This window comes from Methylomonas sp. MgM2 (assembly GCF_054172045.1).
In genome coordinates this window covers 57,672-115,342 of the sequence record NZ_JBSYXO010000007.1, presented here as the reverse complement: position 1 = coordinate 115,342, position 57,671 = coordinate 57,672, and the positions used below count along the sequence as shown (strand labels likewise).

At 48.9% G+C, this 57,671-nt stretch carries 40 protein-coding genes (1 of these 40 only partly in view); 14 read left to right on the top strand and 26 right to left on the bottom strand.

Translation table 11 applies throughout. The features are described from left to right. Window positions 1-537: 537 nt before the first annotated feature. A complete protein-coding gene (gene glgX, locus ACW73I_RS07880; protein ID WP_458028696.1) occupies window positions 538-2,631 on the bottom strand; it encodes a glycogen debranching protein GlgX in 2,094 nt (697 codons plus the stop codon). Between the two features lie 69 nt (window positions 2,632-2,700). Beyond that, window positions 2,701-3,126, bottom strand: coding sequence for a BLUF domain-containing protein (locus ACW73I_RS07875; RefSeq protein ID WP_458028695.1), 426 nt, complete (start codon window positions 3,124-3,126; stop codon window positions 2,701-2,703). Between the two features lie 250 nt (window positions 3,127-3,376). Here ACW73I_RS07875 and ACW73I_RS07870 point away from each other — a divergent pair, with 250 nt between their 5' ends. Genes ACW73I_RS07870 through ACW73I_RS07860 form a run of 3 tightly spaced genes read left to right on the top strand, consistent with a single transcriptional unit; the run spans window position 3,377 to window position 8,258 of the window. Beyond that, complete coding sequence (locus tag ACW73I_RS07870) at window positions 3,377-4,396, top strand: ABC transporter ATP-binding protein (protein WP_458028694.1); 1,020 nt, start codon at window positions 3,377-3,379, stop codon at window positions 4,394-4,396. Continuing rightward, on the top strand, window positions 4,386-7,271 hold the full coding sequence (locus ACW73I_RS07865) for a Gldg family protein (protein WP_458028693.1): 2,886 nt from the start codon (window positions 4,386-4,388) through the stop codon (window positions 7,269-7,271). Before ACW73I_RS07870 ends, ACW73I_RS07865 begins: the two co-directional genes overlap by 11 nt. Window positions 7,272-7,283: 12 nt before the next feature. Continuing rightward, window positions 7,284-8,258: a DUF4340 domain-containing protein gene (locus ACW73I_RS07860; protein ID WP_458028692.1), complete on the top strand. Its 975-nt coding sequence runs from the start codon at window positions 7,284-7,286 to the stop codon at window positions 8,256-8,258. A gap of 163 nt (window positions 8,259-8,421) precedes the next feature. Here ACW73I_RS07860 and ACW73I_RS07855 read toward each other — a convergent pair whose 3' ends face one another. The 3 genes from ACW73I_RS07855 to ACW73I_RS07845 all read right to left on the bottom strand — a co-directional run bounded on the left by ACW73I_RS07855 (window position 8,422) and on the right by ACW73I_RS07845 (window position 12,016). Next, a complete protein-coding gene (locus tag ACW73I_RS07855) occupies window positions 8,422-10,152 on the bottom strand; it encodes a protein kinase domain-containing protein (protein ID WP_458028691.1) in 1,731 nt (576 codons plus the stop codon). A gap of 12 nt (window positions 10,153-10,164) precedes the next feature. Then, window positions 10,165-10,473 (bottom strand): hypothetical protein, encoded by a 309-nt coding sequence (locus ACW73I_RS07850; RefSeq protein ID WP_458028690.1) that lies wholly within the window; start codon window positions 10,471-10,473, stop codon window positions 10,165-10,167. Window positions 10,474-10,537: 64 nt separating this feature from the next. Next, a complete protein-coding gene (locus ACW73I_RS07845; RefSeq protein ID WP_458028689.1) occupies window positions 10,538-12,016 on the bottom strand; it encodes a NarK family nitrate/nitrite MFS transporter in 1,479 nt (492 codons plus the stop codon). A 755-nt stretch (window positions 12,017-12,771) separates the two neighbouring features. Between ACW73I_RS07845 and ACW73I_RS07840 the strand changes: the two genes are divergently transcribed. After that, complete coding sequence (locus ACW73I_RS07840; protein ID WP_458028688.1) at window positions 12,772-13,227, top strand: hypothetical protein; 456 nt, start codon at window positions 12,772-12,774, stop codon at window positions 13,225-13,227. A gap of 250 nt (window positions 13,228-13,477) precedes the next feature. On the opposite strand, the gene ACW73I_RS07835 is transcribed toward ACW73I_RS07840, so the two are convergent. Genes ACW73I_RS07835 through cyoA form a run of 4 tightly spaced genes read right to left on the bottom strand, consistent with a single transcriptional unit; the run spans window position 13,478 to window position 17,339 of the window. Then, window positions 13,478-13,858, bottom strand: a complete 381-nt coding sequence (locus ACW73I_RS07835; RefSeq protein WP_458028687.1) for a cytochrome o ubiquinol oxidase subunit IV — start codon at window positions 13,856-13,858, stop codon at window positions 13,478-13,480. Next, complete coding sequence (cyoC, locus tag ACW73I_RS07830; RefSeq protein ID WP_458028686.1) at window positions 13,859-14,458, bottom strand: cytochrome o ubiquinol oxidase subunit III; 600 nt, start codon at window positions 14,456-14,458, stop codon at window positions 13,859-13,861. It lies immediately after the preceding gene. Continuing rightward, window positions 14,455-16,443, bottom strand: a complete 1,989-nt coding sequence (gene cyoB / locus ACW73I_RS07825) for a cytochrome o ubiquinol oxidase subunit I (protein WP_458028685.1) — start codon at window positions 16,441-16,443, stop codon at window positions 14,455-14,457. Before cyoB ends, cyoC begins: the two co-directional genes overlap by 4 nt. Window positions 16,444-16,454: 11 nt before the next feature. Continuing rightward, window positions 16,455-17,339, bottom strand: coding sequence for a ubiquinol oxidase subunit II (gene cyoA, locus ACW73I_RS07820; RefSeq protein WP_458028684.1), 885 nt, complete (start codon window positions 17,337-17,339; stop codon window positions 16,455-16,457). Window positions 17,340-17,795: 456 nt separating this feature from the next. Here cyoA and ACW73I_RS07815 point away from each other — a divergent pair, with 456 nt between their 5' ends. Next, complete coding sequence (locus ACW73I_RS07815) at window positions 17,796-19,331, top strand: hypothetical protein (RefSeq protein ID WP_458028683.1); 1,536 nt, start codon at window positions 17,796-17,798, stop codon at window positions 19,329-19,331. A 33-nt stretch (window positions 19,332-19,364) separates the two neighbouring features. On the opposite strand, the gene ACW73I_RS07810 is transcribed toward ACW73I_RS07815, so the two are convergent. Next, complete coding sequence (locus tag ACW73I_RS07810; RefSeq protein ID WP_458028682.1) at window positions 19,365-20,249, bottom strand: isocitrate lyase/PEP mutase family protein; 885 nt, start codon at window positions 20,247-20,249, stop codon at window positions 19,365-19,367. A 127-nt stretch (window positions 20,250-20,376) separates the two neighbouring features. After that, window positions 20,377-21,345 carry a dienelactone hydrolase family protein gene (locus ACW73I_RS07805; RefSeq protein WP_458028681.1) on the bottom strand — a complete coding sequence of 323 codons (969 nt, stop codon included), beginning with the start codon at window positions 21,343-21,345 and terminating at the stop codon, window positions 20,377-20,379. A 362-nt stretch (window positions 21,346-21,707) separates the two neighbouring features. Between ACW73I_RS07805 and hrpA the strand changes: the two genes are divergently transcribed. From hrpA to ACW73I_RS07780, 5 genes are all read left to right on the top strand, one after another. After that, window positions 21,708-25,601 carry an ATP-dependent RNA helicase HrpA gene (gene hrpA / locus ACW73I_RS07800; protein WP_458028680.1) on the top strand — a complete coding sequence of 1,298 codons (3,894 nt, stop codon included), beginning with the start codon at window positions 21,708-21,710 and terminating at the stop codon, window positions 25,599-25,601. A gap of 63 nt (window positions 25,602-25,664) precedes the next feature. After that, window positions 25,665-26,369, top strand: coding sequence for a rhomboid family intramembrane serine protease (locus tag ACW73I_RS07795; RefSeq protein ID WP_458028679.1), 705 nt, complete (start codon window positions 25,665-25,667; stop codon window positions 26,367-26,369). A 147-nt stretch (window positions 26,370-26,516) separates the two neighbouring features. Beyond that, window positions 26,517-26,828, top strand: a complete 312-nt coding sequence (locus ACW73I_RS07790; RefSeq protein ID WP_458028678.1) for a hypothetical protein — start codon at window positions 26,517-26,519, stop codon at window positions 26,826-26,828. 414 nt (window positions 26,829-27,242) lie between these two features. Next, a complete protein-coding gene (locus ACW73I_RS07785) occupies window positions 27,243-28,259 on the top strand; it encodes an RHS repeat protein (protein WP_458028677.1) in 1,017 nt (338 codons plus the stop codon). 191 nt (window positions 28,260-28,450) lie between these two features. Continuing rightward, window positions 28,451-29,311: a hypothetical protein gene (locus ACW73I_RS07780; protein WP_458028676.1), complete on the top strand. Its 861-nt coding sequence runs from the start codon at window positions 28,451-28,453 to the stop codon at window positions 29,309-29,311. A 115-nt stretch (window positions 29,312-29,426) separates the two neighbouring features. Here ACW73I_RS07780 and ACW73I_RS07775 read toward each other — a convergent pair whose 3' ends face one another. After that, window positions 29,427-29,813 (bottom strand): hypothetical protein, encoded by a 387-nt coding sequence (locus ACW73I_RS07775; protein ID WP_458028675.1) that lies wholly within the window; start codon window positions 29,811-29,813, stop codon window positions 29,427-29,429. A gap of 70 nt (window positions 29,814-29,883) precedes the next feature. After that, entirely contained in the window at window positions 29,884-31,413 is a 1,530-nt protein-coding gene (locus ACW73I_RS07770; protein ID WP_458028674.1) for a GNAT family N-acetyltransferase, read from the bottom strand. 874 nt (window positions 31,414-32,287) lie between these two features. Here ACW73I_RS07770 and ACW73I_RS07765 point away from each other — a divergent pair. Both ACW73I_RS07765 and ACW73I_RS07760 read left to right on the top strand, forming a co-directional pair. Continuing rightward, complete coding sequence (locus ACW73I_RS07765; protein WP_458028673.1) at window positions 32,288-32,602, top strand: hypothetical protein; 315 nt, start codon at window positions 32,288-32,290, stop codon at window positions 32,600-32,602. Between the two features lie 185 nt (window positions 32,603-32,787). Then, window positions 32,788-33,441, top strand: a complete 654-nt coding sequence (locus ACW73I_RS07760; protein WP_458028672.1) for a hypothetical protein — start codon at window positions 32,788-32,790, stop codon at window positions 33,439-33,441. Between the two features lie 30 nt (window positions 33,442-33,471). Here ACW73I_RS07760 and ACW73I_RS07755 read toward each other — a convergent pair whose 3' ends face one another. Further along, the gene (locus ACW73I_RS07755; protein WP_458028671.1) at window positions 33,472-33,912 is read right to left on the bottom strand and encodes a bacteriohemerythrin; all 441 of its coding nucleotides are present in this window, start codon (window positions 33,910-33,912) and stop codon (window positions 33,472-33,474) included. A gap of 683 nt (window positions 33,913-34,595) precedes the next feature. Here ACW73I_RS07755 and ACW73I_RS07750 point away from each other — a divergent pair. Beyond that, window positions 34,596-38,414, top strand: coding sequence for a DUF1631 family protein (locus ACW73I_RS07750; protein ID WP_458028670.1), 3,819 nt, complete (start codon window positions 34,596-34,598; stop codon window positions 38,412-38,414). 199 nt (window positions 38,415-38,613) lie between these two features. Here ACW73I_RS07750 and bstC read toward each other — a convergent pair whose 3' ends face one another. The 9 genes from bstC to ACW73I_RS07705 all read right to left on the bottom strand — a co-directional run bounded on the left by bstC (window position 38,614) and on the right by ACW73I_RS07705 (window position 52,228). Then, window positions 38,614-39,423: a sterol transporter outer membrane protein BstC gene (gene bstC / locus ACW73I_RS07745; RefSeq protein WP_458028669.1), complete on the bottom strand. Its 810-nt coding sequence runs from the start codon at window positions 39,421-39,423 to the stop codon at window positions 38,614-38,616. A 7-nt stretch (window positions 39,424-39,430) separates the two neighbouring features. Then, window positions 39,431-40,270, bottom strand: coding sequence for a sterol transporter periplasmic substrate-binding protein BstB (gene bstB, locus ACW73I_RS07740; protein WP_458028668.1), 840 nt, complete (start codon window positions 40,268-40,270; stop codon window positions 39,431-39,433). Next, window positions 40,270-42,981 carry a sterol transporter cytoplasmic membrane protein BstA gene (gene bstA, locus ACW73I_RS07735; protein ID WP_458028667.1) on the bottom strand — a complete coding sequence of 904 codons (2,712 nt, stop codon included), beginning with the start codon at window positions 42,979-42,981 and terminating at the stop codon, window positions 40,270-40,272. The genes bstB and bstA overlap by 1 nt, the downstream gene beginning before the upstream one ends. A gap of 158 nt (window positions 42,982-43,139) precedes the next feature. Beyond that, entirely contained in the window at window positions 43,140-44,567 is a 1,428-nt protein-coding gene (locus ACW73I_RS07730; protein ID WP_458028666.1) for an FAD-dependent monooxygenase, read from the bottom strand. 46 nt (window positions 44,568-44,613) lie between these two features. Then, entirely contained in the window at window positions 44,614-46,857 is a 2,244-nt protein-coding gene (locus ACW73I_RS07725) for a terpene cyclase/mutase family protein (protein WP_458028665.1), read from the bottom strand. 83 nt (window positions 46,858-46,940) lie between these two features. After that, window positions 46,941-47,543 (bottom strand): nuclear transport factor 2 family protein, encoded by a 603-nt coding sequence (locus ACW73I_RS07720; RefSeq protein WP_458028664.1) that lies wholly within the window; start codon window positions 47,541-47,543, stop codon window positions 46,941-46,943. 19 nt (window positions 47,544-47,562) lie between these two features. Further along, window positions 47,563-49,194 carry a cytochrome P450 gene (locus ACW73I_RS07715; RefSeq protein ID WP_458028663.1) on the bottom strand — a complete coding sequence of 544 codons (1,632 nt, stop codon included), beginning with the start codon at window positions 49,192-49,194 and terminating at the stop codon, window positions 47,563-47,565. A gap of 724 nt (window positions 49,195-49,918) precedes the next feature. Continuing rightward, window positions 49,919-50,980, bottom strand: a complete 1,062-nt coding sequence (locus ACW73I_RS07710; RefSeq protein ID WP_458028662.1) for an OmpA family protein — start codon at window positions 50,978-50,980, stop codon at window positions 49,919-49,921. A 237-nt stretch (window positions 50,981-51,217) separates the two neighbouring features. Continuing rightward, the gene (locus ACW73I_RS07705) at window positions 51,218-52,228 is read right to left on the bottom strand and encodes a hypothetical protein (RefSeq protein WP_458028661.1); all 1,011 of its coding nucleotides are present in this window, start codon (window positions 52,226-52,228) and stop codon (window positions 51,218-51,220) included. 746 nt (window positions 52,229-52,974) lie between these two features. On the opposite strand from ACW73I_RS07705, the gene ACW73I_RS07700 reads away from it, so the two are divergent. Continuing rightward, the gene (locus ACW73I_RS07700; protein ID WP_458028660.1) at window positions 52,975-55,344 is read left to right on the top strand and encodes a sensor domain-containing diguanylate cyclase; all 2,370 of its coding nucleotides are present in this window, start codon (window positions 52,975-52,977) and stop codon (window positions 55,342-55,344) included. Between the two features lie 54 nt (window positions 55,345-55,398). Here ACW73I_RS07700 and ACW73I_RS07695 read toward each other — a convergent pair whose 3' ends face one another. From ACW73I_RS07695 to ACW73I_RS07685, 3 genes are all read right to left on the bottom strand, one after another. Further along, the gene (locus ACW73I_RS07695) at window positions 55,399-56,817 is read right to left on the bottom strand and encodes an aldehyde dehydrogenase (RefSeq protein ID WP_458028659.1); all 1,419 of its coding nucleotides are present in this window, start codon (window positions 56,815-56,817) and stop codon (window positions 55,399-55,401) included. A 92-nt stretch (window positions 56,818-56,909) separates the two neighbouring features. After that, window positions 56,910-57,650, bottom strand: coding sequence for a slipin family protein (locus tag ACW73I_RS07690; RefSeq protein WP_458028658.1), 741 nt, complete (start codon window positions 57,648-57,650; stop codon window positions 56,910-56,912). Continuing rightward, window positions 57,647-57,671, bottom strand: partial view of an NfeD family protein gene (locus ACW73I_RS07685; protein WP_458028657.1) — the final stretch only. 1,364 nt of this gene lie beyond the right edge of the window; the window shows 25 of its 1,389 coding nt (coding positions 1,365-1,389); its start codon lies beyond the right edge, outside the window — the gene reads right to left on this strand; it ends in the stop codon at window positions 57,647-57,649. The genes ACW73I_RS07690 and ACW73I_RS07685 overlap by 4 nt, the downstream gene beginning before the upstream one ends.

The following is a 57,671-nucleotide window of genomic DNA, read 5'->3' as shown; positions in this document are numbered from 1 at the left end:
TGCATGTCTCAAACATTGAAATCGGAAAGTCGTCCCGACCGGCAGGTAATGGCCGTAGTGACACAGTGATAATGTCGAATTGTTCGCCGAAAACCGGACATCCAATTGGGTCAAAGGATGCCTTGACTATTAAAATTGGATAACGACCCCGACGGTCGGGTATTGGCCGGTTGGGTGAGATCGCCAATGGCTGCTTTCAGGAATCGGAATTTCATTGGCCGCTTTACGGCGATGAATCTGAAGAGAAGACGGTATTTTTGCCTGTCGCATTTCTCCATACCGACCAGTCAGCCCAATCCAGACCCAGTCATTGGCGACCAACCAGTCGGCCAATTCCTGCCGAAGAAGCTTCTTTATTCAGTGAAAGTAATTTGATTCATTCCCGCCGATAATTTTGCATCACCGGCGAAATAATCCAAATGTTAACCAGGCTCCTGGACAAGTTATTTGGGATAAGAGGTTGTTTCAATAAGACCGGCCTTAAGCTACCGGTTTCGACTTTGGCGACAGCCGTAAAATGCAGATCTGCCTTTCAGTTCAGCCAACATTGTAGCTTGGAATGAGCTTGATTTTGGCTATCAATGCGACGACGGATCTGGCCTGAGCCTGATAGCATTGGCTGTCGACATTGATCGCTTGGTGATGAGGGATGCAATCGTCCGGCGAGGGTAGAGCCGTGTCGACAATACGAGACCAAGCCACTGGCATGTCTAGATATCGCGTTGGTAGCTCAAATTCAAGCGTCTCCCAGAAGCTGTTAAGAATGAAATAGATGATAAAGGGACGATGCGGCTTTGCGACTAAAATGGCCAGGCTACGCGAGTCCCATCCCCAATCGGGTTGAGTCAGTTTGACACCATGATATTCAATATGGAGTTCTTGAAACAGTTGACTCAGGGTCGGCGACGGTTTGTGATCCCAGCGGTATAGAGCGTGGCGCAGGCAAATCAGCTCTTTTACAAATCGGTGAATATCGCCGTGCCTTTCAAGTAAAGACCAGTCGAACCAGCTGATTTCGTTATCCTGACAGTAGGCATTGTTATTGCCCATCTGGGTTCTACAGACTTCATCGCCCATCAGCAACATCGGCGTGCCGGCGGCGAACATGGTCAGTGTCAGATGATTTTTGATCTGGCGTTTGCGCAAGGCATTGATTAACACGTCGTCGGTGGGGCCTTCGATGCCGCAATTCCAGCTGATATTATTGTCGCAACCATCCCGGTTGTTTTCGTTATTCGCTTCGTTATGCTTGCCGTTATAAGAAACGAGGTCATGCAGCGTGAAACCGTCGTGACATGTGACGAAATTGATGCTGGTTTCCGGTTCCTGTTCCGAATGCCCGAATATGTCCGGGCTTGCGAATAGACGGTTGGGTAATTTGGCTACGCTGCCAACGTCGCCCTTGACGAAAGAGCGGATATCGTCCCGGAATTTGCCGTTCCATTCCTTCCAAAAGTCGCCGAAGCTGCCTAGTTGATAAAGGCCGGCGGCATCCCAGGCTTCCGCAATCAATTTGCTGCCGGATAATACCGGGTCGGTGATGATGTCCCATAAGATAGGCGGCGTTGGCATGGGTTTGCCGGCTTCGTCCCGCGTTAAGATCGAAGCCAGATCGAAGCGGAAACCGTCGACATGCATTTCGGTGACCCAATAGCGCAGGCTATCCAGGATCAGACGCCTGACCACGGAATGGTTGGCCTTAAGCGTGTTACCGGTGCCGGAGTAATTTCGATAACTGCAATTGTCTTTGTCCAATATGTAATAGACATCGTTGGCGTAGCCTTTGAAACAGAAAGTGGCTCCTCCGTTTCCCCCCTCTGCGGTATGGTTGAATACGACGTCCAGAATGATCTCGATGCCGGCCTTGTGCAAGGCCTTTACCATGTCTCTGAATTCGGCGATCGCGCCGAGCGGAGTGGGATCGGAACTATAGCTATGATGGGGAGCGAAAAACGACACGGGTGAGTAGCCCCAGTAATTATTCAAACCGGGCGGGGCATCTTGCAAATCGAATTGAAACACGGGCAGCAATTCTACTGCGGTAACACCGAGATCTTTAAGGTACGGGATTTTTTCGACGAGGCCGGCAAACGTCCCTTGCTTTTCCGGCGTGACGCCGGATTGGGGGTGGCGGGTAAATCCACGTACATGCATTTCGTAGATTACCGTTTTCCGGAAGGGTGTCCTTAGCGGCGCGTCCCCTTCCCAATCGTAGCCGCGGTAATCCACCAATACGCTTTTCATCGCCGAGCCGATATTGGAGCCCGTTTTGCAGGCGGCGCCGCGGTCGTATTGAAGGCCGACTGCGATACCTCTGGCGTAGGGATCGATCAGGAGTTTATCCGGATCGAAGTGTAAACCTGGCTGGTTATGACCGTAAACACGGTAGCCGTATATTTGTCCGGCTTGTACATTCGGTACATAAGCGTGCCAGTAATGGAACGTATGGTTGATGATGGGTTTAAGCTTGATGATCCGGGTAGCCGTGTCATCGTCCGCATGGTCGAACAGCAATAATTCGACGGCGCCGGCTTTGTTGGCGTATACGCTGAAATTAGCTCCGCCCGGGCGTAAGATCGATCCTAACGGATAGGGTCTGCCTGCAAAGGTGTCGGTGTTCACGTTCAACATAGCCTCCTTATGGCAGGCGGATGGACACATTTATGTCTGTGAAGTCATGCGCGCAGGCAGCACGGCATCTCAAAACAGTGTTTCGTTTTTAAACTTTTTTAATATGGTTTCGATTTCAAGCGGCAGTTCGGCCATAAAATTCGGACTCGGATGCTGTAAAAAATCGCAAAATCCGTCGATGTTGTCCACATCCTGATCGCGGATTTTATTAAAGCCCATAGACCAATTGGAAAAATAGCGTTTATCCAAGGGTTGCCGGTAAATGATCGAGACTTTGCAATGCCTGGAATCTTGATTAATGCTGTTGAAAATGCTGTCTACGGTTTCCTCTTCGCCTTCCAACACTTGAATAAAGTAAGGGTCGAGGTAGAGCAGCATGCCGGTGACATCGAGTTTTCGATTTTTTGTTCTTGATTTTTCTAAGATTTGTTTCAAGTCTTCATCAGACATTTTTTGACTTGAGACGCTTGTATAAACCAGGCAATACAGTGACATTATTTATACCCTCATGACGTGCGGTTGAATTATCTATCATTTTTGCCCGTGTCGGTTGGGTTAATTTTAAAGCGAGCATGCGGGAAGCCTTGAATTTTTCGATCCAATCCCTATCTTTCTGTCCGAATCAATCGTCTGAAGCCTTGTGTTAGGGAATACCTCCGACAAACTATTGGGACTATAAGAACAATGTTTATTACGACTGATAGGCGCAGCGTCAGTGCCCGTCCTCCGCCTGACTGGGTCGAAAATGAATCATCAGCAATTACAACCGTTACATTTGGAGGACAACATGCTTGAAGTCAGCGACTTGACCAGGCAATACGGCGACTTCGTAGCCGTGGACAGCGTCGGTTTCAATATCGGCAAGGGCGAAATCGTCGGGCTGTTGGGCCACAACGGCGCCGGCAAGACCACGATCATGAAAATGATCAGCGGTTATTTGGAACCTAACCGGGGCTTGATCAAGATCAACGGTATCGATATATCCGGCGACGCCGAACAAGCGCGGCAAACCCTGGGCTACCTGCCGGAAAATCTGCCGATTTACCCGGAAATGAGCGTGGCCGACTACTTGGATTACGCCGCCGAATTGAGAGGTCTGGTAGGCGAACGTAAATATCAAGAAATCAAACGCGCGGTTTATGCTACCGATATACAGGACCGTTTGTTGTCGCCGATTGCGACGCTGTCGCGCGGCTACAAGCAACGGGTCGGTGTGGCGCAGGCGATACTCGGCCGACCGAAACTGTTGATTCTGGACGAACCGACCAACGGTCTCGATCCGAATCAAACCGAACAAATGCGCCGGTTGATCCGCGCCCTGGCCAAAGACGCCACGGTGATTTTATCGACCCATATCATGCAGGAAGTCGATGCCTTATGCGACAGGGTCTTGATCCTGCGCAGCGGCCGATTGGCCGTCGATGCCAGGCTGGACGATCTGCGCCACAGCAATCACTTATTAGTTTCGACGACGCTGACCCCGGATGCCGCCAATCAGCAATTGCAAGCCGTGGACGGCATCGCGCACATGGAAACTTTAAGTCATGCCGCCGAGCGGCAAGGCGCCTACCGTTACCGTCTGACTCTGGCCGATCAGGATGCCAGTCAAACCGTCAGCGCCGCGCTTGCCAAAATTATTATCAACGCCGGCGCGGAACTCTTTCAATTACAAGCCGAACTGCGCGACCTGGAGACCCTGTTCCGGGAAGTGAGTAGCGCATCCGTGCAAAACGCGCAAAAGGAGGAATTAAGCGATGCAGCCTGATCGTTCAGCCCTGCCGGTGATACGCCGGATAGCCGATAAGGAAACCACTTTATTTTTCGCTACGCCGATCGCTTATTTGTTCCTGGCGACGTTTGCGGCGGTGACCTTGTTTATCTTCTTTTGGGGCGAAGCCTTTTTTGCCCGCAATATCGCCGACGTCAGGCCATTATTTGAATGGATGCCGGTATTGTTGATTTTTTTGGCCGGTACCCTGACCATGCGCCTATGGAGCGAAGAGCGGCGCAGCGGCACCTTGGAGCATGTGTTGACCCAGCCGGTGCCGCTGTGGCATTTCGTGCTGGGTAAATTCCTGGGTTGCCTGGGTTTACTCGCGATTGCGCTGCTGATGACCTTGCCGTTGCCGATCACCGTCGCAATCATCGGCGAACTGGATTGGGGGCCGGTTTGGGCCGGCTACTTGGCCACCTTGCTGCTGGGGGCGGCTTATTTGAGCATAGGTTTGTTCGTGTCGGCCCGCAGCGACAACCAGATCGTCAGCCTGATCAGCGCTACGGCGGTTTGCGGCCTGTTTTACCTGCTGGGCAACAGCACCATCACCGATTTGTTCGGCAACCAGGCCGGCGAATGGCTGCGCCTTTTGGGCAGCGGTTCGCGCTTCGATTCGATTACCCGCGGCGTCATCGACCTGCGCGACCTGTACTATTACCTCAGCATCGTTGCCGTGTTCCTGACCTTGAACACCTATGTGCTGGAAAAAGAACGCTGGGCCACGACTGAAAGCACGCCGCACCATAAAAGTTGGCGCATTGCCACGGCCTTGTTAATGGCGAATGCACTAGGCGCCAATTTGTGGCTGGGGCAGATTTCAGCCTTGCGGATCGACGTCACCGAAGGCGACCAATATTCGATTTCTTCGGCGACTAAAACCTACCTGAATCAGCTGCAAGAGCCTTTGCTGCTGCGAGGCTATTTCAGCAGCAAGACCCATCCTCTGCTGGCGCCTTTGGTGCCGCAATTGAAGGACTTATTGCGCGAATACGAAATCGCAGGGAAGGGCAAGGTTAGGGTTGAATTCGTCGACCCGGTGAAAGACCCCGAAACGGAACAGGAAGCCAATCAAAAATACGGCATCCAACCCACACCGTTTCAAGTGGCGGACCGTTATCAATCGGCCATCGTCAGTTCGTATTTCAATGTGCTGGTGAAATACGGCGACGAATACCAAGTCCTGGGTTTCCGCGATTTGATCGAACTGAAAGCCAACAGCGAAACCGATCTGGAAGTGCAATTGCGCAATCCTGAGCACGACCTGACTCGGGCCGTCAGAAAGGTGCTGAACGCCTACCAATCCGGCGGCAACTTGTTCGATACCGTCAAAGGCCAATTAGCGTTTAAGGCCTATGTTTCGGCCGATGCGAAATTGCCAGAAATGCTGGTCAATTTCCGCAAGACCGTGCAAAAAACCGCCGAAGCCATGCAGGCCCAATCGGGCGGCCGCTTCAGCGTGAATTTTATCGATCCGGACGCCGATGGCGGTCAGGTGGCCAAACGGATTGCCGACGACTACGGCTTTCAAGCCATGACCACCGATCTGTTGAGCGATCAGCGTTTCTATTTTTATCTGACGCTGGCGGGCGGCAAACAGATCGTTCAAATTCCGTTCGACGATGTCAGCGAAGAAGGTTTCAAGCGCAATCTGGAGGCGGGCATCAAACGCTTCGCCAGCGGGTTTACCAAAACCGTGGCGATGGTGGCGCCCGCCGCCAATCCGGCGATGATGCAATACGGCATGCTCGGGCCGCAGTTCAAAGAGCTGGAACAATTCCTGGGAGCCGAATTGAATGTTCAGGCCGAAGACCTCGGCGATGGGCAGGTGTCGGGCGACGCCGATATTTTGCTGCTGCTCTCGCCGAAAGCGTTGGACGAGAAGCAGTTGTTCGCAGTCGACCAGTTTTTGATGCAAGGCGGTACCGTGATTGCGTCAACCTCGCCTTTTGCGGTCAACTTGACGCCGCGTAGCGTGGGCATGGAAAAGCAGGATAGCGGCTTGAGCGGCTGGTTGGCCCATAACGGCCTGAAATTCGACGACAAACTGGTCATGGATCCGCAAAACTCGGCCTTTCCGCTGCCGGTGACCCGCAATGTCGCAGGCTTCCAGTTACAGGAAATGCGCATGCTGGATTATCCCTATTTCATCGATATTCGCGGCGACGGCTTGAATCAGCACATTCCCGTCACCGGCGATTTGCCGCAATTGACCATGGCCTGGGCTTCGCCGATTTTGCTCGACAAGGAAAAGCAAGGACAGCGCACGATTACCGAACTGCTGCGTAGCTCCGATGCCTCCTGGTTGTCCGAGTCGACCGATATCATGCCGCGCATCGACGCGGACGGCCGCACGCATTACGAGCAAGAAGGCGAAACCGGCTCGCAGCTTCTGGGTGTGATCAGCGCCGGCCGCTTCGATTCCTACTTCGTCGGCAAGCCGTCGCCGTTGTTGGCGCAGCAAAAGGCCGACGAGCAAAAAGAACAGGAAAAACCGGCTAGCGAAACGGTATCCGGCGTCATAGAACATTCGCCGGAATCGGCCCGCATCATTCTGTTCGCCTCCAACGACTTCTTGTCCGACGAGGTGATCCGTATCGCCGCTGCCTCGGCGCGCAGCGAATACCTGAACAGCCTGCAACTGATCGCCAACGCGATCGATTGGTCGCTGGAAGATGCGGGTTTGCTCAGTATCAGAGCCCGCGGCCATTTCAACCGGACCCTGCCGCCGATGCAACATAGCGTTCAATTGTTCTGGGAATACTTGAACTATCTGCTCGCAGCCTTGGCTTTGGGCTTGGTCGCGCTGTTGCGAAGGCAGCGGCATAAAGCCCGCGAGCGGGAATATTTGCGTTTACTGGCGGATTAATGGAGTAAAGAGATGACGAAATTTCAAACCTGGTTAAGCGGCCTGCTGCTAGCGCAATTGCTATTGGCGGCTGTGTTGTTTTTTAGCCAACAACAGGGCCGGCAGCCCAAACCGGAAGCCTTACTCGGTTTTATTCCGGAGCAAGCGGACAAATTGATCGTCAGCGATGCCAAGCAAAGCGTCACGTTGACCAAACCCGGCGACAACTGGATCATTCCGAAACTTAAACAATTGCCGGCCGATGCCGGAAAACTCAATGCCTTGTTAAACCGGCTGAAGAATCTGCAAGCCGGTTGGCCGGTGGCGACGACCCAAAGCAGCCACAAGCGCTTCGAAGTCGCCGAAGACAAGTTCCAGCGCCGCTTGCAGTTTTATCAAGGCGACAAACCGGCCGGCGAACTGTACATCGGTACGTCGCCGGGCTTCAAAAAATCCCATGTGCGCGAGCCTGGAGACGACAACGTTTACGCCGTCAATGTAAGCAGCTTCGAATGGCCGGCCAAAAATGATGACTGGCTGGACAAATCTTTGCTGGCCGCCAAAGACATAGACCAAATCAAAGGCCCGGATTACGTCTTGCAGAAAAAAGACGACGGCTGGCATTTCGCCGCCGCCGAAGCCGCGACAGAGAGCGATGACCAGTCTAAGCCGCAGCTGGATCAAGTCAAGGCGATGGAGCTGGCGATGGCATTGGCCGGATTGAAGGTGTTGGCGCCGGTCGACCAACTGCCGCCGGGCGACAATAAAACCGTGACTGTGGATGTTTCCGGCCCCAAAGACAGTTGGACTTATATCTTGGTCAAGGCCGGCGACCAGTATTTCGTCAGCCGGAATGACAGGGATGTTTTGTTCAGTATCAGCCAGCTGGATTTCGATCGGATTGCCGGGGTGGATAAGGCGCAATTGGTTTTGCCGGCGGCAGCGGCTTCCGGTGAAGAGTCAACCAAGGATACGGCTAAAGGGTCTGGAAACCAGGGCACTCGGTAGATGGGTAGGGTGCGCACAATCCATGTGCCCACGTGGATTCAATACATGCGAATTTCGGTGGGCAAATTTGCCCACCTACGCTCTGAACTTAGCTTTTTGCGCGTTCATTATAGTGATGACAGTTGGATTTCATCCGCTTCCGTCTTATGGCTAGGATTCGGATTTAGATCCGGGATATCAAAACCAATAACAACACCAGACTGCTTAAAAAGAAAAACAGCGCGGCGCTTTTCCAGAACAATAGCGGATTGCGGTCGATTAAGGGTTGCCAGTCTTCGGATTTGAGAAATTCGGGATTCGGGGTCGTCAGGTCGTGGATGAATTCCGACAGTTCGGCGTAGCGGAATTGCGGTGTCAGTTGAGTGGCTTTTTTGAGGGCGCCGTCTATCCAGATCGGCACCATTTCGTTGCGGTGGATGCTGGGCACGTAGCTTAGGCGGCGCAGATTGTTGCGGTCGGGTTTTTCCGGCATTTGCCCGTAGGGTAGGGCGCCGTTCAGTATTTCATAGGCGATCACGCCCAGGGAAAACAAGTCGGACCTGACGCTGCCGCGCTGGCCTAAGTGATATTCCGGTGCCGTGTAGTTCAAGGTGCCCAAAATGTTTTCCTGTACGCCGTGATCCAACGGTGTGATTTCGGCGATGCCGGCGATTTTGACCGAGCCGAAATCGATGATTTTGACGGTGCCGTCCGCCGCGATCATGATGTTGTCGGGCTTTAAATCCTGGTGCAGCATTTCCATCCGATGAAAAGCCCGCAGGCCTTTAGCGATTTGTTCGATCAATTTTCGGACGGTTTTAACATCCGGCATGGGGTTGCGGTCTATCCACGCACGCAGGGTTTCGCCGTCTATGTATTCGGTGACATAGTACATGCAGCTTTTGGCGCGGTCGGTTTCCAGCACCTTTAATACATTGGGGTGATCGATGCGTTTGCCGGCCCATTCTTCGTGCAGAAAGTGTTCGATGTAATGCGTATCGTCGTTGTATAACACCGACGGCGTTTTCAAGATAACGGGACACTGCTTGCGCGTGTCGTATGCCCTGTAAATCTGAGTGCGCTTGCTGGCGTGCAACTCGGCCTCGATACGATAAGCGTCCAGCACCATGCCGGCTTCCAGAAGCGGGGGAAAAGGCAATATGGCTTGCTGCCGCAGCACTTCGTCTTCCTGCAATAGCGGCAGCGATTCGATATGCACGATTTGGCAAGTGACATTGTCGTCGCTGCCGTTGCCGATCGCGGTGTCTACCAAGGTTTTGGCCATATCTTCCGGATTGGCCTTGGTGCTCAAAACCGATTGCAGGGTTTTATCGTCGACGAAATCGTGTAGCCCATCGGTGGTCAGTAGAAAACGATCGCCTTGTTCCAGCGAAAGGCTTTTGTAATCGACTTCCAGATGCGGTTCTATGCCCATGGCGCGGCTTAGGTAACTTTTTTCGTCATCGACCCAAAGCCGGTGGTCGCGGGTCAGCTGTTCCAAAATCTCCTGTCGCAGCAGATAGATGCGCGAGTCGCCGATATGGAAAATATGGGCGGTATTGGATTTGATGACCAGCACGCTGAGGGTGCTGGCCATGCCTTTGGCGGAGGCGTGGCGGGTTTGGCCTTGGCTATGCAGCCAGGAATTGGTGGCCGACAAAATTTTTTGCCCGGCCTTAGCCACCGTCCAAGAGTCCGGCGTGCTGTAATAATCTTCCAGAAATGCGGTTACGCAACAATGGCTGGCTTCCTTGCCGGCCTCGCTTGCACTCATGCCGTCGGCGATTGCGATTGTAATTCCCTTCAACGTGAGCTGCGGCTCTTCCGGTATCAAGGCACCCCAAAAATCCTGGTTTTCTTCCTTGATGCCTTTATCGCTAAAGGCACTGATGTCTACGGCGAGCGTTTTTGCCATGAAAGAGTTGGTTTAAGCGTCGATCGACGACTCGATAATCGCAAGTTTAAAGTTCAATTCCGTTTTTACCATCGCATCATGATGTCTTTTCAGAATCGAATCGGTCGGTCGCGGCGGCAAGCCGGCTTCCACTTCGCGCCGCAATTGCCCGATGAAATGTCGCCGCAACACCGCGTCTTCCGGAATCGACGTGGTTAAAACCGCCGGTCTTTCCACGATTTGTTCAGCCAATTCGTTGCTAGCGGCTTGGTTGGCGCAGCAACTCAGCATAGAGCCGAATCCTAAAAAGAAAAATGCGACGAGCACTAATATTACGATCATAAATACTCCCGGCCATGGGCCAAATAAGTGGAGGTAAATTTAAATTGAAGTTTTGGCAATCGGATTATTCGACTTCGATCATGGCTACCGTGCCGTCTTCCATGACTTCGGCCATATGGCCTTGCGGTTCTTCGACGAATTGCACGGCAATGGTGATCACCAGTGCCGTGCAGGCGATGGTCAGAAAAAATACGGCAGGCGATACGAAAGACAGCACGGTCAGGAATATAACGCCGCCGACATTACCGTAAGCGCCTACCATGCCGGCGATCTGGCCGGTCATGCGGCGTTTGATCAACGGCACCATCGCAAACACGGCACCCTCGCCGGCTTGAACGAAGAACGAACACGCCATCGTGACCAGAATGGCCGATATGATGGGCCAATCGGGCGTGATGTTGGACATTACGAAATAGCCGATCGCGAGGCCGCCTATAAAAATGCTCAGAGACAGTTTGCGGCCGAACACGTCGCTGATCCAGCCGCCGCCGGGACGCGCCACCAAATTCATAAAGGCGAAACCGGAAGCGGACAAACCGGCTTGCACCATGGTAATGCCCTGCGATTCGTGAAATGTTTCGTAGAAAAACATCGGCAGCATGGACACCACCGCCAATTCGGAGCCGAAAGTCACCAGATAAGCCAAGTCCAGGATCGCGACTTGCTTGAACTTGTATTTGTGAATGTCTTCGACCGGCCGAGTCAGATGCTCTTCGTTGATATGGACGATTTTATAGACGTTGTAGAAGAACAAAGCCCAGATCACCGTATAGGCCACGATGGCAGCCGGGTCGGACAACAATTTCATGCCGGCCGGCGATAGCTTCCAGGTCAACAGCGTCAGCGCGCCGTAAAGCGGCACGGTCATCAGTATGTAAAAGAACAAGTCCCAAATGCTGGTGACCTCCATGGCTCCGGATTTTTTCGGTTTGAAATAGGTCGAGCCTTTCGGCGTATCGCTGACATTGAAGAAATAGATAACGGAATACAGCAATGCCAATGCGCCGGTGCAGCCTATGGCGTAGCGCCAGCCGTCGCCGCCGCCGAACGCCAGCGCCAAGGACGGCAGAACGATCGCGGCCGCGGCGGAACCGAAGTTACCCCAGCCGCCGTAGATGCCTTCGGCAATACCGACTTGCCTCGCGGGAAACCATTCGCCCACCATGCGTATGCCGATCACAAAACCGGCGCCGACGAAGCCCATCAGAAAACGCGCCAGGGCCAGCTGCTGGAAGTCGTCGGCCATTGCAAACAGGAAACAAGGTAGGCTGCCCAAAGCCAGCAGTGTCGAATAGGTGCGCTTGGGACCGAATTTATCCACTAATATGCCGATCGCGATGCGCGACGGAATCGTAAGGGCGACGTTCAGGATCAAGATGGTTTTGACTTCCGCTTGACTCAGTTTAAGCGACTCCGCGATCGTTAGCATCAACGGCGCATGGTTGAACCAAACCGCAAAGCTGATGAAGAAAGCTAACCAGGTCATGTGCAAAATTTTCATTTTGCCGGCAAAACTGAACAGATTAAATTGCATGTTAGACATAGCACGAGATCAAGGTAATGAATAAGTTAACGGCATAACGAATCGGGCTGCCGCGAGACAACACATCGCTTCGTTTTGATAGGTCGGGAGGAACAGCCTTATTCGGTTCGGCGTCAGCTAATTACGCGCGCATTGCTTCGGACTTGAAGAAAATATAAAGACGAGCAATGGCCGGATAAGTTTGTTACCGCCGATACATACCAACGGTTTTCCGACGCCATTGTCGAAGAGAGTCAAAGATGCAGCATTGCATCGATCGATTTTGCAGCATTAAATGCGCCAATTTTTGTTGGTCTAGCCGCATTCCTTGCCGGGCGGGGGCTGGCGGCTTTTATCGAGTAAGATTAGGGAGCGAGAGGAATGTTAGCTTGCACCAAAATAAAGCAGAGTTGTCGATTTATTTGTCTAAATGGTGCATGCGATGAGACAAGAACAAGCCCGGTTAAGGTTTCGGCTAATGAATTTTCAACCAGACGTTCGAAAGAGGTGTAGGTGCTCCCAAATTTTGCATGCAGCTGAAGTTTTGTCGGAAATCCGATAAATTGTTCGGCCCCGCCGGAGTTTTTACCGTGAACCAATCCGTTTCGGGTTTCGTTTCCGAGCATACTGTAAGCGTTCTGTATAAAAATATTTTTTAAAAACAGTTGGTTAGTCGTAGCTTGCGCGTGGCGTCTACGCGGTTTTGTCGCCGAATAAACTTGGTCACGATTTTGCTATCGCATTGATGATTTTCCATTAACTTACAAGGTGACAAGATGTTTGAACACAAAAATTTGGATGGGAGCTGGAGCCGCGTCGTGCCGTCGTCTGATGCATTTACCAACGGCGAGATCCTCGAAATTCGCGAAGTTGCGGGAACCGAACCGGAAAAAGCCAGCCGCAAGCAATATGCCGTAGTCGGCGAGCGTTTGGTCGAGCGCTGCCTGCCGCCCGAATCCATCGGCGATACCTGGTCGTACGATGGCGGTAAATCGCCTTGGTGGGGCACGGTGAATAACCCGCCGCATGCGGGACTCATCGCCGACTTCAACAGTGAGTTTGGCGGCAAGCAATACATTCCGCTCGATCCCGCACACAATGTTACCGCCTTTGCCAGCGAGGGCGAAGAAATCGTCCTTAACAAAGGCATTTACTCCGTTAAGCGCAAAAGCGACGATAAAGAGTTGACTGCACCATCGATACGCGAATTGCGCGAACAATATTTCGCGTAAGCTATCTTTCAGTCAGACGGCAACATCTAGTTTCGACTACGCTGGAGGTTCCGGACGCGGCGGGATGCAAACCGCATCTCGCCTATATCGCCGTTTCGCGCATAGGGCACAGTAGGCGCCCGGCGCTGCGATAATGCGCCGAAATCCCATGCCGGTCGAAAACCGGGCGCGAGGTTAGCCTGTCAACCACGCAGCGGCTTCCGCTTGCTTCGTCTCTCGATTCGAATAAGGCTGGAAGTGCGGTATGCTGTCAGCTCGGCAGCATTTGCCGGTTCAGATCGTGCATGATCCAAAGAGTCCCGCATACCAAGATGAAAACGATCAGCAGCGAAAATAAGAGCGTATGCAACAATAGCCTTTGTTTCCGGCTAAAATCCAGATGCAGGAAATAGTGTAAATGCACGCCCACTTGCAGGACGGCGAGCACGAATATGCCCGTTAACACGATCCAGCGCGGCGACTCGGCAAATAACTTGCCATTGTCGGGTAAGGCCGGGATCGCATATCGAAAGAGTTCCAGCACAAAGCCGGTCCGGGCGCCAACCAGCGCAAAGGCCAAAACAGTCAACCCCAGCGCGAGTGCAAATCCAATCAGGTAACGGCGGGTGCTCTCAGTGGAAGAGGAATTCATTTATAACGCTCCGGCTAAATAAACCATGGAAAACACGCCGACCCAGATCAAGTCCAGAAAATGCCAGAACAGACTGAAACGGAATAAACGGCAATACACCGGAGCGGTCATGCCTTTGAGTTGGATCTGCGCAAGCATCACGGCTAGCCAGATCAACCCGATAGTGACGTGCAGTCCGTGAGTGCCGACCAGCGTGAAAAAAGCCGAAAGAAAACCGCTGCGGTCGGGACCTGCGCCGACGCCAATCAGACGGCCGAATTCGTATAGTTCCATGCCGATAAAGCTAAGGCCCAAACCGAAAGTGCCGATCAACCAAAATAATAGGTATCGCTTGCGCTTATTCCGCCAGGCCAGCATCGCCAAACCGCAGGTCAGCGTGCTGCACAGCAGCAACCAGGTTTCCAGAAACACCTGGCCGAGCTCGAACAAGTCCCGGCCGCTCGGTCCGCCGGCGTAATTGCGGCTCATCGTGGCGTAAACGGCGAACAATAGCGCGAACAGTACCGTATCGCTTATCAAATATAACCAGAGTCCGAAATGCTTGTCCGCGGAGACCGATTCCTGGGGGGCGGTCAGTTCCGGAGCTGAATCAGAGATCATGACGGTTCCTCGGCGGCTATCGGAACCGGCGTAAGGTTTTGGCGTTCGATTCGCTCGACGTCCCCGGCGCTCAGGCAGTATTCCGTATTTTCGTCGAAAGAGCGCAGGATGATGATCACCAGCATCGCAAGCGCTGCCGCAATTGCCAGCCACCAGATATGCCAAATCATACCGAAGCCGAACAATAGCGAGGCGCCGCCGAAAACGACGCCGGCGCCGGAATTGCGCGGTAGCTGAATGTCCGAATAAGGGCCGGTTGTCGGGGCGGAGGGCCGGTTGGCTTTGATTTCCCAATACGCGTCGATGCCGTTGACTTCAGGCACGATTGCAAAGTTATACTCCGGCGGCGGAGACGAAGTCGACCATTCCAGACTGCGCCCGTTCCAAGGGTCGCCGTCCCGGTCGCGCAACGCGTCGCGCTTCAACACGCTGACTAAAAGTTGGATTCCCAGGCAGGCGATGCCAAGCAGTATAAATGAAGCGCCAACCGCCGCTACGGTCAACAAAGGTTGCCAGGCCGGGTTATGGAAATGCGCCATGCGCCGCGGCATGCCCATCAGACCCAGGGCATAAAGCGGCAGGAAAGCAAGGTAAAAACCGACCACCCAATTCCAGAAAGCCAATTTGCCCCAGGTTTCGTCCAAGCGGAAACCGAAGACTTTCGGAAACCAGAAATGATAGCCTGCCAAATAACCGAACAATGCGCCGGGTATCAGCATGTTATGGAAATGTGCGACCAGAAATTCGCTGTTGTGCATCATGAAGTCCACCGGCGGTACTGCCAACAACACGCCGGTCGCTCCGCCGACGGCAAAGGTCGGTAAAAAAGCCAAGGCCCATAGCATGGGGACGTTAAAGCGGATGCGCCCGCGGTACATGGTTAACAGCCAGTCGAAGATTTTGACACCGGTGGGTATCGCAATGATCATCGTGGCAATACCGAATGCGGCGTTTACATCGGCGCTGGCGCCCATTGTGAAGAAATGATGGAGCCAAACGGTAAACGACAACAGTGTGATGGCCACGGTGGCATATACCAGCGATTTATAGCCGAACAGCTTTTTGGCGGAGAAGGTCGAAATGACTTCCGAAAAAACTCCGAAAGCCGGCAGGATCACGATATAGACTTCCGGATGGCCCCATATCCAGAACAGATTGATGAAATTCATCATGTTTCCGCCGGCGTCGTTAGTAAAAAAATGCATGCCCAAATAACGGTCCAGGCCAAGCAAGGCGATTGCGACGGTTAAGGCCGGAAATGCCAAGACGATTAAAACGCTGGTGCACAACGCGGTCCAACAGAATAAGGGCATCCGCATCAGAGTCATGCCCGGTGCGCGGTCACGGAGTATCGTCACAATGAAATTGATGCCGGTCATGGTCGAACCGGCGCCGCTCAGCATTAAAACCCAAATCCAGTAGTCGACGCCTTCATTCGGGCTATAGCTTAATTCCGAATAGGGCGGATATCCGCTCCAGCCCGCTGTGGAAAATTCGCCGACCGCCAGCGATATCATCATCAACGCCGCGCCGGCTGCAGTCAACCACAGGCTTAATGCGTTCATGAACGGAAACGCTACGTCGCGTTTGCCCAATTGCAACGGCACCACGATATTCATTAAACCCGTTAAAAACGGCATCGCCATAAAAATGATCATGATGGTACCGTGGGCGCTAAAAATTTGCTCATAATGGCCGGCCGTCAGGAAACCCTGTTGCGGGCCTTCGGCAATCGCCTGCTGGGTGCGCATCATAATGGCATCCGCAAATCCGCGCAGCAGCATGATAAAGGCGATAACGATATACATGACGCCGATTTTTTTATGATCCAGACTGGTCAACCAGTAATGCCATAAGTACGACCATTTGCGGAAGTAACTGATCAACAAGACCGTTATTAAACCGCCTGTCAGCATCAGGGCGACGCCGCCCATGACGATAGGGTTGGTGTAGCTGACATCGGCCAAGGTAAGTTTACCGAACATTGATTTTTCTCTTAAGGGCTGACGAGGCGGCCTGAAACGCGCTGCCCACAGCTGAATTGGTCGATAACGGATTCGAACAACAAAGGCGCCACCGAGCCGAAATAAATCACCGGCTGATTGACACTGGGTTCCGCCAGTCGCGAGAACTGGGACATGTCCAATTTTATCGGGATTTTATTAACACTTGCGATCCAAGACCGGAAATCATTCGCCGATACGGCGTTTACCAGGAAATGTTGATACGGAAAACCTTCGCCGCTGAACTGTATGTTCTCTCCGAAGTAGCGGCCGGGTTTGTCGGCGATTAAATGTAAATGGGTTTCCATGCCGGCCATTGCGTTGATTTGCCCGGCCAGGCGCGGGATGAAAAAAGAGTTCATTACGCTGTTGGAAGTGAGCTTGAAGGCGATCGGCCGGTTTACCGGGATAACCAGTTCATTGACCGCGGCGACGCCTTGCTCGGGATAGACGAACAACCATTTCCAATCCATGGCTATGGCTTGAACTTGCAATGGAGTTCCTGCGTTTATCGGCTTGTAAGGAGCCAGCCGATGCGTGAATTCCCAGGACATGCATGCCAAAAAGGCGATGATTGTGCCGGGGACCAGCCAGACCAGCCATTCCAGTCGCTTGGAATAAGCCCATTCGGGAGTATAAGGTGCGCGCGTGTTCGACGCGCGGTATTTCCAGCCGAACCATGCGGTCATGCCGAATACCGGTAGGATGATCAGCGACATCAAACCGACGGTGGTCCAAAAAAGCACGTCTATCGTCCGGCTAATGGGGCCGGACGGATTAAGGTCGGCGACATGATCTAAATTGCAGCCTGCCAGCAACGAAAGGAGTAGGTAGAAGTAAATGCCCGGCAAAAAGCGGTTTACTGCGTTGAGTTTCATTTCATACCTGCGACCTAAAATTCCGGCGGTTAAAAGGAAACTGCGTCGAAAAAGCGGTACAGCTTAAAAACAGCGAAGCGCTGCTAAGTATTGAGTATAACCTAACACTTTGGATTATGGCGATTAGCGCGCATTGATTCCCGGTGAAAAATGCAACTTGAAACATAATTCGGTCTTACCATCGCGCCGATTAGGATGAGGCAAAGGGTTCGCCTTAAATCGTCGGCAGCGCAGTCCAAAAGCGCGCAAGCGGTTTGATGCTCGCTTCCAACGTTTATCCGAAACGCCTGAAGTTATTTTGGTATGCATTCGTGCCGATAGTCTTACCGTCATCGCGCTAATCGAGCTTTGGTCTTGCGAAGAGACAAAAAATACCCATTATTGTTCAAGCTGCGTGTTTATAATTAAGCATCAATCTAATCTACACCGTTAAACGTACCTAGGAGCAGCCGCACGATGACGCTTGAATTCTTGATTACCTTTATGATTCAGTTTCTGGGAACCGTGGCTGCATTTGTTCTTGCATATCTATCCTTTCAAAAACGCCGAATCCAACTTGGCGCGGAGCCGACCTTGCCGCAATACTTTATTAGACAAAGTACCTATTGGATAGGAGTTGCGGTTTACTGCACGTCTATCGCTGCGTTGTTTTGGCTGCTCACCTGGCAATGGCTGCCTGTGGAGCCATTGGTGACCCTGGTCGTCGGCAGTCTTCGTAGCGGGGAGCTGGTGAATCTTCTGCACGGTTTGGACGGAAGCACGCTTGTTCCTCTGATATCCGCCGGATTGTTGCTTTTTTTCATTAGCTGGGAAAGTAAATTCAATCCTCTGCTTATCTTAAGGGATAGTATTCATGACGCTTTCGCGATTCCGACCAAAGCGGTAGAAGTTTATAATGCGTTAATCACCTCCAGACTGTCGGCCGTAGACGATAAGATTAAAGCGCAAATTGCCGACCGCTTATTGGTACAGAGCATTGATCCGGGCGATTTCGATAAATTCAGCGGTACCGTCGAGTATAAATGGGCGCATAACTGCCTGCTTTTCGACCGCATCCAAAACTACGCCAACGAATCTTCGTTCCGGCGTCTTTTCAGCGAACCCTCTTTAAAATGGGGAGAAATTTGTATCTCCTACAACGCCATGTCGGAAAAAATCGCCGTTTGGAAAGAGGCGGAGCCGCACTATACCAAGACCGTTAATTTGATCAAGGAACTGGATCGCCTGACCGGTTTGCTGTGCAGGCTGCTTGCCGCCCTTGTCGTGTTCGGCAGTGCAAACGAAAACGAGATTTGGGCGACCGTCAAAAAGCTTGGCGGCAACGTTCACGAAGCGCGTTTAAAACATACTTATAAATATGTGTTGATTTTCACCGCCGCCGCCTCGATTGGGGTGATATTGGGGCGCGAGATATCGATCGCCTTGTATAACACCTTCCTATTTCCTGACAAACCATTGTCGCACTTTAGCTATACGACGCTACGCTGGGTGGGTTACGTCATTCCAATGTATATTTTGCCGATCGCGCTGGTTTTTATATCCAGGGCGTTCGCTTTCAGGCATCAACAAGAGCAGGCCGATCGATATTACGGCTTCTATATGACGATGATGATGACGGGCTTCGTTGTCAGCACCACGGTAGCCACGCTCGTTCTAGAAATCACTTTCTATCACACGGAGTACATTAATTTTCTGGAAAGCTTCGTCGATCATATGCGCTGGGGGATCATGCCGGCGCTTGTGTGCGGTTTTATTGCCTACCGCATGGACACGCCGGCCAGCGAAACCGAAACGTCAAGCCAAATCCTATTGTTTGCCGTATTGCGTTTCATTGCGTGGGGCGCAGTTGCCGTGATAATTATGCTATACGCGACTGACGACTTGACTGTTGACGAGGCCAATCTGCGTTTTACGCTGGTGGGTACCTCGTTTTTCGTGATCGGTCTTTTAGGCGCGTCTGCCCGTTTCAAAACGGCAAAAGCAGATAATTAGCCGGCACCAAGACCGTTCTCGCTTCGATCCGGCTTAGACTGAACGGTCATCTCGGCATTTGGCTAGCCCGAACCTTTTTTCCAGCTCGGTATGCTCGTCCATCCGAATAATGTCTTTAAAGTCCTCGAACGATAAGGCACAATCGACATTAGCCGTACTGCCGTCGGTTTTCAATCTTTTAAAGCAATCGAGCGTCGCTTGAGTCGCCGAGAATAAGCCGGACAAGGCGAACGCGACCAGTTTATAGCCCATCTCTTCCAATTCGGCGACGGATAAATTCGGTGTCTTGCCGCCCTCGATAATGTTGGCGAACAGCGCTGCGCCCCTAAAATGCTGTGCTACCTGAGCCAGCTCTTCTCTGGATTGCGGAGCCTCGATAAACAAGACGTCCGCCCCGGCTTCCAGATAACGCTCACCGCGCCGGATTGCCCCATCAAGGCCTTCCAAAGCGCGAGCGTCGGTTCTGGCGACAATAACCAAATCGGAATCGGCACGCGCATAAACGGCGGCCTTGATCTTTTCGACCTGTTCATCCACCGATATCACTTGTTTCCCTTCAAAATGCCCGCACTTTTTCGGCCAATGCTGATCTTCAAGAATAATCCCGGCTATCCGGGATTGGACGACTTCTTCTACAGTCCGGATGACGTTTAGCGGGTTGCCGTAGCCGGTGTCCATATCGGCAATCAGCGGGATGGCGACACTGCCTGCGATTCGTCTGGCCGCATCGATCATCTCACCGGCGCTCAAATATCCGAAATCGGGTTTACCTAGCAGTGACGCCGCGATGCCGAATCCGCTGGAAAAAATGAAATCAAAACCGCAACGTTCCGCCGCGATCGCCCCTATGCAATCGTAAACCGCCGGCGCGGCATGGATGCCGGGCCGTTCGATCATTTTCCGCAGTGTATTTCTCATTCCCGCTTTTCTCCAATCGTTCATGACAAGTCGTAATTGTCATTAGAGCGGCGTACTTAAGTCAACTTATACGGGATTGACGCCTGTGGGACGGCGTTGCTGCCGCCCTCGTTAGCACAGCGGGCGTTTAAAGATTACGTTTAAAGAAGCGCACTACGTTTTTTTGCGACGCGTAAGCTTGTTCAACGTTAGGGATTAGATCAACGTATCCTTGCTGGCCTAGATGACTGAAAGGATCAAAAACGGAAATTGGAACCATTAATCGATCCCAAGCATGTGCGGCGTCCGAATAAGGTACGACTTCGATTAATTGGCGTTCGTCGCTAGGTAGGCTTGCCTTAAGGGCAAGACAAGGCGCGGGACTTTCATCATAAGCGTCGGAGTCGCCGATTTGAATCATGACCGGTGCGCCGGTAAGCGGGTTCGAGGCTTGGCTGCCGAAACTGAAGTAACCGAATTGGGAAAAGGGAATATAAGGGTTGTTGTAGGCGTAACAAACAGGGTAGTTGGCTACGTGAGCTTTGAAACGCAGGCCGGCGCCGAATTGAGCGGCGATGTTTTCAGTGGCGCTAGCCATGCTGACGACCGCTCCCCACGAAAAGCCTAAAACACCGATACGATCTGGATCGATATTCGGTTGGTCCGCTAAAAACGAAAGCGCGGCGAAGGCATCCGGATAGTTGATGACCGGTAACGCAGGCCGATCGGCGCTTCCAGCGATGCCTCTAGCCTCCCACATGTCGATTTCCAGCGTCGCGATGCCGGCCGAATTCATGGCGCGCGCATAAAAGTCGCCGCGTGAATCGACGCCGCTCGATCCATGCAAAATGACGACGGCCGGCAGATCGCGACTTGAGCGGTTACAGGCTTTTGCAGCCGGTATCGACAATTTGCCCTTCATGGTCAAAGGCCCGTTTTCGGCTATTCCAGTGGCGGTGCCGGGATTAAGGGAAATGTCCTTGGATTCGAATTCGATGAAGGTTATGTCCGGTCCGGATATATTCCTGCAGTTTCTCAGTTCCGTCGCGAACGCGGTAGGGCATTGGATTGTGAACAGCCAGATACTCAACAAAAACGTATAGGGTAAAAAGCGCATATCGGCCTCCTCGGCGTGAACTTAAGGGGTGTGCGGTCGAAGTATAGCCGATGACCCTACATGATAGAATCGCTGCTGCGCGTAAACATACTCAAAAACTCCGTAAGTTAGCAGCAGGCTCTCATATTCAGCAGCTTAAGCGGGATGAGATTTGTATGAGGCTAAACGAACCGAGCTTCCAGTGGCTGTTATGGTTCAAATTCAATTAACGACTTGACTGGGTAATCCTGTTATCCGGTTTACCGGCGAAATATCGCCGGACGAGTGTGTAGAAGCCATGCCGATGAAAGTCGGCTTGCTTCATCTTATCCCGTACTTGTCCGCAAAATCGTATAATCCAGGTCTTTTAACCTCTTTACACGATGTCCTCAGCTGAAAATCTGAAACAACTCGCCAAAAGACTCAATTCTTGCTTTAGTGCCGACCGCCACAGCTTGAAGCGCCAATTAGACCGTTTGCGCAGCGAATCCGGCCGGGGAAAGGATGTGGCGGTTAATGTTCGGCAATTGTCCGAACATATTAATCGTTCGCTTGGCCGTTGCGAACAACGTCGAGCCTCGGTGCCGATCATCAGTTATCCGGATTTGCCTGTCTCCGGCAAGAAAGATGAAATCGTCGAACTGATCAAGAACAACCAAGTCACGATTGTTTGTGGCGAAACCGGCTCGGGCAAAACCACGCAGCTGCCGAAGATTTGCCTGGATATCGGCCGCGGTGTAACCGGACTGATCGGGCATACCCAGCCGCGCCGCATCGCCGCCCGTACAGTCGCCGATCGCATAGCCGAGGAATTGGGCCAATCCATCGGTCAGGCCGTGGGATATAAAGTGCGTTTCCACGATAAGACCCACGAGTCGTCGCTGATCAAATTGATGACCGACGGTATTTTGTTGGCCGAAACCCAGAACGATCGCTACCTGAATCAGTACGACACCTTGATCATCGACGAGGCTCACGAGCGTAGCCTGAACATCGATTTTTTGCTGGGTTACTTGAAATGGTTGTTGCCGAAACGGCCGGACTTGAAGTTGATCATTACGTCGGCGACTATCGATCCCGAGCGTTTTTCAAGGCACTTCGGCAACGCGCCTATCGTCAATGTATCCGGCCGTACTTATCCGGTGGATATTCGTTACCGGCCGATCGAACAGATCGAGGAAGACGACGAAACGTCGGCCGACTTGCAGCAAGCCATTTTGGAGGCGGTCGAAGAACTGTATCGTGAGCTGCGCGGCGATATTTTGATTTTTCTAAGCGGCGAACACGAGATCCGGGAAACCGCCGAGTCCTTGCGAAAGTCTCAGCACAACAGCCGCTACGACGTGCTGCCTTTGTATTCCAAACTCAGCGTGGCGGAGCAGGAGAGGGTATTCAAACCTTCCGGCAACAAACCGCGCATCGTGCTGGCGACTAATGTGGCCGAAACTTCGCTAACCGTGCCCGGCATACGCTGCGTGATCGATTCCGGTCATGCCCGCATCAGCCGCTACAGCGCGCGCAGCAAGATTCAAAGGCTGCCCATAGAACGCATTTCCCAAGCCAGCGCCAATCAGCGCGCCGGGCGATGCGGGCGGGTGGCCGAGGGTATTTGTATACGGCTTTATTCGCAAGAGGACTATCAGGCGCGTCCGGAATTCACCGAGCCGGAGATTTTAAGAACCAACCTGTCATCGGTCATTTTGCAAATGGCGGCTTTGAAGTTAGGCGATATCGAGGAGTTCCCCTTCGTCGAGCCGCCGGAAGACAAGATGATACGCGACGGTAAGACCGCGCTGTTCGAAGTCGATGCCTTGGACAAGCAGGGCAACCTGACCGATACCGGCAAGCAACTAGCCAAGATTCCGGCCGACCCCAAGCTGGCGCGCATGCTGTTGGCCGCTGCCGAATTAGGCTCTTTGCAGGAGGTTGCGATCATCGTCTCAGCCTTGAGCGTACAGGACCCGCGCGATAAACCCGCCGAGAAATTGGCTCAGGCCGAGGCCAAACACGCACAATTCAAGGCGGAGGATTCGGACTTTCTGACCTGGTTGAATTTGTGGAATGCTTACGAAGTACAGAAAAAGCACCTGACCAACAACAAACTGCGTAAATATTGCCAGGATAATTTCTTGTCTTACATCAGAATGCGCGAATGGCAAGACATCCATGCCCAGATTATGCAAGTCGCGCGCGGCGACTTGGGGCTGAAGACTAGCGGCAATCCGGCCAATTACGAGCAAATCCATATGGCCTTATTACCGGGTTTGTTATCCAACATCGGCTTTAGACACGAGCAATACGAGTATCTGGGCGCCAGAGGGCTGAAGTTTTTCATTTTTCCGGGGTCCGGCCAGCACAAACTTAGGCCCAAGTGGCTCATGGCTGCCGAACAGGTCGAGACCAGCAAGGTTTATGCCCGCACGGTGGCCAAGATAGAACCGGAATGGATAGAAGCCTGCGCTCAGCATCTGGTCAAACGTAATTACTACGACCCGCATTGGGAAAAAAACGTCGGCCGCTGCGGTGTTTACGAGCGGACTTTGCTATACGGTTTGACCTTGCAAGCCAAGCGCAAGGTGCCTTACGAAAACGTCGATCCCAAGGCGGCGCGGGAGATGTTCATCCGTCACGCCTTAGTGAATCAGGATTACCACTCCAATGCAGCGTTCTTCAAGGCCAACGAAAAATTGCTGGAAGAGGTGGGTTATATTCAGCACAAGGGCCGCCGGGTGGATTTGGTTGAAGACGAAGAATGGTTGTACCAATTTTATGATAAGAAGCTACCGGCGGAGATCGTTAGCGGTATCACGCTGGATCAGTGGCGCAAGAAGGTCGAGCGCGAAAACCCGAAGATTCTGTTCCTGACTAAGGAAGACTTGACCCGTCATGAAGACAACCGGATCAACGATTGGGATTATCCGGACACCAAGAAAATCGGCGATTTGACGATAGAATTACATTACCGTTTCGAGCCGGGACACGACGAGGACGGTGTCACGGCGATTATTCCGGTGCATCAACTCAATCAGGTTCGACAGCAGCCGTTCGATTGGCTGGTGCCCGGCATGCTGGAAGAAAAAATCGTCGCGTTGATCAAAAGCTTGCCTAAGCATCTGCGCAAGCACTTCGTGCCGGTGCCGAATACCGCCAAGGCCTGTCTGGAAATCGAACCGGATTTCAAAGGCTCGCTGTATGAATGGCTCGGTAACCGGCTGCGCAAATTGACAGGAGAGTCGATTCCGTTGAACGAGTGGCAACCCGATACGCTGCCGCAACATTTGAAGATGAACTTTCGCGTTGTCGACGACAATGGCCGGGCACTGGGGTTCGGCCGCAATCTGGCGAAGCTGCAATCGGAATACGGCGGCAAGGCCGGCGACAGTTTCGACAAATTGGCTCAGGAAGAGATGAATTATACCGGTTGCGTCGCCTGGGCTTTCGATGGCCTGCCGGAAACCTGGCAGTTCATGCATGGAGGCCAAACGTTTGTAGGGTATCCGGCTATCGTCGATGAAGGTGAATCGGTTGGCGTCAAGATTCTGGAAACCCCGCAAAAAGCCCGGCAGGCCCATTTCGACGGTTTGACTAAGCTATATCAATTGATGTGCAGGAAAGAGGCGCAATACATTCTAAAAAACAGCGGGGTATCGCCGGCCTCGCAAATCGCCTATAACCAGTTGCCTAAGCATCCTATTCTAGCCGAACGGGGCTGCGGCGAATTCAAAGCCGATTTGTTGTACTTGATCTTCAGCAATACGTTCGTTGAAGGCGCCGAGATTCGTACACAAGAAATCTTTGAGGCTCGTTTGTCCGAGAAGAAATCGACGTTGATGATGCATTGCAATCAAGCCGGCAAGTGCATCTCGGAAATCATGGCAAACTATCAAAATGTTAAGCAATGTTTGAAACAAGGCGGTATTGCGCCCGGTATCCGGTCGGATATCGAAATCCAGTTGGGCTTGTTGTTGTTCGCCGGTTTTATGCGTTATACGCCCTTGGCCCAGCTGCAGAACATTCCGCGCTATTTGAAGGCGATTGAATATAGGCTAGACAAACAAAAGCCGGACACGCCTGATGTTCAAGGCTTGTATCGTTTAGCTCAGCGCTATTGGAAACTGGTTGAAAAACGCCAAAAAACGCAGCCGCCTGTGCCCGAACGTGACGCGTTTCGCTGGGGTTTGGAGGAATTGCGCGTGTCGTTATTCGCTCAGCAACTAAAAACCGCGTTACCGGTGTCGGTACAGCGCTTAGAAAAACAATGGAACGAAATGTTTTAGTGCGGCTCTTATTTTGAAAGTTGTTCACGTTAAAGGCCTAATATGATACCGATTAGAGATTCCGTGCCATGCAACACGACGCCCTATGTGACCTGGTCTATCATGGGAATTTGTGTGCTGGTATTTGTGATGATGAACCTGATGCCGGATTACATGGTGCAGCATTTTTTGTACAAGTACGGCATGGTCCCCATCCGATACACGAATCCAACCTGGGCCAGACATTTCGGTTTGCCGCCCGATTATTACTTTTCTTTTCTCAGTAGTTTATTCCTGCACGGCGGTTGGGGACATTTGCTCATCAATATGATGTTCCTATGGATATTCGCCGATAACATCGAAGACTTGATGGGGCATAGTCGGTTTTTGGTTTTTTATTTATTATGCGGTCTGCTCGCAACTTATGCGCAATGGTACTTTTCGAAAAATTTGGTTGTACCGGTTGTCGGCGCTTCAGGTGCGATTGCCGCCGTTTTGGGCGCGTATTTTTTCAGATTTCCTTATGCTAGAGTGGCGATCATATTTCCAATCTTTTTCTTCCCATTATTTTTTGAGATCCCGGCTATTGCCTTTTTGGGGCTATGGGTAATCTTGCAGTTGCAGGAGTTGAGTACGGCCGCTGTGTTCGGAGTCGGTTCAAATTCGGCGTGGTGGGCGCATCTGGGAGGTTTTGTCGCCGGTGCGGCGTTACATGGGGTATTTGTAAAAAACATGCCGCCGATAGATCGGGATTTGGCGCCTGAAGAGGAGGAAACTCCTTATGAATAATTAGATTGTAGAGATGGAAAGATTGGCTAAAAAATTGAGTAAGGTTATGGGTTTTATTTTATAATGCCGGTTTTTTCGTATTGCGCTAAAGTCGCTTAGTGCGCGGACGGTAAAACAATTACTTCATTATTTTCGAGAAAATAACCCATGAAAAACTTGAATGTTGCATTGATAAGACTGCTGCAATTTGTAGTGTTTGTGCTGTTTACCTTTATGGTTCTGGTGTATTTTGGCACTATGGTGCTTCTACCGTTGGACATTGTGGTCTTGTTGAGCAAACTGTTGGGTGGTAGTGTCGTGGGTGTGGTCATCGCAGTACCGGTTGTCGCTTACCTAGGTAAAATTGTTTACAGCACGCCGGGCCTAATCCAAATGATTATCGAAAATGGCATCGATTTAGCTAATATCGGTAAACAACGGGTGGAGGCGTTTAATAAGTTGGCTGACGCCGCTAAATAAAGGCCTGGCGAATCGCAAAAAAGGGGCGTTTAGCCCTTTTTTTTATGTCCTATTTGCGGCTATAGCCGTTTGGATATTGGTGCGAACATTCGAGCTCATACCTAGTAAAGTTGTTCGCTTTGTCGAAAAAAATACCCATTCGTAAATTCCGTAACGGATTTTAGATTGTGCATTACCGATCTCGCACATCTCGTTATCGGCTTTCAGCATCATTACTACGGGCCGAATGTTCACGTAAAGCTTCTAAACTAGGGAGTAAAGCAAGATCTATTTTAGAAATCTATTTCCAATATACGTGATATCGGCTAACTTTCAATTTCATGCCGGCCTTGCGAATACTCCCGTATATGAACCTTTAATCAATTTGTAAACGTATTCATACGTGTCGCGTAATAAATAAAAGAGCGTTAATTAATGAAATTTGTCGTTTCGTATCCACAAACCAATTGGGATTATGTCAAGTTTAGGTTAAATCGTATCATTCGAGGTAAAGATCGTTCGAATGACGTTTTCAGAGGATTACCTGGCGGAAAACTGGAATTGTTCGAGCATAATGGGGAATTAGGAGGAATTAAATCCCTAGGTGAATTACACCCGATAAAACCGTTTGGATTGCAATATGTAAGTGGTGAAGGCTTATATTTCATAACTGGTTTGCCTTGCAGCCAGGATGGTGTGGCCGGCGACGAGCATATTGCCAGGTTGACCGATAGCGGCGAAATCGATTTAGAAATTCGTAGTCCATTGTTGACCCAGGTGCGTTCGTTACGCCGCACCGACAAGGGTTTATTGGTGACGGCAAGTGGTGTAGATGCGCTGTTAGAATTCGATTTGTCCGGTGAATTGATTTGGTCCTGGTGGGCGACTGAGCATGGCTACGATCAAGCATATGGTGGAGGCAAACGGGTCATCGATAAAACAATCGATCATCGTCAATTAAACTATCCGGGACGTTTGCAAACGACGCATTTAAATTCCGCGATGGTTGACCCCTATGACGATAAGAAAGTATTAACGATTTTGTTCTATCAAGGCAAAGTGATTCGAATAGACAGAGAGAGTTTGGAGCACGAAGTTGTAATTTCAGGTCTGAGCGGAGCGCATCATATCCGTCCGCACTCGAAGGGGTATATGCTTTCGAATTCGCGTAGAGGCGAAGTATTAATATACGATAGAGATTTCGAGCTAATAGAAACAGTGCCCGGCACCAATCGTTTCTTTCCGGTTAAGTGGGTGCAAGATGCTATCGAAACACCGTTCGGCACGCATCTAATTGCCGACTGTAATACGTTTCAATTGCGCGAGCGCGATGAACGAGGCCGTGAGAAAACGCATAATACTCATATGCCGAATCGGGTATTTCAAATTGAGCCGGTCGACGATAGTTTTTCGTTTCCGTCAGAGGATCTAAGCCAAACATCGATTGGGTGATTGTTCACTAATCTAGAATGAAATGTTCAGGCGGATGTACTAAGCTTTTTACTCTTTTAGTTTTACGGCGGAATGGCTATAGTTAGTCATAGCGATTCCGAAGTAATTAGCTGGCGTCCGTTACGGAACAAACACTACGGGATTCATGGATTAAACTAGTTCTTGGTAAATTTATTTTTTGGGTGATTACAATGGAAAAACTACCTCGTTTATTTAAACGCTTACCGCTTTTGTTGGCTATACCGCTGACTTTGCTGGGGAACGGCGCAAGTGCGGATGAGACCGAGAACTTTACTTATATGTCCCAAAATCCGCTGACGCCTATATATAGTATTCCATTGGAATATACCTATTACGGTGGGGCTCAGAATGGCGGCGTGTCGGTTGGTTCAATCAAGCCGATCATCCCGGTTTCATTTGATGGTTGGAATATGATTAACCAATTATCGCTGAATTTTATCGGTACCTCCGGAGTCGTGAATGGGATAGAAAATTTGCCGGAGCCTTATCCTGGAGACGGCGCGTCCGGTCTCGGCGATACGATGCTGACTTCCTATATTTCGCCTGATATATCCGATGACTTTACTATAGGTTTTGGTCCCGCCTTAGTTTTTCCGACCGATACCCGGTTCGGGGATCCGGAAGACCGTACTTCACGCCAATTAGGTAGCGGTAAATTCAGTGCGGGTCCTGCGCTGATGATTGTGACCCAACCTAGACCGTGGACCGTAGGGCTTTCCGTGCAACAAATTTGGTCTGTGCTCGGCAACAATAGCCGTCATGGGGTGAGTCAAATGGTGTTACGGCCGTTCGTTAATTACAATTTCAACGACGGCTGGTATTTGGTTTCCGACATGAATATGGTCGCCAATTGGAATAGGAGTATCGATCAAACTTGGACAGTACCTGTCGGCGGTGGAGTCGGTAAATTATTTATGATTGGGAAAAATGCGATTAACACCAAAGTGGAAGGTTATTACAATGCGATGACTCCTAACCTAGGTGCGGATTGGTCAGCTAATTTAACGTTTCAAGTCCTGTTTGCAAAATAAACATCGCATTCTGTCAAATCTGACTTTTAGCGGCGGATTAAGTCCAAGCTTCGATGATCCGCTGCTTACGTCGTTAGTCCGATTTAAACAACCGGTAGCAATGGTCTCTATAACATCAAATCGAGCGGATAAATTCCACGTCAGATACGCCGGTTAGCTCGGTTAAGGATTGCGAGGCTTTGGCGTGTAGATGGCTGAAAGCTTTATGCAGCGTTTCCCAGCCCTCAAATGAAATGATTTCCCAATACTTGGTCTGGCGATCCCACTGAGTGTCATATAACACTCCTGCGCTGACCAGCTTTCTGAATCCTTCGTCGGAAGGCGTTTGAATATAGGATTTCGCCAGATCGATGTGATCTCCAAAAATAGGCCTAGCTGCGGGTTTGTTATCGCTGGCATGATGATTTGTGAATAGCACGAAGCCAGGGTCTATACCTACACGTCTTAGGCTATCACAGTAGTTCGCAAAGTTTTGAAGTTGAAACGGTAAATATGCGGACATTGCGGTCTCTCTGGGGACGCTAAATTTATAAGAATACGATAGTCGATGTTTATGATAAAGAATATATGAATTAATGCCAATGTAAGCGATATAAATCTAGCCGCCGACGGGATAAGTTACGTGAAGCACCTCGGCTGCGGGTCTGTTTTAATAATTCTAGGTTGACATCGGCGATTAAGGTCATTTCAGTATTTGGCGTGGCCTCGGCCAGGATGGCATCGTGCGGGAAGGAAAAGTCGCTAGGGCAGAAAATCGCTGCTTGCGCGTATTGGATGTCCATGTTTTCCGCATGCGGTAAATTGCCGACGCTGCCGCCGATGGCGACAAAGCATTCGTTTTCGATAGCGCGGGCTTGCGAACAATATCGGACGCGTTGATAGGCGTTTTTGGTATCGGTCCAGAACGGTACGAATATGATCTGGGCGCCTTGTAACGCAGCCAATCGCGCGAGTTCCGGAAATTCGGTATCGTAACTGGCAAGCACAGCGATTTTGCCGCAGTCGCTATCGAATACTTTAAGGGCGTCGCCGCCTTTCAATCCCCAATAACTGTCTTCGTCCACCGACACGTGGATTTTGTACTGTGCTTCGAAAGTACCGTCGCGACGTAAAAACCAAGAGACGTTATATAGTTCGTGGGCGCCGTATTCCGGCATCGTTCCGGCAATGATATTGATATTGTAGGACATCGCCATTTCAGATAAGCCATCGCGAATATCCCGGCTAAAGCCGGCCAAAGCTCTAATTGCGTCGGCGGGGTTTTTGTCATTGAACAAGCCCATCAGGGGAGCGCTGATATATTCAGGAAATAGAACGAAATCAGCGTTGTAACCCGCGACTGCATCGATAAAAAACTCGGCATGCTTTAATAATTCGCCGACGGTCGTTAACGTGCGCATTTGCCATTGGACAACGCCGAGACGAATGGTGTGTTTCTGCTGACCTAACTCGGGTTTCTTGTCGACATAATCCAGGTTAATCCATTCGAGTAATGTCGCGTAACCGTGAGAATCCTCGTCTACGGGCAAATAGCCGGTTAATAACTTTCGGACATGAAAACCATTGGCCATCTGGAACGACAACACCGGATCGAAAATTTCACGGCTTTTGACTTGTTCGATGTAACGCACAGGCGTCAGTTTGTCAGCATAGTTCGTGTAGCCCGGAATCCGTCCACCCGCAATGAAACGTTTAAGATTAAAGTTTCGGCATAGCTCTTTGCGCGCGTTGTATAAGCGCCGCCCCAGACGTAAGCCTCTGGACTTGGGGTGAACGAAAATGTCGACGCCATAAAGCGTATCGCCGTCGAGGGTATGATGGGTCAAATAGCCGTTTCCGGTAATTTGGACGTAGGTATGATTGTCGCCAAACTGATTGTAATCAACAATCATACTGAGTGCCGCAGCAACTAATACACCATTGTCTTCGATACCGATTTGCCCTTCGGGGAAACGCGAGACTTGAGAAATATACTGATCTTTTTTCCAGGCTCCGCCAAGATTGTCATATACCTTGTCCATTAAATCCGCAATTTGCGGATAATCCGCCAATGTCAAATGCCGTAATAGCAATTTATGTTTTTTGACATTGTCTTGTTTCATTTTTAGCGGATTAATTGATAGACGGAACTGTTTTCCGGTTCGACTCGTTTGATATAGGATAGCCGGGTTCCATCGTTACTATTCATTTCTACGATTAGTGTAGATGATTTGTGTTGAATAGAAACACTGGACGAGCATGGCCGATCGATTGTTTTGAAGCATTAGTGCGTTTAGTGAATAGCCGGCATTATTGTGTGCCCGCACCCTAAGGATGCAAGATGTAATTTAATGTAGGATTAGCTGTGGATCATATGAAATCAAATGGGCGCTTATCTTCAAACACTATCTGAAGAATGTGTCAGAGATATTACGAACCATAATTTTTGATACTGATCTGCAAGAGCCGTTGGACCGCGATTTTAATGCCAATGTTTAGGAAAGCCTTCGAAAACAGTTGAGGGTTCTCAATAGGCCGAGCATAGAAACGACTGTATCCGTTCGCCTCGATTAGGCTACCCGTAGAGGGCGTTAGCGGGTTAATTTCGCAATCGTCTGGAAACCGGCGCAAATTTTAGTTTTGACACGATTACACGCGTACTTATTAGCAACGAAGCGGCTATTGAAAAATTTTTCGACCGTTAGCATTGCTTTATGCCGAACCCGTTGGCTTCATCTACCGACTGTATTTTTGAGGTTGAGGTTTGATGGTTTCCGGAGCCGTTCGGAAGGGTTATGTGCGAGAGTCCCGCATCGCGCTTTTCAAGCAACATGCCATTCTCAATAGCAGTGCATTTGCCAAGTTAGCGGTTCGCGGAAATCATGATCATCCCGCACGGTCGCACTAGTCTTTTTCTCTTAAGCTACTTACAATGGCTATTTCGCTATTCAAGCATTCTTAGTCTTACCCACCGAATATTGACAACTTGGAGGTCGAATGAGAAAGATTGTCCTATTGCTTTGCGTAGGCGCTTATCTCTCGCAAGCGGCGGCAAAACCACTTCATTCCGTCGAGATTTACGAGCAAGTTCAACCTTCGGTCACAGTTTTGGAAGAACTGGACGATACGGGTAAACCCTTGCAAGCGTTAACAGCCATTGCTGTTGCGGGTGACCGCGCCGTTACAGTGTGCGACGCATTGAATGGTAACCGGCAATTAAGGATTGTCACGAAAAGCAATTCGTTTCCGGCGACGATCTTAGCCAGAGGCGGTTTCTCAGGGTTGACTGGAGCGCAATCTTTACCTGATTAAATCTGTATTCAGGTTACATGGTGTGTAATGGATGTCGAAAAGTTTAAAAACACATGATGATGTTTGTTAGTATTGGTGCCGCTTCATCAAGCCATATTCTGATCTAACACAGGTTGAGTACTCTAGACACTTGCTTGCGGCAATTGAATAAGTCCGATCCTCGATTTCAATGTACAAGGAAAATTATGAATATCAAATTAAGTGCTTTGCTCCGTAAACTTAGTATCGCTGTGAGTTTTTTCGCGATAGCCGACGGCGTTCATGCGGGTGTAGTGACATCTGGTGCCACAGTACTGAGTAGCGGAACATATTCGATTAACTCTGCAACAAGTTCGCTAGCCTATAATCCGGGAACTTTCTCATTCGGAACCGATGGTTCGGGTGGGCCATCGCCAACGGTCAATTACAGTATCGGCGGTTCATTCGACGTTACCGTATGGACAACAGATAATGGTAATACCGATTGGTTGAGCATTAGCAATGTAAATTTAACGGCCAATGGTTTGCCGAGTGATTTTCAAATGCCTGACTTTATAAACAGTCAGCTTACCGGGGCTATATTTTCCGGCAGTGGCGATCTTTGCGCAAATATTCCCAGCGGAAGCATCGCATCTTGCACTACTACTGGCTCATTTCCCACTATCACAGGACAATTAGAGAACGGCATGATCAGCTTTAGCGCTTTTATTCCGGCGGGCTTAGCCGCTTTTGACGGTGGATCGACCTATCAAGTCAATGCCACATCAGTGGTACCGATCCCCGCGGCTTTCTGGTTATTCGCAACGACAATTGGATTCTACGGATTCAACTTTCGGCAAAAGAAACCTAACGTTGCGTAAACCTTAAGTTCCAGTTTTCTCGACAGCAGGCTATTGATTGGTTTCTGTTGTGTTTCTTTTGAGTATACCCGTATGAGTTGTTCGTGGGCTTGTGCGCAAGAAATCTCCTAATTGGGTGTCTTTTCCAAGAATATGATCCAAAAGCCAGTTTCGCATAAATTTCATCACATCTTCCGGCTTTATTTCACCAGTTAGGATTCCGGCACTGATTTCGTGCAACCTTCGCTCCAACAAGTTATGCTCATTGACTTGGTCTTCGTAGCCAGGATAGTCGTATTGTTTCATTAATGCTTCCTCTTCCCTAAAATGCTCTCGGACGTAGTGATATAAGGACAGCACATTTTGATGCGTTTTTTGCTGGTCATTGTAGGGGGCGACGATTTGATTGGCTAAATCAAATAAATATTGATGTTGTTGATCTATGATGTGGTGGCCGATTTTGTATTCGTCGAGCCAGATGAAATTGTTCATGAATAGACTCCTAGTTTTATTTTTTTATCCAATTTTTAAATAACGCGATTCAATTAAACGGCTTAGCACTAATAACGAATTAATGGTGGCATGACTCTCGTTTTGGAAAGTTGACGTATATCAGGAATAACTCCCATTAACCCCTCAAACTGGCTTTTGATCCTAGCAATGTATGAGATTTCTAAATATTGTACTTTTGTAGTACGCGCTGTTAAGTTTGACGTTGGACGAAGCCGCTAACACGGAGAAAGGTTGACGCGGTCGGTTGTTAATAAAATGTAACCTCACGTTCTCATTACGAAGGGTGAATCGCCTCGTCTTTCGTCGGATAATGTATATGTTTCATTGTCTAATTGTCGTCCAACATGGCCGAGAGGATCATTGACACGTGGTGATTTAGGTAGGGCTTTAGCGCAGACATATTGCGTATCTCGAACCGGTTTCATTTGATATTTCATCGGGACGAATAAACGAATATAAGAAACACCATTGATGCCGGTCAACCAGTTTTCGATGCACTTGGAGAGGGACGATGTAGAGATGGCGAATTAGCTTTAACGTTGATGGATTAAGGTAATTTGCGTGAAAAAGATGTGCCGAATAGTGCTTGAATAACGTCAAAATGCATGTAAGATTAATTCAAGTAAATAGCTTCTTTGTTAGGGAGTTCCGGGTTCTATCGTATGCCTATTCGCCTAAAGAACAATAAACGCCGCCGGTCGGTGCGCCACCCTGTTGAATTAACAGCCACTTTAGTGATGGATGGAATGGAACCGATACAATGTACCGTTCTTGATTTTTGCGTTGGGGGTTTTTTCTTAGAACTCGATGGAAGCAATTTGAATATTTCGCCCCAAGAAGCGCTGACGATTCGTTTTTCCGTAGGGAAGAATGTAAAACCAGTTGACTTTGAACTAAAAGGGCGCGCCGTGCACATTACGCCGCAAGGGATGGGATTATCGGTCGAGAATATGCCTTCATCTGCTGTGAAGGCTTTGGCAGATCACGCAGAGCGAAGTCTGCAACATGCTTTGGATAAGAATGCCGCAAATCCATCCGGCAAATTGGATAACGTTGGTGCCAAACCGGGTTTTAGGCAATTTCTGATTGAAAATTTAACTTTGCTGATAAATCAGTTTTTCGCTGATTTACCGGAAGAGTTGGAGAAAATTAACCAGAATTCAGAATTTTTTGCGAATCAATCGTTATTGGATGATCTATTGACTACGTTTAAACAAAACGAGGAAGCTTTTTGTTCTGAATTTTGTTACGCCGTAATTGAAGGAATTAATTGTCGGACGCAAGATTTGGATATGAACGAAATTTCCGAGCCTGCCGATGAGCCCTTGTCATTAATCGAAAAGGATGCATTTGAAGATTGGCTAAACCTAGTTGATATTATAAAACGATTAAACCGCAATTTTGATGAAAGGATAGATAGACTGACAAAAGAATTGGTCAGAGTCTTTGGCTGGCATATGACAGTCGAGAATAACCCTATGTCACCTGCCGCACTGTGTGAAAATTTTCGCGATTTAGTCTTACAGCTTGAATCAGGCAATAGAGTTAAACTAGGTCTTTATCGTTGCTTCGAGGCTGGTTTAATAAAAAATTTGGATATTTTCTACGAGCAATTATTAGTTTTATTGAGTGGATTTAAGTCATCTGAGAAAAAACCTCCGAAAACATTGTCTAGCAAATCAGAAACATACCGGCAATCATCGTGCGCTGGCTTAAATCGGACAAAGGCGGATGAATCTAAAATCATAGAAAATGAATTGATAATTGCCGATTACGTGTCAAGGTCGTTAGGAGAGCCAAGGGAACAAAAAAAATCCTATGCCGTTTCACAAATAACCGGACGCTTGCTGGATATATTAGCCGATTCGGAGGCGACTGTTTTAGTTGGGTCTGAAAAAAATCGTTTCGAGGGAAATGCTGATCGGGACACGACAAAATATAGTGTTGACGAAATAGCTTCCGCTATTGAAAAACTGCAAAAAGAATATGCCGCCGGTCACAACTTAAAAAACGATGATATAACGCTTACAAAACAACTAGAAGTAATTTTAGATAAATCTAGTTTAGAAAAGAAATCGCTGCCCCCAGAATCCATCCAAAAAATTGGCATATATGATCGATTTTTCAAAATACTTGAAAACGATTTCAAGCTTTCATCTGACCTTAAAAATTATATAGGGCAAATGTATTTACCTTTACTTTCTTTACCTTTAAGAGGTGTTGATTTTCTGGATAGTGATTCACACCCGGTATCGATAATATTCAATCGAATGGCAGCGCTAGAATCTGCAATTAAGACAAACAAGATTATAAAAAATCTTAGTGTGAAAAGCAGCGTCGAACGGCTGATTGAACGAGTTTCAAAAGAAGCAATTACTAATCCGGTTGTGTTAACTGAAGTGGCTGAAGAATTGGACGACTTATCTACCCAAATCAATAAACAGATTAATTTATTAGTCAAACGTATCGTTGAACCCTATGAAGGTCGGCAAAAGCTGGAATTGGCAAAGCGCGCAGTAAAGCAAAAATTAGATCAGCGTGTCTGTGGGCCTTATGTTCCCAAAGTGATTATTGAGTTGCTCGAATCAGGATGGCAGGATTTACTGATTATAGCGGAGTTAAATAAACCGAAGGAAATTGATGATAATGAAAAATATTGGGTGGTTATTGACGATCTAATGTTTTGGCTATTTCAGCAAGACTCTACCTTAAAAATTCATATCGGGAGCATATATAGAACATTGGAGTTTATTTGGGATAATTTAAAGTCGGTTTGTACGGATATTATTCAACGCAACAAAATAAAAGACGAACTGACTGCGTTATTGCTTGGAGTGGGTAGTCCAAAAGTTCGAAAACGGCTTCAGACCGTTGCGGTTGAACCTGTTAAGGAAGTTGATTGTTCGCCGCCGGCTATTGATGACAAATGGACGGTGCAAGTTGAGCAGCTGGTTGTAGGCGACTGGCTTTCAGTTTCAAATGGAGCATTGGGTGTAATTCCAATGAAACTAGTTTGGATTGGTGATATTTTACAACTTTATGTTTTCGTGGATAATGATGGTTTAAATAAATTGGAATTTGGCAAAATGGAGTTAGCGGAGCAATTTCGTAAAGGCTTGGCCTATAAGTGCGACAATCTTAATCAGCCTTTGATGGAACGAGTGACTAGTTCTATGTTGCAAAATGTGCATGATAAATTGATTTTTAATGCGACGCATGATTCGATTACTAATTTATATACTAGAGATGAGTTTGTCCGATTATTAAAAAATGAAATACAGAATCTTAATAATACTCAACATATATTGTGTCGCATAGATTTAGTAGACCTGCGGTTGATTACGAATGTGTGCGGAATAGTGGGTGGTGAGCAGTTATTAAAAAACATTGCTCAAATCATTTCAGGGCAGCTAAGCGGCAGTGAGTTATCGGCGAGACTGGGAGATAAATCTTTTGCTATTTTGTTTAAAAATTGCACCGTCAATGACGGTCACTCAAAGTCAAAACGACTACTTAAATTAATTAATGACTCGCATTTTCAATGGCAAGATAAAAGTTTTGTCATTAATGTTTGCATGGGACTGGCTTTTATGGGGCATGATTGCCTGGACGTGCATCTGTTGCTACAACAAGCCGATTTTGCCAGCAGTTCCGCGGAACGGTTGGGGCAAAATAGCATTCTATTATTTAATAACGAAGATGAAGCTTTAAAACGGCAAAATAAGCTAAACGAATGGGTTGGCTTGATCGACAACGTCCTTACACAAGACCGTTTATTTATTCGATGCCAAATGATCGCGCCAATTCAAAAAGGAAATAATAGCCATCTTCATTATGAGATTTTGTTAGGGGTGAGAAGCGAAGACGGAAGTATAATTCCACCGGACAACTTTATACCTGCTGTTGAACGTTGTAAACGCATGCCGGAGATAGACCGGTGGATAATTACCAATATATTCAATTGGATTGAGAGTAATCGTAACTGTTTTGACAAAATGGACGGGTTTTCAATTAATCTATCTGTTCAATCCATAAACAGTCACGAGTTTTTACAATTTCTTAAAGAGGTTATTGAAGCAAGCCGTTTTCCCGCCAATAAGCTTATATTCGAAATAACTGAAACCGTGGCATCGGAAAATTTAGAATTCACTAAACGCTTTATTAATGCTATTAAGCGATTTGGTTGTGGGTTTTCGTTAGACGATTTCGGTTCCGGATATTCCTCTTATTCTTATCTAAAAAATTTAGACGTGGATTATCTTAAAATAGACGGTGCTTTTGTTAAGGATATTTTAAATAACAAAGCGGACATCGCCATCGTTAAATCGATGAATGAAATCGCGCACTCCTTAAACATGAAAACGATCGCAGAGTATGTTGAAAATGATGAAATCCGGTCGGTGTTGAAAGAAATTGGAATAGATTACGGGCAGGGCTATGGAATTCAAAAACCGATTTGTCTTAGTGAATTAGCCGCGTAAAGGTTACACGGGTAGGTGCTGCGCGCTCAATGCTCGTTTCGCCGATACACCTGCCCGGGTTCACATGTTTCAAGCCTGAGCATGGGAGCGGTCGTTTTTTCAAATTACCAAGGTCTTTGCTAGCGCCATGTTTAGGGATGTATGAGTTGATGCGGCTGGTTTGGCAAACAAATTACAGACTGCAAGCCGGTAACAGATATCAGCGAGCGGGTGATACGATCCCTCCCGTCTCGTCGGCGAACTCGGCGAATTCTTTGCGCCACGGTATTTTGCTGTAACCCCAATTGCCCTCGGTTAATAACTTCTCTCCCAGCGCGAATTCGGACTTTACCTGAGCCAAATTGCCGACCTCGTCTTCCTGCCAAAGTGCCTCGGCATAAAACAAGTGGTTAAGCGGGTGGTCGGGGTGTTTTATGACAGCCCTCTCCAGAAACTCCAATGCTTTGTCGAGATCGCCTATACCGCTGGGCCAGCTCGGGGCTTTGAGATAAAGTGCGCCTAAAAGTCGTAATGGACCGCCGTCGTCCAGGTCGGGACTCAGAACAACGGATTGCTTCATTTCGTCTTCGAGCCGGTTAATGTTTTCCATGGCCAGTGCGATGTCGTCCCGCACTAAAAGACCGAGGTTGGCCGCTAAATAGTAGTGGTTAGCGCCATTGTGTTGTCCACCTTGTTTCAGGGCGTCTTCGGCGAAAGCGACGCCGGCGGAAGCGAATTTCTCGCGATCGGCTTCATCGGTTTGGCGTTCGGCTAAGTGTAGACATAATCGGCTGGCGAGTGCTGAACGCGACGAACTTGCCTTAGTATCGCGCAGAACAGCCAGCGCGCAGGCTAGCGTGTGTGTGTCGGTCAATGGGCCAAGTTGAGTTTGTTCCTCTATCAAAGTATTGGCGGTTTGTGCGGAACAGTCAGACGGCAATTCCAACAGCAGGTGATCACGCGATACTTCTGTGCAAGCGACCGAAAATGCCAATATTGAAAGCGCTGACAGCCTTGATAAGTTGCTCACGATCGTATTACCCATCAACAGCCCATAGTTTCACCATGGGTTCGAACGTGGCGCTATCGGTTTCGGAAAAGGAATCGATCCCGAATAACTCGCATAGCTTTTTGCCCTCGGAGTCTGTGCACAGCGCCTGTAAGGCATTGCCGAAGCGTTCGCGTTCTGCATCGGTCGTCGCCGTGCTATCGGCTACAACTCCCATCAGCGGAATTTCTTCAGACGTGAAGATGACTTCGAGTGGACTCGATAATCGGAGCGAGCCGAGTCCACTAAATTGTTGTTCGTTCAAAATAACGGCGTCCAGTTCTCCCTTATCCAAAGAGCGTAAGGCGCGAATAGCCTGATTGGATGTCTTTAGGACGAAAAAATCGGCCGGATCATATTTTCCAGCTAAAACGATTTTGCCGATGAAGGCTGGTTCTGCCAAAGGCGTACCTCCTAATGTTTTGCCTTTGAGCTCATCCAGGTTTTTGTATTTGCCTTTCTGGACCATTATTCGGTAACGCTCACTGGTCTGGCCGTTAATCTTGGGTTGGGCTATCGGAACTAAGTTGCGTTGGCTGCGTAACTCCAAATAAAGGCCCAACGAAGTGATGGCGAACCGGGGCGTTTTTTCAGCTATCAGTTTCCGGCACTCGTCCGTTTTGGTCGTGAACAGGCTCGTTAAGGTGCTTTCCTGCCAATGGCCGACGCGTTCGACTATGCGCAGCATCGAATTCATCGCATCATTTGCGTCTTTGATGTTGCCGGCTCCGCCCGGGTAGCAGACTACAATTGACTCGGTAGCAGTTGCTGCGTGCGTGACGAAGGAAGCCAATAGGCCGATCAAAATAATGAGGTAGGTCTTATGCATTACGATTGTCTCTTAATGTCGATTAACTGTCCTATGGCGGGAGCCACGAAAAATGTAGCAATTAGGCAGCATAACAGTCCGATGGTGATGGTTATCCCCATGGATGATACACCGCGATAGCTGGCTAAAGAAATTGCGCCCAGGCCGGCCAACGATGTACCTGCCGCCAGACCGATGGCCTTGCTAACCGCAAGGCTGACTTGCATCGGCGATTCGGTTTTCATTTCACTCCAACGATAGCTAAACCAAACGCCATAATCGACCGCCAACGCGAGTACCAACGGCAATGCAACGATGTTGGCGAAATTGTAAGGAATGTCGGCTAGAGCCATTAATCCTAGCATCCAGCCGCCTCCGATTAATAAGGGCAGCGCCGCCAGCGCAAAGCGGCGAACGTTACGCGTTGCTATCATTAGCCACACCAACGTCAGCGCCAAGGCCAATTGGGTACCGTGGGTAAAACTATTGACCACGGTCTTGGAGAATACCTGATGCGTGGTTGGAAAACCTGTCGCATCCGCTGAGATGTTGTAGACATCGTCCATTAAAGCGTCGAGGTTGGCGGGATCATATACCGTTTTTGCCGGAAATGCGTATACCGCAATGCTACCGTCATTACCGAAAAAGCGATCGCGCAACGAGGGGGGGAATTGCTCCGGAGTCAGGGGTTGATTCCTGCGCCAGGTGTCGATGATTTGCACACCGGCGTCCGCCTCGGATAGCAAGGCTCGCAAGAAACTTTCGCTACGCGTCTTGCCTGATTCGGGATTCTCGGCCAGGTCCGCTGAAATTTTTAACAGCTGCGCGCGTACTTTTTCCATGTGTTCGACCAGATTGGCGTGACCCGCGGAAAAAGCTTGCTCCTCGGCATTGTCGATCTTCGTGAGGCTGTTTTTGAGGGTAGCCTGCAGTAATTCGTAAGACTTTTCCGACAGACGATCTCGGACTAGGTCGGCGATGTGATCTCGTACGTTTGTCTTTGCAAAACTTTCCGCAATGTTTGTCGCTCTGTGCAGGCGTTCCGTAGCGTCTTCCGGGAAAAAACTGATCGGCGATTGGACTTGCGAGATCGTGTTGACTTTACTGGTTTCATCGACGATACGCTTCGCTTCGGCCATATTCTTGGCGGGAAAAATGATGACCTCGGACTGATAGTCGCTTTCCGCCACCATTCGTCGTTGATAATAGGCCGCCTGCGAGTCTTTAGGTAACATGGCCAGAAGGTCGTAATCGAAAGGGATCGCATAACCTTTAACGACGCCGAAGACCGCGAAGCCTAACGCTAGGGCGACAATTGTAATTGCGAGCGGTAAAGGGAAATAGCCGCTGCGCTTCGGCTGCGATTTCGCAGTATGTGATTTGTCCGGCGGAGTTCGGGCTTCCAGCTTCGGCGGCAATAGGGCATAGAGTGCGGGCTGAACCGTCCAGGTGCTGATCAAAATCGTCAGCACGCCAGTGGTCGCTATGACGCCCAGCTCGGAGAAGCCTGGAAAATCCACTGAGGCTAGAGTACCAAAAATCAATAAAGAGGCTGCGCCGGCAGTCAGCAAAGCGAAAAAGGAGGAGCCAATGCCGGCGCCTATGGCTTCAACCAACGGTTTGCCGGCCCTGCGTTCCTCCGCGATGCGTGAGGAAGTAAAGATGCCGTAGTCGGCACCCAGGCCGAACAAGATAGCGATGAAGGCGGCAGTGATGATGGTTAGGTGGCCTACGGTGACCAAGGCCAAGCCCAAACTCCAAAGTACTCCCAGTCCCATAGGGATAAAAATCAACGCCGCCCAACGTAGACTGCGTACCACGATCAATACTAAGGCAGCCACCAATCCGGCCGAGGTAAACGTGATGAGATTGATATCCTTGCGAACGTTGACGTATTCTTCGTATTCGATTGCCGGTAGTCCGCTTAAGCCAATCGTCGGCGGCGTGAGACCAGCCGCTTCGGCTTGTTCGGTTAGGGATGCCGATATTTGCTTGACCTTGTCGACGAACGGTCCCAGGTGCTCGAAATCCCCAGAGGAATTCTTAGGATGAACAAATAAAAACAACATTCGCCCGTCGTGCGATGCAAAATAGCCATCTGTCATTCCTTTAACGCCGGTATTTGCGAGGAGTTGGCGCCAGTCCAAATCGGTAGGCGGTGTTTCCAGATTCAACCAACGCTGCCATTCGGCCAGGAATCCCGCAGTCAGGCTTAACGCGACATCGGCCGTCTGTAAGTCGATTTCCGTTGTTTCCAACGATGTGCTGTTGCTCCAGTCCAACGCGCGGCGCAGTTGCTGTTCCAGGCTGCCGGTGCTCAGTGGGCTATGGTTTGTCATGGTCGCCAGCTTTTCCAGAGTATCCGGCGGCATCAGCAAGTAAGCATATTTCAGGAAAAACGCCATATCGAGATGTGATGTAGCGCGGCCAATCTCGGGCTCGGCCTGTAGTTTTGCGGCCAGATTGTCGGCAAAATCCGCTAACTCCCGGTAGGGGACGCCTTCCAGGACAAGTACCAGGTCGGATGCTGCCCCAAAGTTTTTCAAAAAGTTGTTAAGGCGTAGAGTGACTTCCGCATTTTGCGGCAGCAACGCTTGGCGTGAAGTGTATAGCGGCAATTGTGCACTGGACCAAGCCGCCATAATCGATAGCATTAAGGCTACCCCTAAGACCCAATATGGATTTCGAGCAAAATATTCTGCAATCTTTGCGGCGTAGTGATTGATTTTCATGCGCGAGGAAAATGGCTTAACGAGTTGTTTAAGGCACAAACCGGAATACACGTTGGAGCCAAGGAAATAGTGACGTAGGTGGCGGCCGTAATGTTAGGGTCTCATCGGATGGACGACTGTGTAAAGCAAGGCGCGGAAATGTAAAAAAATGGTCGACATTAGCGGTGGACACTTTGATTTTTAATCAATAGTTTATGTTGCTTCATATCGCTGTCACGGCTGAACGGCTTAGATACCTTTATTTTATCCCGATAGCGTTGAAAAAATATCCCGAGCGAGAGTTCATTTTTTGTTAACGGTTTAATGATAGTAACCGCATCCGACAGAAGTTTTATTGCCTTAGGCAAATTCAATATATTCTGCCTTACTAGATCCCAGGCTCCGAAAGCGACCAGAAAATAGAATTGTTTCATTAAAGAATAGGGATTTCTGTTCAAGCCCGCCAAAATAGCAATCGATTCCTGGGCATTGGCGCCGCCGCGCTGCAGATATTTAAATACTGCAATTTTAAGTAATTGATTGGACATCACGGCATAGAGCGCGTTGGCGAGTATATTAAGATTGGCATTAGCGCTTTGCCTTTCTTGGTAATACGCTTCGATTTTTTTATGCGTCAACTCCGTATCGGTGAAGTCGGTTATAGCCAATAAATGTTTGCTTAATATTTGAATATCTGAAAACACCGCAGTGAGTCCGCCGCCGGTTAAGGGGTGGCGCATGTTTAAAGAGTCGCCTAACATCACGGCCCCTTTCCGTATGATAGGTTTCGCGGCCATGTAATGATTGGGCATTACTTTAAAACCACCCTCAAGTAAGGCGTCTTGATAGCTGTGCAGCATGCCCAGGGGAATATAAGGCGTTACGTTTTCTTTCAAATGTTGTTCGATCAAACATTTTCTAGGCAACTGGCCACCGGGAAAATCTATTAATAGCCGAACTTCGTCACTGGCAATCGGATAGCATATAAACGGTGTCGGCCCGGATAAAAACACATGCCCGTGCCTTGGAAAAGGCATGTCGCAGTTTTTTAAAATCAGACCAATGAAATAGGATGTTACCGTTTCCTGGTTATTACTAAGATGTGCTCTAAAATTTGAAAAAAAGCCATCACTGGTAATCGTTAACGGCGCATAAATAGACTTAATTTGAGAGGAAGGGTACTCCCGATAACTAACGCCAACGATTTCTTTTTGTTCGTTTTCAAGAAGCCGTAATGCTTTACCGTGAATTTTCGTTACCGATTCATTCTGTAGTGCGGAGGCTCGAATCTGTTGCAAAAACAGACCGTTGTGCAGACCCATTCCTTTGTGGTGATCCGGATAAGTGATCGTACAGTTTTGATTATCTTGGATCAGTGCGTATCCATCAACCGATTGTGCATCAAAACCGTCCAACAATTCCCCTAGTCCCATTTGTTCGAGCGACTGGACTGCTCCAGGTTGCAATAATTCGCCGACAATGCGCTTTTTTTCCTTGAAGCATTGATCCATTAGCGCGATCCTAATACCTTTGGGAGCGAGGTAAGCGGCGATGGTTGCGCCCGCCATGCCTGCACCTATTATGCAAATATCGAATTCTGGTTTCATTTCGAGCCGATACAGTCAAAAAAGCAGTTAAAGCCAGGTTGTTTCATCATGCTTGTATGTAGTATTTGAAGTATCGACTCAATGCCCAGATGGGGAAGATGTTGCGATAATTTGAGTAGCTTATCATGCAGTTATAATTAAAAACGCCTGAAATATTTTCTTGGGGCCAATCACCGGTGTCTGTTTGCCGATTTATCAGCAAAGCGATAGCGGATTCTATAGCGGGCTTGTCTTCAAAACCAGCGGCCATCAACGTTAACAAGGCCCATCCGGTATTAACTACCTGAGAACGCTCGGCTTCTGTATAACTCAAGGTTGAACAAGATTTGAACGTTTCGCCCCAGCCGCCATCGTCTTTTTGTTTATCCACTAAAAAGGCACAGGCTTTTTTAATGCTGTTGCTTATATCGGTATCGTCGCAATACCCTCCGCCCTTGGCTTTACTGAGCGCTTCCACCCCAAACCAGGTGGCATAGGTAAAACAGACCGCCCAGCCGCCGTACCAGGATCCGTCCGGTTTTTGTTGCGATAGGATAAATCGGATGCCGGAACGAATCGCTGTAGCAATCTCGCCGCTTTTATAGTCAGGGTAAATCTCCCGACTTTCCATTAGTGAAAGTACGCAGGCCGCAGTGCATTCCGTCCATGAATAATCGATCATAATGTCGGCAAATACCTCGGAAGGATTAAGCTTTTCCAACCATCTCGGCGCTCGCGTCGTTTCATAAGTGGCCCAGCCACCATCGGAATTTTGATACGAAAGGATCACATCAACCGCTTTTTTTATGCGTTCTTCATCAATGATCGGCTTAACCAAGCCGGATTGATGAATGGCTAATGCGGCGCTTAATCCTTCCGCCGTGCAATCGGCAACCGGCCAGCCGTTCTCGGCCGTTGAAAAAGGCCAACTGCCTATCATAGGATGCCGAAAAAATTCGGCATGGGTCGAGTGCTCCTGTTTGATTTGCGACAGTTCAATAAACCGATAGCTTTTCTTAATCGTTTCCGGAAATAATTTGCCCAAATTGCTTTCCAGCATGGCGCGAGTCGCAAACGCCGTATCCCATAGCTGCGAGCCGTTGTAGCCGTTCATTTTCATGCCGTCTTCGGCGACCCATAAATAATCGTACCAACGCGCTACGTGTTTTTTAAATTGCGCTGAATCTTTGCCATAGGCGTACCAGATACAGATCGAATTAATGGCTTGATTTACCGGGCCGATATCGATGTAGTTGGTTTGCTGATCTTCGGCATCCAGGTATTTCAATATGTAATCGGTGGATTTTTTTCTTAACCAGGGCCAATTGAATTTTTCATAATTGTTGGTGAAAAAATTCATCCATTTCAGAACAGGAGATAGTTTGGTATAGCGATCCTTTTCGCATACCGTATCGCGCTGTTTCGCCCAATTTATTGCGGCAAAATCGTCGGTATAAATTTCCTGTCTGATCGATAAAATCAAATCATTTGCCGGAGCCTGGATTCGCAGCGCATAACAATAGGCCATCGGCAAGTAGACCATGCGGGTATGGCACCAGTAGCGCCAGGGGTGGACTGGCAACCATCTGGGAAATAGCCACATTTCCGGAAAAAGACTATTGAAGCCTTGCCAGTCGTAACAGTTCAAAACAGCCAGGTAAAATTTTCCCCAGGAGGGAACGCCGGTCGCGCCGCCGTTGCTTTTGATCCAATTCCGGGCTTTGATCAGTTGCGGATGGTCTTTTTCGGCTCCAAGCAGGCGCAGAGACACGTATTGCATGACGGCGCCGAACATGGTGGATTCACCTTCGATATGCATGCCCCAACCGCCGTCGCCGTTTTGATGATTCAATATATAAATCTTCATCATTTCCCTGTGCGCTTTGGGAAACGGTGTGTCCGATATATATGAGGCAATTAACAAACCCGGTAAGAGGAAGAGGGGGCCGCCGTAATCGCCCGGCCAATGTCCGTCTTCTTGCTGTAGATAAGAAAAATAGTTAATTCCCTTTATCAGCGTATCAATGACTTTTTGATTATCTGGATTTTCCGTTCGGGGTATTTGTGCATTAAATGCTTGAAACTTTTGGTTAATCGCAACGTTTCTAAACACCTTGTCGCCAGAGTTGGGATTAATGGATTTATCGAATCGAAAATCCTCCGAAAATTGATTTATTTCTTCGTCTTTAATGTTATCTACATTTTGTAGATGCTCGTTGATATTGTTAGAAACGGGCTTGAATGCCCAGATTTGTCGTCCCTTATCAGTGAGTAATTGCCATTTTTTCCAACTCGGTTTTACATTCAGCATAGATTCGTGCGATGTGATGTTAGGCTATTTGCGAAACAGATATCATATTTTGAAAAACGCGCAAATTAATTTTTTTTTTAATCCTATTTATTAAATAGAGCAATCCGTACCATGGCAATAAAACCTTTCAGTTTCTTCCACAAACTCGGCGGTTCGCGCAAGCGTTCATGGCCGGGTAGCAATTGCCCTTTGGCCAATTTACCTATTTTCCTTTTTACTGCCGGATCGAGCTTATTCTCAGCGGCCAATTCAAAAAATAAGGCCTTTACATTGCCTAAATCGAAAAAATCTCGTTGCCACTCCCATTGATAATTACCCCCGTAACGAAACCAGGAACCGCCTATTCCCGCAACTTCGTAATGTGTGCCGTCTTCTCGAAGGGCGGGCGACACCTGGCGCCATAGGCCAATCACTTCGCCCAGTTTTTCATCGATTAAAATACGGTGATAGGGGTAGCGCCACTGTTCAAATCCTTCCATTTGCGCGCCTAGAGCCCACTGTTCTATCTGTTCACGGTTCCGCGCGACAAACTCTTCGTTAGGCCCAATATTCCAACGATATTCGGCGGTCTCGGTGTATAAGGGACCCAAGTACTTAGCCCAATTACCTTCCTTCTCGGCGTCGCGGTTCGCTTGCAACCAGCGCTCGACCATTTCCTCAAGTTCCGCTCTCGGATATGTTGCCATATTTAGACTCTTACAAATTTTAATTCAGATCAATTTTAATTGCTTGCGTAGGGCAGTATTTTTCGGCTTGTCTGGCTTTGGCCAATAAATCCGCCGGCGGATTTTCCTGCAAAATTGTCACATTGCCGGAATCGTCCACATGAAAGAGTTCAGGCGCTTCTGTCATGCAGCTTGCATGGCCCTGGCACAGTTCTCTGTCGATGCTTATTCGAAATTTTGAGCCGGTTTGTGGGGCTTCCCGGACGGCATTCTCGGTTGACTCCCTTACATCGCGCTTAAGCTTTTTCCGCATGATATAACGAACGCGACAAGGCGTCGCCGGTTGTACCACCATCTGCGTGAAGTCGTCCTGATAGGCATCTTTGTCATCAAGCAATTCAAAGGTATATCGACGCAATAAGATGCTAAAAATCGCTTTCAACTGTAGCATGGCGAAAGCGTTTCCGGAACATTTATGTTTGCCGCCACCGAAGGCAATCCAGCTGAAGGGTTTTGCATCTTCTTGGCGTGCCTCGGTATAGCGATCCGGGTCGAATTTTTCCGGATTGGGGAATACCTCCGCGATGCGATGCGATACGCGGGGCGAAGTGCAGACGTATTTACCCGCCTTTACCGCATAACCTTTGAATTCAAAGTCTTGTATGACTTTGCGAATTAAGAATATCAACGGCGGGTGTAGGCGTAATACTTCTTTTATGACATTTTCCAATAACGGAATTTCACGTAAAGATTGGAAAGTCACTTCGCCGTCGATGCCGAAACTGGCGTCCAATTCGTTCAGCACTAGCTCCATGTATTCAGGTCTACGGGCTAATTCCAGTAAAGTCCAAGCCGCTGTTCCGGCGGTGGTGTGATGGCCGGCGAATATAGTGCCGATTAGCATGCCGGTAATTTCATGTGCAGACAGTCTGCTGCCGTCATCGTATTGGGCGTCGATCAGCATCTGAAACGCATCTTCACTTTTTTGTGCCTTTTGCGCTCTTTTGGCAATGATTTCCGTAACTAATTCTTGCAGTCTAGCCCGCGCTTTATCGCGGCGGCGAAACACCGGTAACGGCAGATATGGAAAAACAAAAGCTAAAGGATTTACGCCTTTTTCAAGATCATGATAGATTTTAGCGAATTCTTCGTTTAGTTCGTAACGAAATTCGTCACCCAACAGGCAGTGACTGGAAGTGTAAATGGTGAGTTCTTTCATGAACTCAAGCAAATCGATTTCGCCGGTATCGCCCCAGTCGGAAATCATTTGTTCGACTTCTTGAACGATCACTTGCGCATATCCTCGCATCGGTTTATCGCGCAATACCGGCATCAGCATTTTAAGTTGCTGGTCTTTTTTATCCGGCGGCGCATCAAAAACCACGCCTTTGCCAAAAATAGGCGTCATGATTTTATAGGCTTGGCTTTGGTCTAGCTGAGAATCGGGTGCGCGGAAAAAAGCTTCATTCGCTTCAGGACCGGTCATTAGTACCATTTTTTGATGAAACATACGAAACTCGCCAATTTCTCCCAGCGTCTTTCTGAGTTTCATCATGTATTCAAACGGATTTTTGCCGAATTCGAGCATATGGCCGACCAGCGGCAACGCGCCGGGCATTTTAGGCGGCTCTCTCTGCGGCTCGGCGGATATTTCGGTATTTGTTTGTGTCATAACGCGATCTTAATATCGGTGCATTTAAATATGCTGGTGTTCAAGCTAAATTCTCATCATTGCGCATGAGATTGTGAGTACGGCAAACACGCACACCGATAGCAATACAGCGCTTTTGTGATTAACGTAGTTATGCTGCGGACGGGGTAACTTGCGCATCGCCAGCGATCTTGAGATCTTATGCCCATCAACATAACCCGGGTGTCTATGGTCGGTCCATGACTGGCTTGGCCAAGAGCGAAAAAGCACTTCCAATACGAGCCGGCTATCTTGCAGGTTTTATGTCTGGCTGGTGACGCCATGATGGTGCTGGATTTAGCTTTTATGCTGATAAAGGTGGTGTTGCAGTGTTCGCGGCGATTGTGATGATCTTTCCCCCTCCATAAAAATACATATCCGGTCCATACAGTAAGTTAGGTTGTGTGGTTTTTGAATGTTTGGTTCAGTGGTTTCGCCGATTTAATATTAACCCTAGACAGAAAACCCGCTCGAACGCGGGTTTCCGAGAACGCTTCCCTATAAAGAGAATGGCAGAAGCGCTCCTCGGGAGAGGGGCGGATGGGGATATACAATCCGGGGTTTAATTGATATCCCCTTATCCTCACCTTCTCGGCAACCGCGCCTTGCGTTGCTCTATCTTCTGCATCCCATGTAATCGTCCCGAAAGTAGAATGAGCCGGTTTAACTTTTACGCCAGTCTCAAAAAGACGTGGAAGCTAAATCGTTAGGGTCTCATAGGCTCCTGAACTTTGCCGTTCACTTCCAACTGCACGCGACGGTTGTTGGCGCGGCCTTCTTCGGTTTCATTGGTGTCAATGGGTTGATCCCAGCTATAACCTTTTGAAGTGATATTGGGTGACTGACTACCTTTGGTCAGGTATTTTTTGACCGCTAATGCACGACGTTCAGACAAATCCAGGTTATGTTTATAAGTACCTGTTTTACTGGTATGGCCTTGTACTTCGAATTTCGTGTCAGGAAATTTTTTGATAGTTGCAGCCGCGTGGTCCAGTTCCTCAAAATACTGTGGTTTGATGATGTCCTTGTCGTTGTCAAAATTGACATGCAGGACCCAGCATCCATGCATAGTGACCTCAACGCCTGGCAGAGTACCCGGGCATTTGTCGTTACAATTGTTAACGCCGTCATGGTCGTCGTCCATCGTGGAGCAATCCGCCACAACCGGTGCCGGTATGGGGGTCGGCTCTGGCGCCTTAGCAACGACCGGTTTCGGCTTGTCACCGAACGGCACCACGAAGCCGACATTTAACACCATATCATTGAACTCATCGGTGCCAGGTTGCAACTGGGCATTGAAGTTGTTGTTGTAGCGGTAACGCACGTCGGTACGAATCAAGAAGTTATCGTGCAATTCATAGGTGAGACCTACACCGGCTTCACCAATGAAGCCCGCCCCACTGTTACCATTGTGGCTAGAGTTCATCCCGCCCAAACCGATGACCGCGTATGGGGAAACAGTATCGCGCATGAAGTAAAATTGGGTGTCTACCATACCGCCGGTTAAGTCCCAATTACCGTTGCCATTACTGCCGCCGATGTTTTGATAAAAGCCTTTGAGCTCTATATTTAACCGCTCGTTCAGAATTTTTCCAAAACCCATGCCGCCGCCCCAGCCACCGCTGGCATTTCGATCTCCACCGGGTTGGACAAAGGTGCCGAATGGCGCAACATACCATCTATCATCGAGAAACTCCGCAGCACGAGCCATCGACACGGCGCCAAACGCTGACAACGCAGCAAACAACAACCATCTTTTTTTCAACATAAACAATCCTCTTTTAAGAACAATAGTAAATAACTATTATGTTGGCAGTATCATCATTAAGACTGGACGGCCTGAATTTTTTGACTCGCATAGCAAAGCATATCCTTATGTCGTAGTTGTGAATTGTTCAACTGATAGTACCACAATACCCACGTTTGGTTGTTATCACGCGACAATTGGTATTTTAGTTCAAAAGTTATTGAGAACAAAATATTTATCTGACTCGAAGCGTAAAAATCAAAATACTTTCATGATGCCGCCAAGTACTTGATAATCGAAGGGTTCGGGATTCGTTACCGGCACCTCTACAGCGCCAAGCAAATACCAATCGCCGCCCATATGGGTGCGGAAGCCTGGTGTTAGCGATACAAAGGTATGACTGGTTTCCGCGCGATTGTCGATCGGCTGGCTTAGGTTGGTAGAAACGTACCAGACCATATCACCAATTGGTGTGAAATCATGCGGCGTAAAATAGTAGCCCACGGCTAAATTGGCGTTGAATAAACTGCGAGCACCGGAACCATTTAAATCGCCGCCATAGGGGATAAAGAAGCCGGCACCGCCTCGCACTACTAAGCCTTTCCACCAGTTGGCCCAAAATTGGTAGTCAGGCGTGATGGCCGCAATATTTTGCGCGAGGTTGTTACTGTTTCCGGTAGGCGTTCTAAAGGTGATGTTGAATGTCTGCGTCAGATTTTTGCTCTCCGACAACATAAAACGGGGGGTGATTTTAAAGTCGCCGAAATTCGTTTGCGGATTACTGGTAGAGGCTGCACTGTTCGAAACCATTGAAATATCCGTTTGGATTTCAAATCGTTGGTTGATTGGCGTAAAGTTGACAAGGTTGCCTGAATATCCATCGCCACTATTACCGAAATCGTGTTGCCAGCCGAATACCGCAATACCCAAACGATAAAAAACACCTTCGTACGCGTTTAGCCAGCCTTGTCGAGGAGCACCTCCACCGCCGTTCGGGGGGCTGATCCAGGGTTTGTCCCAGCCTTTGCTAAAAAAGTCGCTGTAGGATAGGTCCTGCCATTTTTCTGCGGCCTCAGCGGAGTACACATCACCGGTTACCGACTCTATAGCAATTTCTGAAAAACTATAATGTTTATTCAATTGAGTCGCTTGGCCCTGGTATGATTCCTCGGCATTAATTTCTCCAGTAACAGCGTATAGTCCGATACAAACACATAACATTGATACGATTCGATTTCGAGGCATTCTTGTTAAATGTTCAGTTTTCATGACTTTTCTCCAAGCTACGTCAGTTCTCAAGTGTCGAAGAAAGATGTTTGCATGAGCAAAAATTGCGGATAAGCGGGTTCTAAAATATGTAATTCCAACACCGTCTTTTGGCAAGAGATTCCAATCAGAGTCTGTCTATGTCTTGACTCAGTTGACCGCATGATCGGATAGCCTATAGAGCTTGAATTGGCGGCAAGTATACACTCTTTTGGCACGTTACTTAAAAAGTATCAGTTAGCGCTTCCGATGCTTGCTCCGTGTCATGCTCCCTCTCTGCCAGCCGGTTTTACCGGTTTAGTCGCTCGCTGAACCTACAATACCCTTCCGACCTTACACGGTTCCCATGATTTGCGTGGGAACCTTTGTACCACAAGCCTGGTTTGCATCGCGCAACATCGCCCTGTAATTTACAGATAACCATGGTCGTTACCACGGCGTTGCGTCAAATTCATCGCTTAACATTTGCCGAAAGTGCCGCCGGGATCATGTTTTTCAGTTGATTTTTGATTAATCTCGGCTGAGGTAGAGAGCTAAACCAAATGCTTGCGTCATCTATGATAATCTCGCTCCGCGCGGAAAGGACGATTTAGACGAAGATCAATCGCTATCATCCATGGGCATTGACTTTTTCGGTCTTGCTGTTCGAAATATTAACCATTAGATTCTTTCCGCGATTTGTCTTCATTGATTAGTTTTTCGTTAAATCAGATGCACAGAATGATACTGGTCAGCTATGTGAAAAAGTTATGAATATCTTGGATATTGCGATCGAAACATTGCGCGCATCCGTTATTGCGATGCTTTTAATTTTGCTGTGGCAAAGAGGGCGCAAGGAATCGTTGATGCGGTTGGATGGATGGCGCGAAATTATTTTGGGTGTTTCCTTGATTTTGTTCGCCACTATTCTGGATATCACCGATAATTTTCCTATGCTGAGCAAGTTCGTCATTATCGGCGACACGCCCGTTACCGTCTTTTTGAAAACAGTGGTTGGCTATCTTGGCGGCGACATTCTGTTGTTCATCGGCTTTTGGCGATGGATTTTGCTCGTTCCCAAACTCGATAAAGTCCGAAGGGATTTGCAGGAGCAGGAGGCCCGTTTTCGAGCGATGGTCGAGACATCGACCGACTGGGTATGGGCGATTAATAAAACCGGACAATATACTTATGCCAGTCCGCTGGTGACCAAGCTACTCGGCTATTCGCCGGAGGAAGTGCTTGGGCGTTTTCCGTCCGACTTCATGGCTCCCGAAGAGGCGGTCAGGTTGAATACAGCCTTTGCCGATATTGTCAGCGACAAGCGTCCGTTTTTCCTATTGGAAAAAAACTGTTTACATAAAAATGGTCGTATGGTCATTCTTGAATCCAGCGGCAGGCCCTTGTTCGACCCGGCCGGAGAGTTTGTGGGCTACCAGGGCATCGATCGAGATATCACGGAACGTAAACAGGTTTTGACCGCGTTACGGGACAGCGAACTCAGATATCGTAACTTGGCCGAGCGTTCGCCCTTGGCTATACAAGTGTTTTCGCCGGATGGCATCACGCTGCGCGTCAACGCGGCATGGGAAAAGTTGTGGAATACCCCTTTTTCCGCGCTGGAACAATATAACGTTCTCGAAGACCGCCAACTCGAGGAGCTAGGGGTGTTGCCGTGGCTCAAGAAGGCATTTTCCGGCGAATGCGTCGAGATACCCGTGGTTGAATACGACAAAGCCAAGACGCCGCAAGTACCGAGCAACGGCGGTACGCTTTGGATTCGGACGTTCGCCTATCCTGTGCAGGGCGAAGATAAACGAATCATGGAGGTCGTCGTCATTCAAGAAGATGTCACTAAAAGCAGGCAAGCGCAGGCATTGGTCGAGCAAAGCGAAAGTCATTTACGCGCTATTCTTAATTCGACTTCGGAGTGCGTAAAACTAGTATCCGAGGATGGGATTTTGTTGGCAATGAACCCGGCCGGACTCGCGCTGTTTGAGGCCGAGTCGGAAACGGCGCTTTTAGGACAATGCGTTTATTCCTTCGTGGCGCCGGAATACCGCGAGATGTATGCCTCATTTAACGAGCGGGTATGCGATGGCGAACCGGGCAGTCTGCAATTTGAAGTTGTCGGACTACATGGGAGTCGGCATTGGGTGGAGACCCGAGCGGTGCCTTTTCAGTTTGAGAGTGGAAAACCGGTTCAACTGGCCTTTACCCGTCAAATCGATGAGCTAAAGCAGGCCGAGGCGCTACTCAAACAGCAAAAAGAGTATCTAAAGGCAATTTTCGAGACCGAACCTGAATGCGTTAAAGTTCTGTCGGTCGACGGCCGTCTCGATGACATAAACCCGGCCGGATTGAAAATGCTGGAAGTCGACAGTCTGGAAGAGGCGCGGCAATCAGGCTGGTTCGAGTTCATCGAAGTCGGCTACCGAAAAGCGTTTGCCAAATTGCATAAACGAGTTTGTGCAGGCGAGTCGGCCACGCTGGAATTTCTCATCAAAGGTAAGAAGGGTGCCGAGCGATGGCTTGAAACCCACGCGACTCCGCTGCGCGACGCTAACGGAAACATCACCAGTTTGCTGGGGATTACCCGGGACATCACGGAACATAAGCTATTCCAACAAACATTGGAGCAACAGGCCCGAACTGATTTCCTCACCGGCGTCAATAACCGTCGATATTTCATGGAGCTAGTGGAGTTAGAGCTTAGCCGCGCGGTACGCTACAAAATTCCGCTATCGCTCTATATGATGGATATCGACTTTTTCAAAGAGATTAATGATTTGCACGGCCATAAAGCCGGTGACATGGTGCTAATAAAGCTTGGGAAGGTCTGTAAGGAAATTTTGCGCGAAGTCGATATCATCGGCCGTATCGGCGGTGAGGAGTTTGCCATTATGTTGCCGGAAACCGACAAGGATAAAGCGTTAGATGCCGCTGAACGCTTACGGGAGGCAATAAGCAATACGCCGGTACCTTTGGAAGATGGCTTGCCGATACGATTTACGGTTTCGATTGGCATGACTTCTATGATTTCAGTGGAGGATAATCTGGATATGCTGCTCAACCGTGCAGACAAAGGGCTTTACGAGGCGAAGCAAAACGGCCGTAATAAGGTTTGTGCGGCCTTTTGACTGCAAGGGTTAATCTTTAGCGTCATAAGGATAGCGCGATTTTTGCAGCCTTACTTAACGCATAATTTTCTTCAGTATGTTTACCTTGTTGCGGTAAGGAGCATAAGTCAGTGGGATATCTATCCACGTCGCTGTTTTCAGAACGCCTTTTTTATGCGAGAAACATTCAAATCCGTGAAATCCGTGATAGGCTCCCATGCCGCTCTCACCGACTCCGCCGAAAGGCAGATAGGGATTAGCGCTATGGAACACGCAATTATTGATGCAGGCACCTCCGGATTGGATGGAGTTTACGATTTCTTGCTGGATTTCCGGATTTTCGCTAAACACATAGCAGGCCAGCGGGTGGTGCGGTAATTCTTCGACAACCTTGTATACATCGTTTAGCGTTTCATATTCCAAAACAGGCAATATCGGACCGAAAATTTCTTCGGACATCACTTTGTCGGCCAAAGTCACATCGCGCATTACCGTTGGCGCGATAAAACGGGTGGAGCTATCGCTTCGCCCTCCGACAACGACTTTTTGTTGATCGATTAATCCGCAGATACGCTTAAAATGGTTGTCGTTGACAATACGGCCCAAATCGGGACTGGAACCGGCATCTTCGCCATATACGGCGATAATGCGGTGTTTAATCCGGGTCAGAAATTCCTCTTTAATGGAGCGATGAACCATGACGTAATCCGGTGCCACACAGGTCTGGCCTGCATTCAGGAATTTGCTGCTGACAATGCGTTTCACGGCAATATCCAGTTTGGCGTCATCATGAACAATACAAGGACTCTTGCCCCCCAACTCCAAAGTTACCGGCGTTAGGTGTTTTGCCGCCGCACTCATAACGATGGATCCGACTCTAGGACTGCCGGTAAAGAAAATGTGGTCGAATTTTTGTTGCAGAAGAATCGTCGTTTCTTTGACCGCCCCTTCGATATAGGCAATATATTCCGCATCGAAGATTTCGCCGATCAACCGGCGAATCACGGCGCTACAAGCCGGCGTCATTTCCGATGTTTTCAGCACGGCTGTATTGCCTGCAGCTATTGCGGCGATTAATGGCGAAAAGGTCAGCATAATCGGATAGTTATAAGGTGCAATAATCAGATTTACGCCCAGCGGCGAATAATGGATTCGACTAGAGCCGGGTTGGGTCAGCAAAGAGGTTAATGTCCGCTTCGGCTTCATCCATCGTTTCAATTTACCGATGGTTTCCGAAATGTCGAGAAGACTGAAACCGGTCTCGGAAAGATAGGATTCAAATTCAGGTTTACCTAAATCCTGTTTTAAAGCGGAATGTATCTCATCTTCGTATTTGATAATCGCGGACTTTAATTTTTTTAAGTTTTCAATACGGCTCTGATAGCTTTTTGTTGCACCCGTTTTAAAAAACGCATGCTGCTTAGCAACGATTTCAACAATTTCCGTTTCCGGGATTGCCGCGATATTTTTGGTGTCATTGTTAGCAGTCGTCATATGGGATCCGGAATGTTCGGGGGGCAATGCACTAAGATGCCCGGTTGATTAAAAATGACTATTTAATATGCGCGTTTATCATACGACACCAGTTAGTTATTATTTTTTTTCAACATATCCAGGGGTAAAGGAAACACGATAGTCGACGATTTGTCGCCGGCGATTTCAGTCAAGGTTTGGAGATATCGTAATTGGATGGCCTGTGGTTGTTCCGCCAGAATAGCGGCAGCGCCAGCCAGTTTTTCGGATGCCTGCATTTCACCTTCGGCATGAATGATTTTGGCTCGCCGCACGCGTTCGGCTTCGGCTTGTTTGGCGATGGCGCGGACCATGCTTTCGTCCAGATCCACATGCTTGATTTCGACATTAGATACTTTAATTCCCCAAGCATCGGTTTGTTGGTCGAGGATGTTTTGGATATCGACATTTAAGCGCTCACGCTCGGCCAACATTTCATCCAGTTCGTGCTGGCCCAGCACGGAGCGCAAGGTAGTCTGGGCCAGCTGGCTGGTCGCATCGTAGAAGTTTTGCACCTGGATGATGGCTTTGTCCGGTTCGATCACGCGAAAATACACGACGGCATTGACCTTGACCGAGACGTTGTCGCGGGAAATGACGTCCTGTGTCGGAACATCCATGACGATGGTGCGCAAATCGACCCGCACCATTTGCTGGATAAGCGGGATCACGATGATAAAACCGGGACCTTTGACCTGGTAAAAGCGGCCAAGCATGAAGATCACGCCTCGTTCGTATTCGCGCAGAATCCTGAATGCGCTAATCAGGAGTAGAAACAAAATACTGCCGAAGATGTAAAAGAAATAGCCAATCATGAGTGCTTCTCCTCTGCTCGA

Bases quoted from the DNA above. Each gene is read 5' to 3' on its own strand.
- glgX (WP_458028696.1), bottom strand. From the start codon at position 2,631: ATGTTGAACGTGAACACCGACACCTTTGCAGGCAGACCCTATCCGTTA.
- ACW73I_RS07875 (WP_458028695.1), bottom strand. From the start codon at position 3,126: ATGTCACTGTATTGCCTGGTTTATACAAGCGTCTCAAGTCAAAAAATG.
- ACW73I_RS07870 (WP_458028694.1), top strand. From the start codon at position 3,377: ATGAATCATCAGCAATTACAACCGTTACATTTGGAGGACAACATGCTT.
- ACW73I_RS07865 (WP_458028693.1), top strand. From the start codon at position 4,386: ATGCAGCCTGATCGTTCAGCCCTGCCGGTGATACGCCGGATAGCCGAT.
- ACW73I_RS07860 (WP_458028692.1), top strand. From the start codon at position 7,284: ATGACGAAATTTCAAACCTGGTTAAGCGGCCTGCTGCTAGCGCAATTG.
- ACW73I_RS07855 (WP_458028691.1), bottom strand. From the start codon at position 10,152: ATGGCAAAAACGCTCGCCGTAGACATCAGTGCCTTTAGCGATAAAGGC.
- ACW73I_RS07850 (WP_458028690.1), bottom strand. From the start codon at position 10,473: ATGATCGTAATATTAGTGCTCGTCGCATTTTTCTTTTTAGGATTCGGC.
- ACW73I_RS07845 (WP_458028689.1), bottom strand. From the start codon at position 12,016: ATGTCTAACATGCAATTTAATCTGTTCAGTTTTGCCGGCAAAATGAAA.
- ACW73I_RS07840 (WP_458028688.1), top strand. From the start codon at position 12,772: ATGTTTGAACACAAAAATTTGGATGGGAGCTGGAGCCGCGTCGTGCCG.
- ACW73I_RS07835 (WP_458028687.1), bottom strand. From the start codon at position 13,858: ATGAATTCCTCTTCCACTGAGAGCACCCGCCGTTACCTGATTGGATTT.
- cyoC (WP_458028686.1), bottom strand. From the start codon at position 14,458: ATGATCTCTGATTCAGCTCCGGAACTGACCGCCCCCCAGGAATCGGTC.
- cyoB (WP_458028685.1), bottom strand. From the start codon at position 16,443: ATGTTCGGTAAACTTACCTTGGCCGATGTCAGCTACACCAACCCTATC.
- cyoA (WP_458028684.1), bottom strand. From the start codon at position 17,339: ATGAAACTCAACGCAGTAAACCGCTTTTTGCCGGGCATTTACTTCTAC.
- ACW73I_RS07815 (WP_458028683.1), top strand. From the start codon at position 17,796: ATGACGCTTGAATTCTTGATTACCTTTATGATTCAGTTTCTGGGAACC.
- ACW73I_RS07810 (WP_458028682.1), bottom strand. From the start codon at position 20,249: ATGAGAAATACACTGCGGAAAATGATCGAACGGCCCGGCATCCATGCC.
- ACW73I_RS07805 (WP_458028681.1), bottom strand. From the start codon at position 21,345: ATGCGCTTTTTACCCTATACGTTTTTGTTGAGTATCTGGCTGTTCACA.
- hrpA (WP_458028680.1), top strand. From the start codon at position 21,708: ATGTCCTCAGCTGAAAATCTGAAACAACTCGCCAAAAGACTCAATTCT.
- ACW73I_RS07790 (WP_458028678.1), top strand. From the start codon at position 26,517: ATGAAAAACTTGAATGTTGCATTGATAAGACTGCTGCAATTTGTAGTG.
- ACW73I_RS07785 (WP_458028677.1), top strand. From the start codon at position 27,243: ATGAAATTTGTCGTTTCGTATCCACAAACCAATTGGGATTATGTCAAG.
- ACW73I_RS07780 (WP_458028676.1), top strand. From the start codon at position 28,451: ATGGAAAAACTACCTCGTTTATTTAAACGCTTACCGCTTTTGTTGGCT.
- ACW73I_RS07775 (WP_458028675.1), bottom strand. From the start codon at position 29,813: ATGTCCGCATATTTACCGTTTCAACTTCAAAACTTTGCGAACTACTGT.
- ACW73I_RS07770 (WP_458028674.1), bottom strand. From the start codon at position 31,413: ATGAAACAAGACAATGTCAAAAAACATAAATTGCTATTACGGCATTTG.
- ACW73I_RS07765 (WP_458028673.1), top strand. From the start codon at position 32,288: ATGAGAAAGATTGTCCTATTGCTTTGCGTAGGCGCTTATCTCTCGCAA.
- ACW73I_RS07760 (WP_458028672.1), top strand. From the start codon at position 32,788: ATGAATATCAAATTAAGTGCTTTGCTCCGTAAACTTAGTATCGCTGTG.
- ACW73I_RS07755 (WP_458028671.1), bottom strand. From the start codon at position 33,912: ATGAACAATTTCATCTGGCTCGACGAATACAAAATCGGCCACCACATC.
- ACW73I_RS07750 (WP_458028670.1), top strand. From the start codon at position 34,596: ATGCCTATTCGCCTAAAGAACAATAAACGCCGCCGGTCGGTGCGCCAC.
- bstB (WP_458028668.1), bottom strand. From the start codon at position 40,270: ATGCATAAGACCTACCTCATTATTTTGATCGGCCTATTGGCTTCCTTC.
- bstA (WP_458028667.1), bottom strand. From the start codon at position 42,981: ATGAAAATCAATCACTACGCCGCAAAGATTGCAGAATATTTTGCTCGA.
- ACW73I_RS07730 (WP_458028666.1), bottom strand. From the start codon at position 44,567: ATGAAACCAGAATTCGATATTTGCATAATAGGTGCAGGCATGGCGGGC.
- ACW73I_RS07725 (WP_458028665.1), bottom strand. From the start codon at position 46,857: ATGCTGAATGTAAAACCGAGTTGGAAAAAATGGCAATTACTCACTGAT.
- ACW73I_RS07720 (WP_458028664.1), bottom strand. From the start codon at position 47,543: ATGGCAACATATCCGAGAGCGGAACTTGAGGAAATGGTCGAGCGCTGG.
- ACW73I_RS07715 (WP_458028663.1), bottom strand. From the start codon at position 49,194: ATGACACAAACAAATACCGAAATATCCGCCGAGCCGCAGAGAGAGCCG.
- ACW73I_RS07710 (WP_458028662.1), bottom strand. From the start codon at position 50,980: ATGTTGAAAAAAAGATGGTTGTTGTTTGCTGCGTTGTCAGCGTTTGGC.
- ACW73I_RS07705 (WP_458028661.1), bottom strand. From the start codon at position 52,228: ATGAAAACTGAACATTTAACAAGAATGCCTCGAAATCGAATCGTATCA.
- ACW73I_RS07700 (WP_458028660.1), top strand. From the start codon at position 52,975: ATGAATATCTTGGATATTGCGATCGAAACATTGCGCGCATCCGTTATT.
- ACW73I_RS07695 (WP_458028659.1), bottom strand. From the start codon at position 56,817: ATGACGACTGCTAACAATGACACCAAAAATATCGCGGCAATCCCGGAA.
- ACW73I_RS07690 (WP_458028658.1), bottom strand. From the start codon at position 57,650: ATGATTGGCTATTTCTTTTACATCTTCGGCAGTATTTTGTTTCTACTC.